This window comes from Nocardia blacklockiae, from assembly GCF_015477355.1.
GTDB classification, from domain to species: Bacteria; Actinomycetota; Actinomycetes; order Mycobacteriales; family Mycobacteriaceae; genus Nocardia; species Nocardia blacklockiae.
Genome location: NZ_JADLRJ010000008.1, coordinates 112,219 through 169,889 on the forward strand (window position 1 = coordinate 112,219; position 57,671 = coordinate 169,889).

Annotated in this window: 49 protein-coding genes (2 of these 49 only partly in view); 27 read left to right on the top strand and 22 right to left on the bottom strand. The window is 70.9% G+C overall.

All coding sequences use genetic code 11. From position 1 onward, the window contains the following. Window positions 1-459 carry the 3' end of an NsdA family TPR-like regulatory protein gene (locus IU476_RS23820; protein WP_195103583.1) on the top strand. 837 nt of this gene lie to the left of the window's left edge, so 459 of the gene's 1,296 nt are visible here — the last part of the coding sequence; its start codon lies beyond the left edge, outside the window; the stop codon is at window positions 457-459. Continuing rightward, on the top strand, window positions 456-1,385 hold the full coding sequence (locus IU476_RS23825; RefSeq protein WP_324194241.1) for a phosphotransferase family protein: 930 nt from the start codon (window positions 456-458) through the stop codon (window positions 1,383-1,385). The genes IU476_RS23820 and IU476_RS23825 overlap by 4 nt, the downstream gene beginning before the upstream one ends. 30 nt (window positions 1,386-1,415) lie before the next feature. Here the strand turns inward: IU476_RS23825 and IU476_RS23830 are convergent, their stop codons facing one another. The 5 genes from IU476_RS23830 to IU476_RS23850 form a co-directional block, all read right to left on the bottom strand. Then, on the bottom strand, window positions 1,416-2,552 hold the full coding sequence (locus tag IU476_RS23830; RefSeq protein WP_195103585.1) for an Mrp/NBP35 family ATP-binding protein: 1,137 nt from the start codon (window positions 2,550-2,552) through the stop codon (window positions 1,416-1,418). Window positions 2,553-2,600: 48 nt separating this feature from the next. Continuing rightward, window positions 2,601-3,449, bottom strand: a complete 849-nt coding sequence (locus tag IU476_RS23835; RefSeq protein ID WP_195103587.1) for a lytic transglycosylase domain-containing protein — start codon at window positions 3,447-3,449, stop codon at window positions 2,601-2,603. A 124-nt stretch (window positions 3,450-3,573) separates the two neighbouring features. Further along, window positions 3,574-5,046: a lytic transglycosylase domain-containing protein gene (locus IU476_RS23840; RefSeq protein ID WP_195103589.1), complete on the bottom strand. Its 1,473-nt coding sequence runs from the start codon at window positions 5,044-5,046 to the stop codon at window positions 3,574-3,576. Window positions 5,047-5,165: 119 nt separating this feature from the next. Beyond that, window positions 5,166-5,750, bottom strand: coding sequence for a DUF1003 domain-containing protein (locus IU476_RS23845; RefSeq protein WP_195103590.1), 585 nt, complete (start codon window positions 5,748-5,750; stop codon window positions 5,166-5,168). Further along, window positions 5,747-7,072 (bottom strand): magnesium transporter MgtE N-terminal domain-containing protein, encoded by a 1,326-nt coding sequence (locus IU476_RS23850; protein WP_195103592.1) that lies wholly within the window; start codon window positions 7,070-7,072, stop codon window positions 5,747-5,749. The genes IU476_RS23845 and IU476_RS23850 overlap by 4 nt, the downstream gene beginning before the upstream one ends. Window positions 7,073-7,124: 52 nt before the next feature. On the opposite strand from IU476_RS23850, the gene IU476_RS23855 reads away from it, so the two are divergent. The 3 genes from IU476_RS23855 (at window position 7,125) to IU476_RS23865 (ending at window position 9,419) form a co-directional block, all read left to right on the top strand. Then, the gene (locus IU476_RS23855; protein WP_195103593.1) at window positions 7,125-8,102 is read left to right on the top strand and encodes an HpcH/HpaI aldolase/citrate lyase family protein; all 978 of its coding nucleotides are present in this window, start codon (window positions 7,125-7,127) and stop codon (window positions 8,100-8,102) included. Between the two features lie 246 nt (window positions 8,103-8,348). After that, window positions 8,349-8,840, top strand: a complete 492-nt coding sequence (locus IU476_RS23860) for a YflT domain-containing protein (protein ID WP_195103594.1) — start codon at window positions 8,349-8,351, stop codon at window positions 8,838-8,840. Window positions 8,841-8,843: 3 nt separating this feature from the next. After that, the gene (locus IU476_RS23865) at window positions 8,844-9,419 is read left to right on the top strand and encodes a suppressor of fused domain protein (protein WP_195103595.1); all 576 of its coding nucleotides are present in this window, start codon (window positions 8,844-8,846) and stop codon (window positions 9,417-9,419) included. A 122-nt stretch (window positions 9,420-9,541) separates the two neighbouring features. Here the strand turns inward: IU476_RS23865 and IU476_RS23870 are convergent, their stop codons facing one another. Continuing rightward, window positions 9,542-10,618: a magnesium and cobalt transport protein CorA gene (locus IU476_RS23870; protein WP_195103596.1), complete on the bottom strand. Its 1,077-nt coding sequence runs from the start codon at window positions 10,616-10,618 to the stop codon at window positions 9,542-9,544. An 89-nt stretch (window positions 10,619-10,707) separates the two neighbouring features. On the opposite strand from IU476_RS23870, the gene IU476_RS23875 reads away from it, so the two are divergent. The 4 genes from IU476_RS23875 to IU476_RS23890 all read left to right on the top strand — a co-directional run bounded on the left by IU476_RS23875 (window position 10,708) and on the right by IU476_RS23890 (window position 15,275). Then, window positions 10,708-11,562 carry a PHP domain-containing protein gene (locus IU476_RS23875; protein WP_195103966.1) on the top strand — a complete coding sequence of 285 codons (855 nt, stop codon included), beginning with the start codon at window positions 10,708-10,710 and terminating at the stop codon, window positions 11,560-11,562. A 52-nt stretch (window positions 11,563-11,614) separates the two neighbouring features. Beyond that, window positions 11,615-11,863, top strand: coding sequence for a hypothetical protein (locus tag IU476_RS23880; protein WP_324194242.1), 249 nt, complete (start codon window positions 11,615-11,617; stop codon window positions 11,861-11,863). 51 nt (window positions 11,864-11,914) lie between these two features. Next, window positions 11,915-13,519: an FAD-binding protein gene (locus IU476_RS23885; protein WP_324194243.1), complete on the top strand. Its 1,605-nt coding sequence runs from the start codon at window positions 11,915-11,917 to the stop codon at window positions 13,517-13,519. A 544-nt stretch (window positions 13,520-14,063) separates the two neighbouring features. Beyond that, window positions 14,064-15,275, top strand: a complete 1,212-nt coding sequence (locus tag IU476_RS23890; protein WP_195103601.1) for an NAD(P)-dependent malic enzyme — start codon at window positions 14,064-14,066, stop codon at window positions 15,273-15,275. A gap of 87 nt (window positions 15,276-15,362) precedes the next feature. On the opposite strand, the gene IU476_RS23895 is transcribed toward IU476_RS23890, so the two are convergent. Genes IU476_RS23895 through IU476_RS23910 form a run of 4 tightly spaced genes read right to left on the bottom strand, consistent with a single transcriptional unit; the run spans window position 15,363 to window position 18,896 of the window. Next, window positions 15,363-16,046, bottom strand: a complete 684-nt coding sequence (locus IU476_RS23895; RefSeq protein WP_195103603.1) for an ABC transporter permease — start codon at window positions 16,044-16,046, stop codon at window positions 15,363-15,365. Further along, window positions 16,043-16,738 carry an ABC transporter permease gene (locus IU476_RS23900; protein WP_195103605.1) on the bottom strand — a complete coding sequence of 232 codons (696 nt, stop codon included), beginning with the start codon at window positions 16,736-16,738 and terminating at the stop codon, window positions 16,043-16,045. Before IU476_RS23900 ends, IU476_RS23895 begins: the two co-directional genes overlap by 4 nt. 28 nt (window positions 16,739-16,766) lie before the next feature. After that, window positions 16,767-17,918 carry an ABC transporter ATP-binding protein gene (locus IU476_RS23905; RefSeq protein WP_195103607.1) on the bottom strand — a complete coding sequence of 384 codons (1,152 nt, stop codon included), beginning with the start codon at window positions 17,916-17,918 and terminating at the stop codon, window positions 16,767-16,769. Window positions 17,919-17,924: 6 nt separating this feature from the next. Beyond that, window positions 17,925-18,896 (bottom strand): ABC transporter substrate-binding protein, encoded by a 972-nt coding sequence (locus tag IU476_RS23910; RefSeq protein WP_438944057.1) that lies wholly within the window; start codon window positions 18,894-18,896, stop codon window positions 17,925-17,927. A 148-nt stretch (window positions 18,897-19,044) separates the two neighbouring features. Between IU476_RS23910 and IU476_RS23915 the strand changes: the two genes are divergently transcribed. From IU476_RS23915 to IU476_RS23940, 6 genes are all read left to right on the top strand, one after another. Then, window positions 19,045-20,031: a glycine betaine ABC transporter substrate-binding protein gene (locus IU476_RS23915; RefSeq protein ID WP_195103609.1), complete on the top strand. Its 987-nt coding sequence runs from the start codon at window positions 19,045-19,047 to the stop codon at window positions 20,029-20,031. A 71-nt stretch (window positions 20,032-20,102) separates the two neighbouring features. Continuing rightward, entirely contained in the window at window positions 20,103-21,062 is a 960-nt protein-coding gene (locus IU476_RS23920) for a DMT family transporter (protein WP_195103611.1), read from the top strand. A gap of 54 nt (window positions 21,063-21,116) precedes the next feature. Beyond that, complete coding sequence (locus tag IU476_RS23925) at window positions 21,117-23,207, top strand: bifunctional phosphatase PAP2/O-acyltransferase family protein (protein WP_195103613.1); 2,091 nt, start codon at window positions 21,117-21,119, stop codon at window positions 23,205-23,207. Window positions 23,208-23,254: 47 nt separating this feature from the next. Next, window positions 23,255-23,830: an MTB12 C-terminal domain-containing protein gene (locus tag IU476_RS23930; protein WP_195103615.1), complete on the top strand. Its 576-nt coding sequence runs from the start codon at window positions 23,255-23,257 to the stop codon at window positions 23,828-23,830. Window positions 23,831-23,845: 15 nt separating this feature from the next. Further along, the gene (locus IU476_RS23935; RefSeq protein WP_195103617.1) at window positions 23,846-25,411 is read left to right on the top strand and encodes an MFS transporter; all 1,566 of its coding nucleotides are present in this window, start codon (window positions 23,846-23,848) and stop codon (window positions 25,409-25,411) included. 114 nt (window positions 25,412-25,525) lie between these two features. Then, a complete protein-coding gene (locus IU476_RS23940) occupies window positions 25,526-26,233 on the top strand; it encodes a chymotrypsin family serine protease (RefSeq protein ID WP_195103619.1) in 708 nt (235 codons plus the stop codon). 6 nt (window positions 26,234-26,239) lie between these two features. On the opposite strand, the gene IU476_RS23945 is transcribed toward IU476_RS23940, so the two are convergent. Beyond that, complete coding sequence (locus tag IU476_RS23945; protein ID WP_195103621.1) at window positions 26,240-26,866, bottom strand: TetR/AcrR family transcriptional regulator; 627 nt, start codon at window positions 26,864-26,866, stop codon at window positions 26,240-26,242. Window positions 26,867-26,934: 68 nt separating this feature from the next. Between IU476_RS23945 and IU476_RS23950 the strand changes: the two genes are divergently transcribed. The 5 genes from IU476_RS23950 to IU476_RS23970 all read left to right on the top strand — a co-directional run bounded on the left by IU476_RS23950 (window position 26,935) and on the right by IU476_RS23970 (window position 32,661). Next, window positions 26,935-28,479, top strand: coding sequence for a flavin-containing monooxygenase (locus IU476_RS23950; RefSeq protein WP_195103624.1), 1,545 nt, complete (start codon window positions 26,935-26,937; stop codon window positions 28,477-28,479). Further along, window positions 28,476-29,306: an SDR family NAD(P)-dependent oxidoreductase gene (locus IU476_RS23955; protein ID WP_195103626.1), complete on the top strand. Its 831-nt coding sequence runs from the start codon at window positions 28,476-28,478 to the stop codon at window positions 29,304-29,306. The genes IU476_RS23950 and IU476_RS23955 overlap by 4 nt, the downstream gene beginning before the upstream one ends. Window positions 29,307-29,325: 19 nt before the next feature. Continuing rightward, window positions 29,326-30,243, top strand: a complete 918-nt coding sequence (locus tag IU476_RS23960) for an alpha/beta hydrolase (protein ID WP_195103628.1) — start codon at window positions 29,326-29,328, stop codon at window positions 30,241-30,243. 107 nt (window positions 30,244-30,350) lie between these two features. After that, window positions 30,351-32,144 (top strand): AMP-dependent synthetase/ligase, encoded by a 1,794-nt coding sequence (locus IU476_RS23965; protein WP_195103630.1) that lies wholly within the window; start codon window positions 30,351-30,353, stop codon window positions 32,142-32,144. Window positions 32,145-32,235: 91 nt separating this feature from the next. Continuing rightward, window positions 32,236-32,661 (top strand): VOC family protein, encoded by a 426-nt coding sequence (locus IU476_RS23970; protein ID WP_195103632.1) that lies wholly within the window; start codon window positions 32,236-32,238, stop codon window positions 32,659-32,661. Window positions 32,662-32,816: 155 nt separating this feature from the next. Here IU476_RS23970 and IU476_RS23975 read toward each other — a convergent pair whose 3' ends face one another. Next, window positions 32,817-33,998 carry a S1C family serine protease gene (locus tag IU476_RS23975; RefSeq protein ID WP_195103635.1) on the bottom strand — a complete coding sequence of 394 codons (1,182 nt, stop codon included), beginning with the start codon at window positions 33,996-33,998 and terminating at the stop codon, window positions 32,817-32,819. Between the two features lie 319 nt (window positions 33,999-34,317). Between IU476_RS23975 and IU476_RS23980 the strand changes: the two genes are divergently transcribed. Beyond that, complete coding sequence (locus IU476_RS23980) at window positions 34,318-36,216, top strand: molybdopterin-dependent oxidoreductase (RefSeq protein WP_195103637.1); 1,899 nt, start codon at window positions 34,318-34,320, stop codon at window positions 36,214-36,216. A 105-nt stretch (window positions 36,217-36,321) separates the two neighbouring features. Here IU476_RS23980 and IU476_RS23985 read toward each other — a convergent pair whose 3' ends face one another. From IU476_RS23985 to IU476_RS24020, 8 genes are all read right to left on the bottom strand, one after another. Then, the gene (locus IU476_RS23985) at window positions 36,322-37,800 is read right to left on the bottom strand and encodes a DHA2 family efflux MFS transporter permease subunit (RefSeq protein WP_195103639.1); all 1,479 of its coding nucleotides are present in this window, start codon (window positions 37,798-37,800) and stop codon (window positions 36,322-36,324) included. A 41-nt stretch (window positions 37,801-37,841) separates the two neighbouring features. After that, window positions 37,842-38,540, bottom strand: coding sequence for a PadR family transcriptional regulator (locus tag IU476_RS23990; protein ID WP_195103641.1), 699 nt, complete (start codon window positions 38,538-38,540; stop codon window positions 37,842-37,844). A 180-nt stretch (window positions 38,541-38,720) separates the two neighbouring features. Continuing rightward, window positions 38,721-39,437: an AAA family ATPase gene (locus IU476_RS23995; protein ID WP_195103643.1), complete on the bottom strand. Its 717-nt coding sequence runs from the start codon at window positions 39,435-39,437 to the stop codon at window positions 38,721-38,723. A gap of 138 nt (window positions 39,438-39,575) precedes the next feature. Beyond that, on the bottom strand, window positions 39,576-43,385 hold the full coding sequence (locus IU476_RS24000; protein WP_438944058.1) for a multifunctional oxoglutarate decarboxylase/oxoglutarate dehydrogenase thiamine pyrophosphate-binding subunit/dihydrolipoyllysine-residue succinyltransferase subunit: 3,810 nt from the start codon (window positions 43,383-43,385) through the stop codon (window positions 39,576-39,578). A 227-nt stretch (window positions 43,386-43,612) separates the two neighbouring features. Next, window positions 43,613-47,686: an ABC transporter ATP-binding protein gene (locus IU476_RS24005; RefSeq protein WP_195103651.1), complete on the bottom strand. Its 4,074-nt coding sequence runs from the start codon at window positions 47,684-47,686 to the stop codon at window positions 43,613-43,615. Between the two features lie 61 nt (window positions 47,687-47,747). Then, complete coding sequence (locus IU476_RS24010) at window positions 47,748-48,530, bottom strand: ABC transporter permease (RefSeq protein ID WP_324194247.1); 783 nt, start codon at window positions 48,528-48,530, stop codon at window positions 47,748-47,750. Further along, on the bottom strand, window positions 48,527-49,456 hold the full coding sequence (locus IU476_RS24015) for an ATP-binding cassette domain-containing protein (RefSeq protein WP_228824204.1): 930 nt from the start codon (window positions 49,454-49,456) through the stop codon (window positions 48,527-48,529). Before IU476_RS24015 ends, IU476_RS24010 begins: the two co-directional genes overlap by 4 nt. A 35-nt stretch (window positions 49,457-49,491) precedes the next feature. Beyond that, window positions 49,492-50,205 carry a hypothetical protein gene (locus IU476_RS24020; protein ID WP_195103657.1) on the bottom strand — a complete coding sequence of 238 codons (714 nt, stop codon included), beginning with the start codon at window positions 50,203-50,205 and terminating at the stop codon, window positions 49,492-49,494. 293 nt (window positions 50,206-50,498) lie between these two features. Here IU476_RS24020 and IU476_RS24025 point away from each other — a divergent pair, with 293 nt between their 5' ends. Next, window positions 50,499-51,371, top strand: coding sequence for a helix-turn-helix domain-containing protein (locus IU476_RS24025; protein WP_195103660.1), 873 nt, complete (start codon window positions 50,499-50,501; stop codon window positions 51,369-51,371). Beyond that, on the top strand, window positions 51,368-51,784 hold the full coding sequence (locus IU476_RS24030) for a VOC family protein (protein WP_195103661.1): 417 nt from the start codon (window positions 51,368-51,370) through the stop codon (window positions 51,782-51,784). The genes IU476_RS24025 and IU476_RS24030 overlap by 4 nt, the downstream gene beginning before the upstream one ends. A gap of 39 nt (window positions 51,785-51,823) precedes the next feature. Here the strand turns inward: IU476_RS24030 and IU476_RS24035 are convergent, their stop codons facing one another. Next, window positions 51,824-52,849, bottom strand: a complete 1,026-nt coding sequence (locus IU476_RS24035; RefSeq protein WP_195103663.1) for a glutathione S-transferase family protein — start codon at window positions 52,847-52,849, stop codon at window positions 51,824-51,826. Window positions 52,850-52,882: 33 nt separating this feature from the next. Between IU476_RS24035 and IU476_RS24040 the strand changes: the two genes are divergently transcribed. Both IU476_RS24040 and IU476_RS24045 read left to right on the top strand, forming a co-directional pair. Further along, a complete protein-coding gene (locus tag IU476_RS24040) occupies window positions 52,883-53,677 on the top strand; it encodes an enoyl-CoA hydratase/isomerase family protein (protein WP_195103665.1) in 795 nt (264 codons plus the stop codon). Window positions 53,678-53,798: 121 nt separating this feature from the next. Further along, on the top strand, window positions 53,799-55,034 hold the full coding sequence (locus IU476_RS24045; protein ID WP_195103667.1) for a class I adenylate-forming enzyme family protein: 1,236 nt from the start codon (window positions 53,799-53,801) through the stop codon (window positions 55,032-55,034). Between the two features lie 10 nt (window positions 55,035-55,044). On the opposite strand, the gene IU476_RS24050 is transcribed toward IU476_RS24045, so the two are convergent. Further along, on the bottom strand, window positions 55,045-55,788 hold the full coding sequence (locus IU476_RS24050; RefSeq protein WP_195103669.1) for a tyrosine-protein phosphatase: 744 nt from the start codon (window positions 55,786-55,788) through the stop codon (window positions 55,045-55,047). Between the two features lie 388 nt (window positions 55,789-56,176). Between IU476_RS24050 and IU476_RS24055 the strand changes: the two genes are divergently transcribed. Both IU476_RS24055 and IU476_RS24060 read left to right on the top strand, forming a co-directional pair. Then, window positions 56,177-56,656, top strand: a complete 480-nt coding sequence (locus tag IU476_RS24055) for a TetR family transcriptional regulator (RefSeq protein WP_228824205.1) — start codon at window positions 56,177-56,179, stop codon at window positions 56,654-56,656. Window positions 56,657-56,732: 76 nt separating this feature from the next. Next, window positions 56,733-57,671 carry the 5' portion of an alanine racemase gene (locus tag IU476_RS24060; RefSeq protein ID WP_228824256.1) on the top strand. The gene runs 231 nt beyond the window's last position, so only the first 939 of its 1,170 coding nucleotides appear in the window; its start codon is at window positions 56,733-56,735; the stop codon falls past the right edge of the window.

Below are 57,671 nucleotides of genomic sequence, written 5' to 3' on the forward strand. Positions count from 1 at the left end.
CGTCTCGGCGACGCCGACGGCGCCGATCTCGCCCTCACCCGGGCCCGGCAGCAGATCGACGAACTCGGCGACGCCGTCACCGACGAGGCCTTCCGGTTCAGCGAGAAGCGCCTGCTGCTCTACCAATCCGGCACCCTGACGAATCTGGGCCGCACCGCCGCCGCCCGGCGCGCCCAGGAACGCGGGCTGCGGCTCTACCGCGACAGTCCCGGCGTGGTGGTGGACCCGGCGCTGCTCGAACTCGACGCGGCGGTCTGCCACGCCCTCGACGGCGCCGTCGACGAGGCCTGCGCGCTGGCCGTGCGGGTGCTCACCACGCTCCCGCCGGAGCATCGCACCACGATCGTGACGACCCGCGCCGCGGCGGTGGTCGAGGCGATCCCCGAGCCGGGACGCGACCGCCGGGTGGTCGACGAATTGCGCCGGCTGGTCGCCGCGGGCCCGGGAGGACCGCGGTGATCACGGCGGCCGAGGCGGCGCGCGACCGGCGCGGCACCGCGGGGTTCACCGCGCAGCGCACCCGCTGGATTCTCGAACGCGCCTGTCGCGGAAGCGGTTTCGATCCGAGCGGGGCCGAGCTGCTGCGCCATCACACCAATGCCGTGTACCGGCTGGCGAGCGAGCCGGTGGTGGTGAAGATCGACCGGCCCAGCGGCGCGGCGGCGCCGGTGGACGTGGTGTCGCTGGTGCGCTGGCTGCGCACCCGCGACGTGCCGGCCGTGCCGCTCGCCGGCGCGGTGCAGCCGATCGAGATCGACGGGTGCGCCGTCACCTTCTGGCGCTATCTGCCGCAGCAGCGCGAGATCGTCGCCGCCGACCTGGCCGGTCCGCTGGCCCGGCTGCACGGCCTGCGCACCCGCCCCGCGCAGTGGCTGCCCACCCACCACCTCGCCGACACCTTCGCCCGCATCGCCCGCGCCATCGACGCCAATACGATCCTGCCGCCCAGCGATCGCCGCCTGCTGCGCGCCGAGCGCAACCGGCTGGCCGCCTGCCGCGACAAGATCGCCTACGTGCTGGCCCAGGGCCTCATCCACGGCGACGCCCACCATCGGAACACGCTGTGGGACAACACCTCCGATCGCGGCGTGCTGTGCGACTGGGAGAGCGTGGCGATCGGTCAGCCGGAATGGGACCTGGTGACCATCGAGGTGCACTGCCGCCGCTTCGCCCACCACCCCGGCGAATTCGACGGCTTCTGCCGCGACTACGGCTTCGACATCCGCGACTGGTCCGGCTTCACCTGGCTGCGCGACCTCCGCGAACTCCGCATGATCACCACCAACGCCTACAAATCGGCCCCGGGCTCCGCGAGCGCCCGAGAAGTACTGCGCCGCATCGAAGGATTGCGCAACGGCATCCCCCTCACCTGGAACATTCTGTAGCCCTGAACCCCACCCTCCGGCGGGCGGTTCTTACAGGTGGCGGGTGGTGTCGATGCCCAAGGACAGGCCCGCCAGGCCGCGGCGGCGGACCGCGAGCTTGTCGGCGATCTCGTTGAGGACCTTGGCGGCGGCGTCGTCGGGGTTGCGCAGGACGATGGGGGTGCCCTCGTCGCCGGCCTCGCGCAGTTCCTGGGTGAGCGGGATCTGGCCCAGCAGGGGGACGTCGGCGCCGACGGCGCGGGTGAGGCGGTCCGCGACGGACTGTCCGCCGCCGGAGCCGTAGAGCTCCATGCGAGAACCGTCGGGCAGATCCAGCCACGACATGTTCTCCACCACGCCCGCGATGCGCTGGCGGGTCTGCAGGGCGATCGCGCCCGCGCGCTCGGCCACCTCGGCGGCGGCCGCCTGCGGCGTGGTGACCACCAGGATCTCGGCGTTGGGGATCAGCTGCGCGATGGAGATGGCCACGTCGCCGGTGCCCGGCGGCAGATCGAGCAGCAGGATGTCCAGGTCTCCCCAGAACACGTCGGCGAGGAACTGCTGCAGCGCCCGGTGCAGCATCGGCCCGCGCCACACCACGGGCGTGTTGCCCTGGGTGAACATGGCGATCGAGATGACCTTCACGTCGTGCGCGACCGGCGGCATGATCATCCGCTCGACCTGGGTGGGCCGCTGGTCGGTGCCCAGCATGCGCGGCACCGAGTGGCCGTAGATGTCGGCGTCGAGCACACCGACCGACAGCCCCCGCGCGGCCATCGCGGCCGCCAGATTGACCGTCACGCTGGACTTCCCGACGCCGCCCTTGCCGGACGCCACCGCGTACACCCGGGTCAGCGAGCCGGGCTGGGCGAACGGGATCACCGGCTCGGCCGAATCGCCGCGCAGCTTCTTGCGCAGTTCGGTGCGCTGCTCGTCGTTCATCACGTCGAGATCGACGGACACGCCGCCGACACCGGGGACGTCGGCGACCGCCTTGGTCACCGATTCGGTCAGCGTGGTGCGCAGCGGGCAGGCCGCCGTCGTCAGATAGATCTCGACGTGGACGCTGCTGTCGGCGCCGACCGCGACGCTCTTCACCATGCCCAGCTCGGTGATCGGTTTGCGGATCTCCGGGTCGTTCACTTTCGCGAGGGCGCCCCGCACATCCGATTCCGTAACCACTGGCATGACGCCGAGTCTAGCGACGGCCCCCGCGGGCCCGACGACGGCGGCGGCTCAGATCCGGGGCAGCTGGCCGGGCTGCGGCGCCACGCCGGTGCGGTAGGCCACCTCCCACGCCATCACGTTGGCCACGTAGGCCATCGAGTTGTTGTAGCGCATGATGGCCCGCGACTGCTGGGACAGGTCGTTCATGTCCAGCCCGCGGTCGCACAGGTACTTGCCCGCGGTGAGGGCCGCGTCGAACAGGTTCTGCGGATCGGAGATGCCGTCGCCGTCGCCGTCGCCCGCGAACTTGCGCCAGGTCTCGGGCAGGAACTGCATCGGCCCGACGGCGCGGGTGTAGGAGGACATGCCGCCGTCGAGTTCGCCGTCGGTGGCGCGCACGACCTGGTTGCCGCCGAGGCTGCCGTCGAGCACCGGGCCGTAGATCGGGTCGAGCGGGTAGCCCTTCTCGTCCGCCTTGCCGTAGGCGTGGTGCGACTCCACCTGGCCGATGCCGGCCAGCAGCGACCACGGCATGTGGCAGTTCGGATTCTCCTGCGCCAGTACGCGTTCGGCGTTCCGGTAGGCCGCCTGCGCGATGCCCGGCAGCCCGAGCGGACCGGCCGGCAGCGAGGCCGGTGCCCGGCCGCTCGGCTGCGCAACGGTTTTCACGACCGGCGGGCCGGGATGCTTTGCGGCCCGGAGGAACCCGTCGGTGTCGGGCACCACGGCGGGCTCGGCGGCCGGCTCCGCGGCGCTCGGATCCTGTTGCAGCGCGGACAGAGTGGCGTGTTCGGCGGTGTTCACCTCCGCGGCCGACGCCGCGCTCACGGCGACGACCCCTGCGGGGACGAGTCCGGTCAAGGCGATAACGGATCCGCGGCCAACATTTCTAGCCGGCTGTTTGCGGTGACGTCCCACGGTGCGGTGGCCCTCCAATGCTCGTTGTGAGCTTTTCGTGACACAACGAGATCAGATTACCGCATCCGAGACCTTTTCGTTACTGCTTCGTGACCGTCTTTCCGTTTCGTCCGCGGACCACTGGTTATGGCGCCGGAGCGGGGGCGGGCAACGGGATCGTGATGCCGAACGGCAGCGTGATGCCCGGCGCGGCCGGCGCGGGCGCGGCCTGCGGGGCCGGGGCGGCTTGTTCGGCCGGGCCGGGTTCCGGTGTCTTGGTGGCTTCCTCGGCCTGTTGCTGCTCCGGTGCCGCCGCCTCGGGGGCCGGGGGTTGCGCCGGTGGCTGTGCGGGTGCGGGTTGCCCCGGGGCCGACTGTGCCTGGGGCGCGGCGCATCCCGCCGGTGTGTTCGGATCCCGCGGCGCGGCGCCGGGCGGCGCGGCGCCCGGCACCGGGCTCTGCGCGTCGGCGGGACTGCCCGGATCGCCCGGCGCCCACTGCCGCTGGACCGGGTCGCCCGGCTTCAGGGCCTCGGGCATCGGCGCCGGGACCGCCACCGCCGGATCGCACGGCTGCGGCGGGGGCGGCGGGCAGAAGATGCCGCACGGAATCGGCGGCAGGCCCGGGATATTGATCATCACCTGGGTCTGCGGCTGGGTCTGCGGGCGGACCTGCACCTGGCTCGGCGGCTCGACCGTGGTGGCGGCCGTCTCCGGCGGGGGCCCGGCCGGGAGGGTGTTGTTGACCGCGACCATCTCCGGACCGGTCGGCGCCTGCATGGCGCCCGGCGGGATCAGGTCGGGCGAGATGTTCACCTGGGTCGGCGTGCCGCCGGTCTTGTAGGCGTTGGACCAGCTGAGCACGTTGGCCGCGTAGGCCAGGGAGTTGTTGTAGCGCAGCACCGAACGCAGTTCCTGCTGCGGGTCGCGCAGGTCCAGCCCGCCCGAGCAGAGGTACTTGGCGGCGCCGAGCGTGGCGTCGAAGACGTTGTTCGGGTCGGCCACGCCGTCGCCGTTGCCGTCGGCGGAGTAGTGCGCCCAGGTGCCGGGAAGGAACTGCATCGGGCCGACGGCCCGCACGTATCCGCCGTCGGCGGCCTTGATGACCTCGTTGCCGGGCAGCGTGCCGTCCAGCGCCGGGCCGTAGATGGCGCCGATCGTGGTGCCCGCGGCGTCGGTGTGGCCGTTGCGGGCGTGACCCGATTCGATGCGGCCGATACCGGCCAGCAGGTGCCAGCTGATCCCGCAGTTCGGCGCCGAGGACTGCATCGCCAGCTCGGCGTTGCGGTAGGCGGCCAGCACGATCTCCGGAATGCCCAGGGCCCCACCGCCGGGCAGGGCGATGTCGCGCAGCGGCACGGTGCCGGCGAAGGGCGCGGCCCCGTCGGCGGGCGGGCTCATCGCGCGCAGCTTGCGCGGCGGTTCGGGTGCGGCCGGGACCAGGCCGGCCGTTTGGTCGGCCGCCGCGGTCTGCGTATCCGTCGACGACGTGGCGGCGGTCAGTTGTGCGTCCGGCGATTTGGGCGCGCTGGTGCGGACCGGCGTGTACGCCGTCGAGCCCGAGGCCATCAAACCCGCTACCACCAGCGCCGACACGGTAATCGGACCAGATATTCGCATCGGCACACCAATCCCCTCGTAGCCATTCGGTGACCGCCCCGCTACTGTCTGGGTCAGTCACTTCCCGCAACGTGATCCAGGTTACCCGGCGGTCAGCTCGTTGTTATCGATATTTGCGGTCAGTTGCCTTCGCTTTGTGGCGAAATCGGTACTCGACCCCTCTTTCTGTCGGTAGTCTTCCGCGTTTTGCTACTCGGCACAGAATCTTCACCGTTCAATGAGGTTTTCGGCTCCAGGCGCGCCAGGGCGTCCTTGATGTCGTCGAGCTCTCGGCGCAGATAGTCGCGGGTGGCGACCTCGCCCACCGCGATCCGCAGCGCCGCCAGCTCCCGGGCCAGGAACTCGGTGTCGGCCTTGGTCTGCGCGGCGCGGGCGCGGTCCTCCTCCAGCGCGACCCGGTCCCGGTTGTCCTGCCGGTTCTGCGCCAGCAGGATCAGCGGCGCGGCGTAGGCGGCCTGGGTGGAGAAGGCCAGATTGAGCAGGATGAACGGGTACGGATCCCAGCGCAGCCGCACGGCGAAGACGTTCAGCCCGATCCACACCACCACGATGACCGTCTGCAGCACCAGATAGCGCCCGGTGCCCAGGAACCGGGCGACGCGTTCGCTGCTGCGCGCCATCGCCTCCGCGTCGAAGTCGAAGCGGAACCGGTTCTCCACCGGCGTCTCCAGCCGGCCGCGGGGCTTCTCGCTGCGCTCGGTCACGGTCGCTCTCCTTCACCCTGGGCAGGCCGCGGGCCGGGCTCCGCGCCGATCGGGACGGCCTGCTCCTCGTCCTGCTCGCGCCAGTCCTCGGGCAGCAGGTGATCGAGGACGTCGTCGACGGTGACCGCGCCGAGCAGGTGGTTCTCCGCGTCCACCACCGGGCCGCAGACCAGGTTGTAGGTGGCGAAGTAGCGGGTCACCGCGGTCAGTGGATTGTCGGGGCCCAGGAAGGTCAGGTCCTTGTCGATGATGCCGCCGACCAGATTCGCGGGCGGCTCCCGCAGCAACTGCTGGATGTGCACGCAACCGAGGTAGCGGCCGGTCGGGGTGGCGGTCGGCGGGCGCACCACGAACACCATCGACGCCAGTGCCGGCGTCAGGTCCGGATCGCGCACCCGGGCCAGCGCCTCGGCGACGGTGGCGGCGGGGGTGAGCACCACCGGCGCGGGCGTCATCATGCCGCCCGCGGTGTAGGGGGAGTACTCGAGCAGGCGGCGCACCGGCTCGGATTCCTCCGGATCCATCAGGGCCAGCAGGGCTTCCGCCTCGCCGGTGGGCAGCTCGCCGAGCAGGTCGGCGGCGTCGTCGGGGTCCATCGCCTCGATGACGTCCGCCGCGCGCTCGACGCCCAGCTGCTTGACCACCTCGATCTGGTCGGTGTCGGGCAGCTCCTGCACCACGTCGGCGAGTCGCTCGTCGTCCAGGGCGCGGGCCAGTTCGATCCGCCGCTTCTTCGGCAGCCCGCGCATCAGGTGCGCGACGTCGGCGGCCCGCAGGCCCTCGTACTGCTCCAGCAGCGCGGTGACGCTCTGGCCCGGCAGATCCAGTTCCTGCTGGGTCAGGCCGCGCACGGCGGACCAGTCGACGACGTGCACCGTGCGCCGGCGGCCCAGGCGGCGATGCCCGCGCACCGCCACCCGCGACACCACCCAGTCGCGGGTGCGGGTCTGCTCGATGCCGAGATCGACGACGAACACGTCGACGCCCTGCACGTCGGGAAGTTCCGGATCCTCGACGCGCACCTTGGAGTCGAGAATCTGTGCCAGCGCCAGCATTTCGCCGGGCCGCTGCCCGAACCGGCGCAGGCTGACGGTGCCGGTGTTGAGCGTCACCGAGCCGGGCTCGACCGCCGTCACCCGCAGCATCGGCACGAAAATCCGCTTGCGCGTGGGCAGTTCCACGAGCAGCCCCAGCACCCGCGGCTGCTGGCGGTCGTAGCGGATGGAGATCACCGCGTCCCGGACCCGGCCGATAGACTCCCCGTCCGGACCCAGCACCACCAAGCCCGCCAGCCGGGCGGCGAAGACCTTCGTCGCTGCCATGGTGCAAGGCTATGCGGTGCAGCGCCCGAATCACGAACACCAGGAGCCGCGCATGTCAACTCGCCGAACCGGGCTGGCCCCCTCCCGACGCTCGGTGCTCGCCGTCCCCGGCAGCAACCCCAAGATGATCGAGAAGGCCAAGGGCCTGCCGGCCGACGAGATCTTCCTCGACCTCGAGGACGCGGTGGCCCCGGGCGCCAAGGCGACGGCCCGGGCCAACATCGTGGCGGCGCTCAACGAACCCGGGTGGGGCCAGCAGATCCGGGTGGTGCGGGTCAACGACTGGACCACCCAGTGGACCTACGCCGACGTCATCTCCGTGGTCGACGGCGCGGGCGCGGAACTCGACGCCCTGCTGCTGCCCAAGGTGACCGACGCCGGCCAGGTGCGCGCGCTGGATCTGCTGCTGACCCAGCTGGAGAAGTCGGGCGGGCTCGAGGTCGGCCGCATCGCGATCGAACCGCAGATCGAGAACGCCCAGGGCCTGCGCAACATCGACGAGATCGCCACGGCCAGCCCGCGGGTGCAGACGCTGGTGTTCGGCCCGGCGGACTTCATGGCCAGCATCAATATGCGCACGCTGGTGGTGGGCGAGCAGCCCGAGGGCTACGACACCGGCGACGCCTACCACCACATCCTGATGACGATCCTGCTCACCGCCCGCGCGCACGGACTGCAGGCGATCGACGGCCCCTACCTGCAGGTGCGCGACGCCGAAGGTTTCCGCCGGGCCGCGAACCGCACGGCCGCACTGGGTTTCGACGGCAAGTGGGTGCTGCACCCGAGCCAGATCGAACTCGCCAACGAGATCTTCTCGCCCCGCCAGGCCGACTACGACCGCGCCGAGGAGATCCTCGACGCCTACGCCTTCCACACCTCGGTCGAGGGCGGCGCGCGCGGGGCGGCCATGCTCGGCGACGAGATGATCGACGAGGCGAGCGCGAAGATGGCACAGGTGATCGCGGGCAAGGGCCGCGCGGCCGGGATGCGGCGCACCACCCGCTTCGTGCCGCCCGCGCCGGCGGATTGACCGGCCCGCGGCGGATCACACCCGGACGCGCCCACGCGCGGATGTGATGCTCGCCGCGCCCCGCCGCCCGCACGCATCCGCGCCCCTCGGCCGCCGTAGCGGGCGAATGCGCTGCCACAGGGCAGAACCGGACGTTTCGGGCCGAGGATCGGTAGCCGGGCCCACGCTGCGCGCGGGGTTCGGACACGCGGGCCGGATTGCGGCTTGTGGGCGCGAGATGCCCCCGCACCTAGCATGATGGGTGATATGACCAATCCGTTGGGGAACGCGAATCGCAATCGGCCGGGTCTGCCGACGCCGCCGTCGGGCTGGCCGGTCGGGTCGTATCCGACCTACGCCGAGGCGCAGCGGGCGGTCGACTATCTGGCCGACAACCAGTTCCCGGTGGAGAACGTGACCATCGTGGGCGTCGACCTGATGCAGGTCGAGCGGGTGCTGTACCGGCTGACCTGGGGCAAGGTCATCGGCGGCGGCATGGTGTCGGGCGCCTGGCTGGGCCTGTTCCTGGGTCTGCTGCTGAGCCTGTTCACCACCGGCGGCGCCCTCGGCCCGCTCGTGGTCGGCCTGGTCGGCGGTGTCATCTTCGGCGTCATCTCGACCTCGATCCCGTACGCCGCCACCCGCGGGCAGCGCGATTTCGCGTCCACCATGCAGCTGGTGGCCGGCCGCTACGACGTGCTGTGCGAGCCCAAGGCCGCCGAGCAGGCCCGCGACATGCTGGCGAAGCTGGCCCTGTAGTCGATGGACGTTCTCGGCGAGGTCCGGGCCGCGGCGCTCGGGCATTTCGGTGTGTCCGCGGCCGATTCGGCGTCGGTGACGTTCCTCGGGCTGGAACCGATCGAGATCCTGCGCATCCCCGACGGGGATCTCGTGCACTACGTGACGCTCGGCGGCGCCCGCCACCCGATGACCGATCCCACTGCGGCGCTGGCCGATCCGGAGCGCGGGCCGCGCGCGGAGCTGGTGCTGACGCTGCGCGGCGGCGTGGGCGGCCACGCCGGGCTGGCCAAGGGGCTGGGCATCCTGATCGCCGCGCCCGCCGTGGAAGGCGTTGTGCTGCAACAGGACGCGCTGCTGGATCTCGGTGAACCGCTGTGGCGCGACGCGCCGTTCACCGCGGCGCTGCTGGGCGCCGCCGACCTGCCCGAGGTGCCCCTCCCCGAACCGGCGGAGCCAGTGCGGTTCCTGTCGGTCACGCCGATCACCGCCACCGAGGCGGCGTGGGTCCGGGTGCGCGGTGCGGGCGCGCTGCGCGACGCTTGGTCGGAGGCGGGGATCGATGTCCGCGATCCGGGTCGAGGCGCGGCGAACCTGTAGCGCGGCAACCGTTTTCGCCCTGCGCCCCGTCATCCCGGCGCGCAACCCGTCATCCCGGCGCGCTTTTGGCCGGGATCCACAATGGATCCCGGCCAAAACCATGCCGGGATGACGGCGGGGGCCTACAACCAGTGGTTGCGGCGCAGGGTGTACAGCAGGCCGCCGCACACCACCAGGATGATCGCCCAGACCATCGGATAGCCGTAGCGCCAATGCAATTCTGGCATGACGTCGAAATTCATGCCGTAGATGCCGGCGGTCATGGTCGGCACCGCCGCGATGGCCACCCACGCGGAGATCTTGCGCATGTCGGTGTTCTGCTGCACGCTCACCTTCGCCAGCACGGCGTTGATCAGCGCGCTCAGCAGTTCGTCGAAGTCGCTGATGCGCTCGGCGGCCGCGGTGTGGTGGTCGGCGACGTCGCGCAGATAGCGCCGAATCTCCTTGGGCAGCGGCAGATCCGTGCCGCGCGCGAGCATCTGCAGCGGGATCGAGAGCGGATTCACCGCGCGGCGCAGTTCCACCACCTCGCGCTTGAGCTGGTAGACCGCCTCGGTGGTGAGGCGGGTGCGCGGCGTGAAGACCGCCTCCTCCATCTCCTCGACGTCGTCCTCGATCTCCTGGGTGACCGAGAGGTAGGAGTCCACCACGTGGTCGGCGATGGCGTGCAGCACCGCGCCGGGCCCCAGTGCCAGGCGCTCCGGGTTGTCCTCCAGCTCGTGGCGGACGCCGTGCAGGCCGGTGTGGTCGCCGTGCCGCACGGTGATCACGAAATCCCGGCCCATGAAGATCATGATCTCGCCGGTCTCGACGATCTCGCTGACCGCGTGCAGGTCGTGCTCCACGTATTTCACCGTGCGCAGCACCAGGAACAGCACGTCGTCGTAGCGTTCCAGTTTGGGGCGCTGCCGGGCGTGCACGGCGTCCTCGGCCGCCAGCGCGTGCAGCCCGAACGTCGCTGCCACATCGGCCATCTGGGCCTCGTCGGGGGCGTGCAGCCCGATCCACACGAAGCCCGCGCCGCGCTCGCGCACCTCGGCGAGCGCCTGGGCGTGGGTGAACCGGCCCGCCAGCCGGTGGCCGTCCACGTAGACCGCGCAGTCGATGATGGCCCGCGCGGTCGGCACCGGGATGCGGGGCAGCGGGCGGTCGGATTTCGCACGCGCGCGAAACGACGGCAGTGGCGGAATCTGCGGCATTGCCTGGATGCTAGTCGGCCGCCGCGGCGCGGGCCGGAGGCAGCACGCTGATGGCCGCCGCCGCACCGCCGTTCGGCAAGATGGTCAGGGTGCGCATCGACCTGCATACCCATTCCACGGCCTCCGACGGCACGGACACCCCGGCCGAACTGGTTTGCAACGCCGCCGCGGCGGGGCTGGACGTGGTCGCGATCACCGACCACGACACCACCTCCGGCTGGGCGGCGGCCGCCGACGCCCTACCCCCGGGCCTGACGCTGGTGCGCGGGATGGAGATGTCGTGCGTGGGCCTCGGGGAGGACGGCCGGCCGGTGCCCGTGCATTTGCTGGCCTACCTGTTCGACCCCGCCGACGCCGCCTTCGCCCGGGAGCGCGAGCGGCTGCGCGCCGAACGCGCCGAGCGGGTGCGCACGATGGCCGCGCGGATGGCCGCCGACGGCCTGCCCGTCGACCCGGACGAGGTGCTGGCCGCGGCGGGCCCGTCGGCCGGGCGCCCGCACCTGGCTCGCGCCCTGGTGGCCGCGGGCGTGGTACCGACCGTGGACGCGGCCTTCGTGGAGCTGCTGGCTCCGGGCGGCCGGTACTACGTGGAGAAGGCCGACACCCCGCTGCGCCGCGCGGTCGAGATGGTCGCTGCCGCGGGCGGGGTGACGGTGGTGGCGCACGCTCGCGCCCGGACCCGCGGTCGGCTGCTGGCCCTCGACGACATCCGCGACCTGGCCGCGATCGGGCTGGGCGGTCTGGAGGTCGACCACCCCGACCACAACGACCCCGACCGCGCCCTGCTGGGCGAGCTGGCCGCGGAGCTGGGCCTGTTCGTCACCGGCTCCTCCGACTACCACGGGGCCAACAAGACCATCGGTCTCGGTCGGTTCACCACCGCGCCCGATCAATTCGAGGAACTGGTGGGCAAGGCCTCCGGGGTTCCGGTGATCGCGGCGTGAACCGGCGCGACGGAGCGAAGCGCGAGGCCGCGCGATGAGGGTGCTGCGGGCGGTGAGCGGTGTCGTGGCCGGCGGCCTGGTGATGCTGACGCTGGTGTTGATCGGCGCGGCGCTGGTGGCCGACCGGCGCGGGTTTCCGGGGCCGGGCGCCGAGATGCTCGGCTGGCATATCGGGCTGTCTGCGGTGGCGGTCGCGGCGCAAATTTTCACCGACCGCCGTAGGGGTTTCGTTGCCCTTTTCGGAGCCGCGGTCGTTTTTGTGACGGCGGGTTACCTGTTGGTTACGCAATGGTGGAATTGAGCCTCGCGTAACGGTTGCGGTCGAATGAATTGTGGCCGAATATTTTTCTTTGTGAGTGCGACAGCGGCCGATGTGCTGGTACTCGGCGGAGGCCCCGCCGGGGCCTGGGCCGCGCTCGCCGCCGCACACGCCGGAGCCCGCGTGGTACTGGTCGACAAGGGCCGCTGCGGCAGCAGCGGCCCGACCGCGAAAGGCACTGCGGCCCTGTGGCACATCCCGCCGGGAGCGGCCCGCGAGGAGGCGGTGCGGCGCGGTTATCAGCACGGCGAATATCTCGGCGATCCGGAATGGATGCACCGGGTGCTGGCGGAAACGCATCGGCGGGTCGAACAACTGGTGTGCTGGGGATATCGCTTTCCGGGTGAACGGGCCGGGCGCCCGTCGCGGGTCTGCTTGAACGGCTCCCGATATCTCGGCCGCCTGCGCCGCAGTCTCGTCGTGGCCGGCGTGCGCATTCTCGACCACCATCCCGCCCTGCAATTACTCGTCGATTCCGACGGCGTGGTTTCCGGCGCGTCCGGGGTGCGCCTGCGCGACGATTTCCGCCCGTGGTCGGTGCGCGCTGGGGCGGTGGTGCTGGCGACGGGCGGCTGCGCCTTCCTGTCGGGCGGCGCGGGCAGCGACGTCGACACCGGCGACGGCCTGCTGATGGCGGCCGAGGTCGGCGGGGAACTGTCGGGCATGGAGTTCTCCAACGCCTACGCCCTCGCGCCGGCCGCCGATCTGGGCCTGGCCGCGGTCGCCGACGAGATGCCCGGCCCGGTCCCGGCGCCCGCGCCGGATCTGGCGCTGCACTTCGCCACCCTCTACGACGAATCCGGCGCGGTGCTCGGCGACGGCGACCTCGGCTCGCGGGCCGAGGCGTTCGCCGCGCTCGCCGACGGCCGCCGCGTGTATGCCGCGCTGGACGAGATTCCCGGCCCGCTGCGCAAACAGCTGGCGCGGATGCCGTGGTTCGCCGCGCAGGGCCGCGATCCGGTGCGGGTCCCGCTGCGGGCCGTGCTGGAAGGCACCGTGCGCGGCACCGGTGGCGTGCGCCTGTCCGGATTCGATTGCGCCACAACGGTTCCCGGCCTCTTCGGAGCCGGTGACGTGACCACCCGCGAGCCCGTCACCGGCGCGGTCGGGGGCTTCGGCGGGCAGGGCGGGGCCTGGGCGATGTCGTCGGGGGTGTGGGCCGGCGCGGGTGCGGCGCGGTTCGCCGGCTCCCGGGGTGCGCCGGACCGGGCCCGGCCCGCGCCCGGTGCGGGCCTCAACGAGGCGGCGGGCATCGATCCGCGCGCGATCGTCGGCCTGGTGCAGGAACACACGCTGCCGCTGCGGCGCAGCTACTGGCGCAACGCGGGCACGCTGCGCGACAGCATCGCCGAACTCGACGACATGTGGCCGGTCACCCAGGTCGATCTCGGCGGCCGCGGCCCGCAGCGCGTCCGCGCCCGCCAGGCGGCGGCGCTGCTGGCGGTGGCGCGGTGGACCAAATACAGTGCGCTGGCCCGCACCGAGACGCGGGGCATGCATCGGCGCACCGACCATCCGGGCCCGGCCGGCGACTGGCAGGTCCGGCTGCGCGCCGGCGGGGTGGCGACGGTGTGGGTGCGGCCGGAGCAGTGCGATCCGGGGCAGGCGCCGCAGCGGGCGGACCTGACGCCCGCGTAGCGGCCTGTGGCAGCCGCCGGTCACGACCGCGCGTCACCGGCGTCTCGACCTCACACCGACCCGGCCTCGGGCGGTGCGACAGTTCACCTTCATCGGCCGCCGAGCTGCGAGTTTCCCCTTACCCAGGGGTAATTCGCGGCGGCTACCCTCGGAAGATGGCAGAACCCACCGCGCGGCGATTTGGCAAGCCGCCGCCCCGGCTGGCAGAATGTTGCGGATTCCCGGCCGACGCCACCGCCCGGTCCGGGACGGTCGGTGAACTTCGATCCGTGACGAACGGCTCCGGATCGCGCATCACCCCACTGCATTGCCCGGACCCACCCGTCCGGTTCTCGCTCGACAGATCCGTGCAGCGACCCGTGAACCGAAACGCCGTCATGCCCGTGCGGCTTGCCGCGATATAGCTACTCCGGGGTATGGTCCGGCGCCGGCGAGCGTGCGTCGCGCACCCTGCGAGTAACCCGTAAAACCCCTAATCCCGATACCCGGCGGTAACCGTCAGCCGGGCTAGCCACCACCGAGCAGGAGTGAGATCGTGTCACCCGTGACTGACGCACCGAATGCCGCCACGGCGAGCCGCGAGAATGATGCGGCCAGCCTCTCCGCCATTACGCACGAAGAGATTTTCGCGGGCCATCTCGGGGGCAAGCTCTCGGTGGAACTGGCCGCTCCGCTGGACACCCAGCGCGATCTGTCCATCGCCTACACCCCGGGCGTCGCCCAGGTCAGCCGCGCCATCGCCAAGGATGAGCAGCTGGCCAAGCGCTACACCTGGACCGACCGTCTGGTCGTCGTCGTCTCCGACGGCACCGCCGTGCTCGGCCTCGGCGACATCGGCCCGCGCGCGTCGCTGCCGGTGATGGAGGGCAAGGCCGCGCTGTTCAAGAAGTTCGCCGGCCTGGACTCGATCCCGCTGGTGCTCGACACCAAGGATGTCGACGAGATCGTCGAGACGCTGATCCGGCTGCGCCCGAGCTTCGGCGCGGTGAACCTGGAGGACATCTCCGCCCCGCGCTGCTTCGAGATCGAGCGCCGCGTCGTCGAGGCGCTGGACTGCCCGGTCATGCACGACGACCAGCACGGCACCGCCATCGTGGTGCTCGCCGCCCTCAACGGCGCGGCCAAGGTGCTCGGCCGCGACATCTCGGGCATGAAGGTGGTGGTGTCCGGCGCCGGCGCGGCCGGTGTGGCGTGCACCAACATCCTGCTGGCGGCGGGCGTCTCCGACATCGTGGTGCTGGACTCGCGCGGCATCGTGAGCCGGGACCGCGGCGACCTCAACTCGGTGAAGGCGGACCTGGCGCAGCGCACCAACCCGCGCGCGCTGTCCGGCGGCCCGGCCGAGGCGATGTCCGGAGCGGATGTGTTCCTGGGCCTGTCGGCGGGCACCATCGCCGAGGACCTGATCGCCTCGATGGCGCCGGATTCGGTCGTGTTCGCGATGTCCAACCCGGACCCGGAGATCCACCCAGAGGTGGCGCACAAGTACGCCGCCGTGGTGGCCACCGGCCGCAGCGACTTCCCCAACCAGATCAACAACGTGCTGGCGTTCCCCGGCGTGTTCAAGGGTGCGCTGGACGCGGGCGCCCGCCGGATCACCGAGGGCATGAAGGTGGCCGCGGCCAACGCGATCTTCAGCGTGGTGGCCGACGAGCTGGCCCCCGACAAGATCATCCCGAGCCCCCTGGACCCGCGGGTCGCGCCGGCGGTGGCCGAGGCCGTCGCCGCCACCGCGCGTGCGGAAGGCGTTGCGTAACAGTCACTTTCAGTAGTCGAAGGCGCTCGTGCAATGGCGGACGAGCGCCTTTCGCGCGCCTGGGGCCGGTAGCCGGTGGCACGGGAGTCAATCGGTGTTGGGGTGGCGGCGGAGGCGGCCGGTGCCGGGGGCGCTGGCCCACACTACGAAGGCGAGCAATCCGTCCAGTGCGAGGGCCAGTGCGGCGACGAGTAGAGCGCCGACCAGCACGCGGTCGTATTTGTAGAGGCTGATGCCGTCGAAGATGTAGCGGCCCAGGCCGCCGAGGTTCACGTAGGCGGCGATGGTGGCGGTCGCGACGACTTGCAAAGTGGCCGAGCGCAATCCGGTCAACAGCACCGGGAGGGCATTGGGCACCTCCACGCGCAGCAGCACCTGGCGTTCGGTCATCCCCATCGCGCGGGAGGCGTCGACCACGTCCGGATCCACGTTGGCGATTCCGGCGTAGGCGCCCGCGAGCAGCGGCGGGATGCCGACGGTGACCAGCGCGAGCAGCGGCGGGATCAGCCCGAGTCCGAGCAGCAGCACCACGAAGGTGAGCAGCCCCAGGGTGGGCAGCGCGCGCATGGCGTTGGCGAAGCCGACGATCAGGGCCGCGCCGCGCCGGGTGTGGCCGATGAGCAGGCCGACCGGCACGGCGATCACCGCCGACAGCGCGACGGCCAGGAAGCTGTACCAGAGGTGCTCCAGCAGCCGGTGGTCGATCCCGGCGGGGCCGCCCCAGTTCGCGGCGTCGGTGAGATAGCGCCAGGCATCGGTGAAAAGGTTCACGCCCCTGCGCCTTTCGCCGGATCGACGGCGACGCGCAGCCGCCGCGCCAGGGTGGGCCGCGTGGTCCGCAGCCACGGCGTGCACCACCGGCCGAGCAGGAACAGCACCCGGTCCACGAGCAACGCCAGCACCAGCACCACGATGATCCCGGCGACGATCTCGTCCGGGTAGTCGCGCTGGTAGCCCTGGGTGAACAGCTTGCCGAGCCCGCCCACGCCGATCAGCGCGCCGACGGTCACCATCGAGATGTTCGTGACCGCGACGACCCGCAGGTTCGCCACGAAAACCGGGAGCGCCAAAGGGAATTCGACCGTCAGCGCGCGGCGCGGCCGGGAGTAGCCGATGGCGTCGGCGGCGTCGAGCACGGCGGCGGACACCGAGTCCAGCGCGGCCGGCACCGCGATCACCAGCAGCGCCACCGAGTAGACGCTCAGCGCGATGACCACGTTCAGCGGATCGATGGCGGGGATCCCGGCGAGCGGCGGGATGATCACGAACAGCGCCAGCGACGGAACCGTGTAGGCGATCCCGGCCAGGGTCACGCCGGTCCGCCGCAGCCAGGGCACGCGCCGGATCAGCGTGCCGACCGGCACGGCGATCACGAGGCCGATCAGCAGCGGCACCAGCGCCAGCGCGAGGTGGGTGCGCGCGAATCCCGCGATCTCGGCGAAGTTGTCGATCAGGTACCGCACGGCCGCCTCCCCGCCGGCTCCGGCGCGGTCACCGCGCCTCCTCGGTCTCGAAGAAGTGCCGGTTGCGGTCGGCGTCCTCGCCCGCGCGCTGGCGGGCCAGCAGGTCGATGATCTCGGTGGCGACCAGACCGCCGCGCACCGCGCCCGAGTCGTCCACGGCCACACCGACTCCCGACGGCGACGAGATGGCGGCGTCGAGCGCCTGGCGCAGATCGCCGCCGGGCGCGAACAGCGACCCGCCTGCGGACATGCTGTCGGACAGCGCGTGTCCGGCGCGCACGCCCTCGACCCCGGTTACATCGACCCAGCCGAGCGGGCGGCGGGCCGCGTCCACCACCAGCACCCACTCGCCCGCCGCCAGGTGCAGCTCGGCAACCTCCTCGGCGGTGGCGGCCCGGATGCCGTGCAGGGCAACGTCTTTCGCGCTGCGGAACGACAGGCCCCGGTAGCCGCGGTCGCGCCCGGCGAAGTCGGCCACGAAATCCGTTGCGGGCTGGGCCAATATCCGCGCGGGCGAGTCGTACTGCTGCAACACGCCGCCGCGCCCGAACACCGCGATGCGGTCGCCCAGCTTGATCGCCTCGTCGATGTCGTGGGTGACGAACACGATGGTCTTGCGCAGTTCCGCCTGCAGGCGCTGCATCTCGGCCTGCAACTCCTCGCGCACCACCGGGTCGACGGCACTGAACGGCTCGTCCATCAACAGGATCGGCGGGTCCGCGGCCAGGGCGCGCGCCACCCCGACGCGCTGCTGCTGCCCGCCCGACAGCTGCGCCGGATACCGGTGCGCCAGACCGCGATCCAGGCCCACCCGGTCGAGCACCTCGAACGCGTCGCGCCGGGCGGCGCGGCGGCCCCGGCCGCGCAGCACCGGGACGGTGGCGACATTGTCGAGCACGGTGCGGTGCGGCAGCAGGCCGCCGTTCTGGATCACGTAGCCGATACCGAGCCGCAGCCGCACCGGGTCGACCGTCGAAATGTTTTCCCCGGCAACGGTGATGGTGCCCGAGGTAGGCACGATCATCCGGTTGATCATGCGCATCGAGGTGGTCTTGCCGCATCCGGACGGACCCACGAAGACGGTGAACGACCCGGAGTCGATGCGCAGATCCAAGTCGGTGACGGCGGTGGTCCCGTCCGGATACGTCTTGGTGACGCCGCGGAATTCGATATCGGCCACGGGTCGCTATCCGGTCGGCTTGTCGAGGCCCTGCGCGGCGACCCACGCCTTCGCCGCCGCCGCGGGCTCGGTCTTGGTGGTGCCGGAGACCGCCTGGTTGAGCGAGATCAGTTCGGCCGTGGTCAGTTTCGCCGACACCGCCGCCAGCACCGCGGCCGCCTTGTCCGACTTCTTCTTCGCGTTGAACACCGGCACCACGTTCTGGGCGGGGAAGTTGTGCTTCGGGTCCGCGAGCACCACGAGGTCGTTCTCCTTGATGGCCGGTGAGGTGGTGAAGATATTGGCCGCGGTGACCTGGCCGGAGGTCAGCGCGCGCACGGTCGCCGGGCCGCCGCCGTCGCCGATCGGGACGAACTTGTCCTTGGCGACGTCGAGTCCGTAGTTGGTCTTCAGCCCCGGCAGGCCGCCGGGACGTTCGGCGAATTCCGCGGGCGCACCGAAACTCACCTCCGCCGAGTGCGGGGCGAGATCGGCGATGGTGCGCAGGTTCCACTTGTCGGCGGTGGCCCGGGTGACCACCACGGCGTCGGAATCCTCCCCGGGCGCCGGGGTTCCCATCGCGAGCTGGTCGCCGAGCGCCGTTGTCAGGGCCTGGTTCACCTGGTCGGCGGCGGTCGCGGTGGCCGACTTGTCCAGGTACTGCAGCAGATTGCCGGTGTATTCGGGGGTCAGGCCGATCGAGCAGTCGCGCAGCGCCGGGATGTAGGCCTCGCGGCTGCCGATGTTCAGCTTGGTGTCGATGGCGAAACCGTTGGCGCGCAACGCCTCCGCGTAGACGTCGGCGACGGTCTCGGACTCCGGGAAGTTGGCCGAGCCGACGGTGATCTTGTTGGTGTCGCTGTCGCAGCCGCCGGAACCGCTGGACAGCGGGTCGCTGCCGCCACATGCCGTCAGTGCCGTCGCGGCGGCGAGGGCGGCGGCGGTGGCGAGCAGGCGCACGGCGGTGCGGCGGCGCGCGGGGGAGTTGGTGGGGTGCACGGCAGGGTCCTTCCGACGGCGCGGGGCGCTGGCGGGTGGATCGTCGCACGCTCCGACTACGATTCGTCTGCGGGACGGCCACCCACTGGCTGTCAATACTGTCAGCCGCGTGTCGTTCTTACTATCTATCGGGAGTGGGTGTCGCCGGATGGAGTTGGCCGCATCGGTGCGGATGTCGGCCCGCGCGATGATCGCGGTGCTGGCCGCCGGGCTGGTCGTTTCCTGTTCGGACGGCGGCGCCGAGACGCCGCTCGCGGTGGGCGCGGGCGATTCCGCGCAGTCCGAGTTGATGGCGGAAATCTATGCGGGCGCGCTGGCGCGCTCCGGCGCGCACACCGTCACCCGCCCGCGGCTCGGCGGGCGCGGGGACTATCTGGCGGCGCTGGACGCGGGCACGGTGCAACTGGTCGCCGACGACAGCGGTGATCTGCTGAGCGCGCTGGACTCGGGATCGCGGGCGCGGCTGCCCGACAAGCTCGCCGCGGCGGCCGTCACCACCACGGCCGGACCCGCCGAGCGGGATAAGCCCGCGCCCGACGTCTCGGACGGGGTCAGCCGCGCCCTGCCCGAGGGCCTGGCCGTGTCCGACATCGCCGACGGCACCGATCTGCGCCCGGCCTTCGTCCTCGCCCCCGCGCACGCCCAGCGGTTCCCCGACTCGCTGGCGGAACTGGGCCCGCACTGCGGCGAACTGACCGTCGGCATCGCCACCGGCGGCGAACTGGATCCGCTGCGCCCGCCGCGCGACCCGCAGCGCGACGTGCTCGACCCGCTGCGCACGGCCTACGGCTGCGACATCGTCCATCACTCGGTCTACCCGAACGACTCGGAGCTGCGAAAAGCGTTGCAGGACGGGCACGTTCAGGCGGGCGTGCTGACCGCCCCGGCGGCCCTGCTGCCCGGCGGCGTGGGCGATCTCGTCCCGATCGCCGACCCCGACTACGCCTTCCGCGCGCAGAGCGTGCTGCCGCTGTTCCGCAAGGGGGCCCTCAGCGCCCGCCAGATCAAGCAGCTCAACAAGGTCGCCGGCGAGCTCACCACGGCCGAACTCACCGAGTACGTCCGCCGCCTGCGCGACGAGCACACCCCGGCCGCGGAGCTGGCGCGGTCCTGGCTCGACGCCCACGACCTGTGAACACGCCGCGGGGGCGGACCCGCGGGCGGGCGTAAAGTCGGAGAGAGATCGCCGCCTACCCGGGGGTCCGCATGATCTTGGTAGTCGTACTGGGAGTGCTGGCCGCGTTCCTCTTCGCCTTGGCCGGGTTCCTGCAGCAGCGCGCGGCGCGCGCGGTCGTGGCGGAACAACCGCGGGCCGCACGGGTGCCGGGGCTGACGATGCTGATGCGGCGGCTGCTGCGGAGCCCGACCTGGCTGCGGGGCTGGCTGACGAATCTCACCGGTTTCCTCACCCAGGCCGCGGCGTTGCAGATCGGGTCGGTGGCGGCGGTGCAGCCGCTGATGTCCACCCAGCTGTTGTTCGCGGTGCCGCTGGAGGCGGCAGGTCGGCACCGGCGGCCGCTGCGTCGCGACCTGTTCTACGCGCTGCTGGTCTGCGCGGGGCTGGCGGTGCTGTTCAGTGTCGAGGGCGCCGCGCCGCTGTCGGGTGATCCCGAGCGCTCGCGGGTGCTGCTGGCGACGGTGTCGGCCGCCGGGCTGGTCGTGGTGCTGGCCGCCGCGAGCACGCGCTGTTCGATCCGCGTCGCCGCCAACCTGGTCGCGGTGGCCGCGGGCATCTGCTTCGCGATGAGCGCGGTGTTCATGAAACTCACCACCGAGGACCTGCTGCACCGCGGCGTGCCGGCCACGGCGGTGGACTGGCCGGGTTACCTGCTGGCGCTGTCCACGCTGAGCGGACTGCTGCTCGAACAGGCCGCCTTCGCCGCGGGCCCGCTGCCGTGGGCGATCGCCGCGATGAGCGTCACCAACCCCGTGACCAGCTACCTCGTCGGCATTCTCGCGTTCCGGGTCACCATTCCCCTCGATGCCGGGGCGCTGGCGGGGATCGCGGGCGCAGGCGCGCTGATGGCCTGGGGCATCGCCGGACTCGCGCACTCGCCGCTCGCGCAGGCCTTCTACGACAGCGCCGACGCTCCCGACTACGACGACTGTTCGCTGCGCACCGGAGACGCAACGGCACCCGGGAGTTCGCCCGACGGAAGGCGCTGACGACTCGCGACGCGCCGGGGCACCGTGGCCGTGCCGCTGTGTTATTACGGTTTCGTGGGCAATCCCTCGCGGCCCGCCCTGTGGCGGGACATCGCGGTCGGGCTGGCCGTGTTCGGGCTGTATCTCCTCGTCGATACGCTGCACAGCCCGGAGCGGCGGGTCGCGGCCGACCGGCACGCGCGCTCGCTGTTCGAGCTCGAGCAGTGGCTGCACCTCGATGTGGAGCTGTCGCTGAACCGGTGGCTGGCGGCGCACGAGTGGCTCGCGACCCTCGCGAACTACGAGTACGCCTTCACCTACATCGTGACCGCGTTCGTGCTGCTGTTCTGGATGTATTTCCGCAGGACCGCCGACTATCCGCGGGCGCGGGACTCGTTCCTGCTGCTGAACCTGCTCGCCATCGCATGCTTCGCGGTCTATCCGGTGACGCCGCCGCGGCTGCTGCCGGACCTGGGTTTCGTCGACACGGTCGTCACCGGCGGCACCTGGGGTTCGTGGGGCACACCGATGGTGGACGGCAGCAATCAGCTGGCGGCGGTGCCGTCGCTGCACGTGGGCTGGGCGCTGTGGGTGAGCGTGGTGCTGGCGCGCATCGCCGGGGGCGTGCTGGTGCAGCTGCTCAGCGCGCTGCACGTGCTGGTGACGCTGTACGTCATCGTCGCCACCGCGAACCACTTCGTGATCGACGCCGTCATCGCCGCCGGTTTCGTGGCGGCGGCCATGGTGCTGGTCGACCGCTGGTACGCGCGGGCGCCGGTGGTGCCGCCGGCCGACGCGTTCTTCCTCCATGTCGAGGACGCCGGAATACCGCAGCAGGTCGGCGGCATGGTGGTGCTACGCCCGGCCCCCGACGGCGGCCCCACCCTCGACCGGGTCCGCGACCTGGTCCGCGCCGAACTCGCCCACCTGCCCCGCTTCCGCCAACGCCTGCGCCTCGGCGGCCACTTCCGCCGCGCCCGCTGGATGGACGCGGACATCGACTGGAACTGGCACGTGACAGAACGCGTCATCGACGCCGATACCACTGTGCCACCGCCGGATTCACCCGACACCGACACAGTGGCCGCGGAGGGTGGGTCGTGGGGTGCGGAGGACGCGTCGCGGTCGGGGGCGTCGGTGGCCGCGGAGGGCGGGGCGTGGGCGGACGAGATCGCTTGCGTGGTAACGGAACTCGCGGGGGAGGCGCTGCCGCGGGATCGGCCGCTGTGGCGGCTGGTGCTGGTGCGGGAGCGGACGGTCGGCGTGGTGGGTGTGGTGTTGCTGCTGCATCACACCGTGGCGGACGGGGTGGGAACGGTGGTGCAGGCGCTGCGCCTGCTGCGGCCCCGGGTCGAACTGGCGGTCGGCGAGCGGCGCGGGCCCGGCCGGGTCGCGACGGCGGCGGGGACGGCGACCGGGTTCGCACAGCTCGCGACCGATGCGCGTCCCGCCGGGCGGCTGCCCGCCGGTTCCCCGCGGCGCGCCTTCGCGGTGGCCGGGCTGGATCTGGAAACCGTTCGCGCGGTGGCGCGTTCGCGTCAGGCGCGGGTCACCGACGTGCTGCTCACCGTCATGGTCTGCGCATTGCGGCGGATGCGGCCGGACTGGGCCGGCCCGCTGCGCGACCGGCTGCGGGTGGCGGTGCCGCTCATGGTCCGCGAACCGTCGTCGGCCGCCGAGGGCAACCTCACCGCCGCGGTGATGACCGACGTGCCGTTCACCCCCGCCGCGCCCGCCGAGCTACTGGCCGACATCCGCGCCCGCAGCGCCCGCCTGCACAGCGGAACCCGGGCGCTGGCCTCGCATTTCGTCATGGCGACCGGCCTGCGGCTGCTGCCCGAACCGGCGGTCGGGTGGTTCGCCCGAAACGTCTACGGCGGCAACTTCTTCCACGCCATCGTGTCGAACATGGCCGGTCCCGACGGCGACCTGACCTTCGCCGACCTGCCGATCGCGCAGGTGTTCCCGATCCTGCCGTCCGCGCCGGGCGTGCCACTCGTCGCGGGCGTGCTCAGCTGGCACGGCGTGCTGGGCATCGGGATCTCGGCCGATCCGGCGCTGCTGGATCCGGTGGCGTTCGCCGCCGAGTTGCCCAGGGTGCTGGCCGAATTGGACACGCCGGGCGTGGTCGGCGATACGGTCCCGCCGGTACGTTCTCGCGAGTAGTCTGGGCCGACGATCAAGCCGTCCAAACCCATCGAGGGAGGCGGGGCATGTTCGACCGGGGCATGTGCACCCGAGCCGCGGCGCTGCTCGCCGCCGGTGCGCTGACGATCCTGTCGGCCGTCGCGGCCTGCGGCGGTGCCGACGACGAGTCCGACGCGGCGGGAACCACCGGTCCGCCGTCGGTCACCGAGGCGGTCACCCGCAGCTACGAGCGTTTCTTCGACGGCGGCACCGACGCCGACCAGAAGATGGCCGTACTGGAGAACGGCAAGGCCTTCGCCGACACGATCAACGCCCAGGCCGACTCGCCGATGTCCAAGGCCACCACCGCGACCGTCTCGGGCGTGGCCAGCACCGGCACCGACCACGCCGACGTCACCTACACCATCCTGATGGGCGGCAAACCCGCCCTCGCGAACCAGCAGGGCTCGGCGATCTACCAGGACGGCACCTGGAAGGTCACCGCCGCCACCTTCTGCGCCCTCCTGACCTTGCAGGGCAACCCACCCCCGATCTGCGCAACCACGACCTCCATCACCGGCCAGCCCGCGCCCACCTCGGGGCCGCCCATCCCCGCGCCGTCCGCCACCGGAGCACCCACCACTCCCGCGCCGACCCCCTGACCCGCCGGGACAATCATGACCGCCCCGAGCGCCGAAACCCGCGCCGCCCGGCCGAATGTCGCGCTGGCGACGCTCACCGCGGTGCTGTTCGTGACCTTCCTGGACACCACGATCGTCAGCGTCGCGCTCGGTGACATCCAGTCGGATCTGCATGCCGGGGTGACCTCGTTGCAGTGGGTGGTCAATGCCTACACGCTGGTGTTCGCGAGTGTGATGCTCACGGCGGGATCGCTCGGGGATCGGTGGGGGCGCAAGCGGGTGATGGTGGCCGGGCTGGTGATCTTCTGCGTCGGCTCGGTGCTGTCGGCGACGGCGGGCAGCGTGGCGGTGCTGATCGCGGGGCGCGGGGTGATGGGGCTGGGCGCGGCCGCCTCGGAGCCCGGCACGCTGTCGGTGCTGCGGCACATCTATCCCGACCGGGGCGCGCGAGCCAAGGCGCTGGGCGCGTGGGCGGCGGTGTCGGGGCTGGCGCTGGCGGCCGGGCCGGTGCTCGGCGGGCTGCTCGTCGGCGCGTTCGGCTGGCCGTCGATCTTCTGGTTCAACCTGATCGTCGGCGTCCTCGTGCTGGCGGCCGCGCTGCGGTACGTGCCGGAGAGCGCCGACCCGCGGCCGGGCCCGGTCGACTGGGCCGGATTCGTGCTGGGCGCAACGTTTCTCGGCTGCGTGATCTACGCCGGGATCTCGGGGGAGGAGCTGGGATACGACGCCGCGTCGGTGCTGGCCCTGTTCGCCGTCGGCGCGGTCGCGTTCGTCGGCTTCCTGGTCGTCGAGACGCGGGCGCGCAATCCGATGTTCGACTTTCGCTATCTGCGACTGCCGCTGGTGCGCGGCGCGCTGATCGTCGCCTTCGCCGTCTACTTCGGCATCTTCTCGATCTTCTTCTTCACCGCCCTGTATCTCCAAGAGGTGATCGGCTATTCGGGCGCGCGCACGGCCGCGCTGTTCGCGCCGATGGCCGCGGCGATCATCCTCGGCGCGCTGATCGCCGGGTTCTGGGTGGCGCTGCGCGGCTCGCGGACGCCGATGATCACCGGGTGCGTGCTGGGCGCCGCCGGGATCCTGCTGGCCCGCGAATGCCTGGGCGTCACAGTCGAATTCACGCCGCTGGCGCTGGCCCTGACGGTCGCGGGGCTCGGCTTCGGCATCGCCGTGGTGCCGCTGACCTCCGCGGTGCTGTCCGGGGTGCCCGCCGAGCACTCGGGCATGGCCGCCGCCGCGACCAACACCGTGCGCCAGGTCGGCGCGGTCGTCGGCGTGGCCGTGCTCGGCTCGCTGGTGAACTCCTTCCTCGACGACGATCTGGTGCGGCGGCTGAACGAACTCGACATCCCGGCGAACTTCCAGGCCATCGTCATCGACGCGATCAAGACCGGCAACGTGCCCGAGGGCGGCGACCCGTCCGCGTCGGCGGCCTACGGCCCGATCGTGGACCAGGTCATTCACGCCACCTACGCCGCCTTCCACCGCGGACTCGATGTGGCACTGCTGGTTTCGGGCGTGCTGATGCTGCTGGCGGCGGCGCTGACGCTGCTCTCGGCGTACCGGGCCGGAGATCGCTCGGGTTACGAGTACGAAAGCTGAACGGCCCCGCCGGGACCCGGACGCGCGGTAGGATCGGCACCGATATACCCAATTCTGGTGCTACACGCGTGGTGGGCTTAATGTGTAAGCCTCGCTGTCACTTTCGGAGCCGCCATGCCACCCCTCGCTCTTCCCCGGATCGCGCTGCCCGCCCGTAGCCTTCGTGGCCCGGGCACGGTCGCGCTGCTGGTCATCGCCTTGCTGGTCGCCGCGTTCACGGTGGTGTCGCCCGCGCACGCCGCCGGCGAGGTGCGGGTGTCCCCGGGCATGTCCATCCGGACCGCGGGGCAGGTGTGCTCGGTCGGCATGACCGGCCACATCGGGCCGGACAAGTACGCGATCACGGCGGGCCACTGCTTCGAGCGAGGCGCCCAGGTGCGCGACGGCAACGGCCGCCACCTCGGCAGTTACGAATTCGGCGTGCCCGACGGCGAGGTCGACGACCTCGGCTTCGCGATGGTGCGCCTCGCCGACAACGTCGTCGTCTCCGCCAAGACCGACGAGGTGGCGATCACCGCGGTGGACAGCGACCCGAAGGTGGGTCAGAAGGTGTGCAAGCTGGGCAGCCGCACCGGCAAGACCTGCGGCACGATCAGCAGCGTCAGCGACACCAACCTGCGCACCACCTTCCCGGTGGACCACGGCGATTCCGGCGGCATCGTCTACAGCCCCACCAGCTACGGCATGGCCCTGTTCGTGGGCATCGTGGTCGGCACGGGTTCGGATTTCACGCTGGTGGAGCCGGCCGTGCGCCTCGGTGACCAGATCCAGCGCCGCGGCCCCGACCGCTCGGAGTCGTTTCGCTGGTACGTCGCCGGATAGCCGGGCTCAGGGGCGCAGCGCCTCGGTCAGCAGCGGATTGAGCGCCAGCGCGGGCAGCGATTCGACCAGCATGTCGATCAGCTGCTCGCGCGTGATGGTGTCGTGGCGCAGCCAGCTCAGCGTGATCTCCTCGACGAAGGCGATCCAGCCGCGCACCGCCAGCCGCAGCCGCGGCCGGTCCGGATCCTCGATCGGGATCGGCGCTTCGCCGAGGATCCGGTCGACGATCGCCCCGCGCGTCTGGTCGACCAGAACCATCAATTCCGGACTGGCGCTGGCCGGTCCGCGCAGCAGCGCCAGGTACGAGGTGCGGTTCTCGCTGACGTAGTCGACGTAGCGCTGCACCGCGTCGCGCAGCATGTCGAACAGCGGCAGGTCGGGATCGGGCGCGGTGCGGGCCAGCAACTCGGCGTTGGCGCGCTGCGCGATCGCGAGATGGAAGTCCTGTTTGGACGGGAAGTAGTGGAACAGCAGGCCCCGGGAGATCCCGGCCTGCTGGGCGATATCGCCGACGGAGATGTCCTCGAGGGCGCGGTCGGCGAGCATCCGCACGCCCAGCGCGATCAGCTGCTCCCGGCGCTCGTCCGGGCTCAGTCGTACCCGCTTGCCGTTCTCACCAGGGGCTCTGCTCACGGCACCATCCTACTGAACGTGATTCAATACTGTTGACTCCGGCTCAATAAACCCCTACGCTCAGGTACATGAGTCGCAAGGTTACAGACAAAGGCGTCGACCGGACCGCCCGTCATGTACACGTACTGATCGTCGGCAGCGGGTTCTCGGGTCTGGGCTTGGCGATCCGGCTCAGCCAGCAGGGCCGCGAGGACTACCTGGTGATCGAGCGCGGCGGCGATGTCGGCGGCACCTGGCGGGACAACACCTACCCGGGCGCGGCCTGCGACGTGCCGTCGCAGCTGTACTCGTACTCCTTCGCGCTGAACCCGGACTGGTCGCGCTCGTTCTCCAAGCAGCCGGAGATCCAGCGCTACATCCGCGGCGTCGCCGACAAGCACGGCGTGCGCGACAAGCACGTCTTCGACTGCGAGATGACCGGCGCGCGCTGGAACGACGCCGACGCGCGCTGGGAGGTGCAGACCTCGAAGGGCGAGTTCACCGCCGACATCCTGGTCTCCGCGGTCGGTGCGCTCTGTGAGCCGAACCTGCCGGACATCAAGGGCATCAACGACTTCGAGGGCCAGATCTTCCACTCGGCCCGCTGGGACCACGACGCCGACCTGACCGGCAAGCGGGTCGCGGTGATCGGCACGGGCGCCTCGGCGATCCAGATCGTGCCCTCGATCGCGCCGCAGGTCGCGCACCTGGACGTGTACCAGCGCACCGCGCCGTGGCTGCTGCCGCGCATCGACCGGCCGTACACGCTGCCCGAGCGGCTGGCGTTCAAGCACGTGCCGGGTGTGCAGAAGCTGTCCCGCGCCGCCATCTACGCCGCGCGCGAGACCCAGGTGGTCGGCCTGGCCAAGTTCCCGCCCGCCATGCGGGTGCTGGAGGCGATCGCGCGCGCCAAGCTGGCCTACGAGGTCCGCGACCCGGAGCTGCGCCGCAAGGTCACCCCGAACTTCCGCATCGGCTGCAAGCGCATGCTGATCTCCAACGAGTACTACCCGGCACTCGGCCGCGACAACGTCGACCTGGTGACCGACGGCATCGAGGAGATCCGGGCCGGCTCGATCGTGACCACCGACGGCACCGAGCGCGAGATCGACGCGCTGATCGTCGCGACGGGCTTCCACGTCACCGACTCGCCCGCCTACGAGGTCGTCGCCGGTCGCGACGGCCGCACGCTCGCCGAGGTCTTCGACAGCGCGGGCCAGCAGGGCTACAAGGGCGCGGCGATCGCCAACTTCCCCAACATGTTCTTCCTGCTCGGCCCGAACGTGGGCCTGGGCCACACCTCGATGGTGTACATGATCGAATCGCAGATCACCTACGTCGCGGACGCGATCGCCACCGTCGACCGGCTCGGCCTGCGCACCGTCGAGGTGCGCAAGGACGCGCAGGACAGGTACAACCGGGAGCTGCAGGCCAAGCTGGTCGGCAGCGTCTGGAACACCGGCGGCTGCGCCAGCTGGTATCTGGACAAGCACGGCAACAACACCACGCTGTGGCCGGATTTCACCTTCCGCTTCCGTAAAATGCTGGAGCAGTTCGATGTGTCGGCGTACGACACGTCCAGGAATATCGACGGGGCCGCTCGGTCCGATCTGAAAGTGGTGGCAGCACCGTGAGCAATGACGCTTACTTCCGGGGCAAGGTATGTGTGATCACCGGCGCGGGATCCGGCATCGGCCGGGCACTCGCCGAGAACCTGGCTCGCCGTGGCGCGAAGCTCGCGCTGTCCGACATCGATACAGAAGGCCTGGCCGAAACCGTCCGGCGCTGTGAGGGTTTGGGCGCGGAGGTCAAGTCCGACCGGCTCAACGTCGCTGAGCGCGAGGCGGTGCTGCTGTACGCCGACGAGGTGAAGAAGCACTTCGGCGTCGTGCACCAGATCTACAACAACGCCGGCATCGCCTTCCACGGCGAGGTGGCCGACTCCCAGTTCAAGGACATCGAGCGCATCATGGATGTCGATTTCTGGGGAGTCGTCAACGGCACCAAGGCTTTTCTGCCGCTGCTGATCGAATCCGGCGAGGGCCACGTGGTGAACGTGTCCAGCCTGTTCGGCCTGATCGCGGTGCCGGGCCAAAGCGCTTACAACGCCGCGAAATTCGCGGTGCGCGGCTTCACCGAGTCGCTGCGGCAGGAGATGCTGGCCCGCCGTCACCCGGTCAACGTCACCTGTGTGCACCCCGGCGGCATCAAGACCGCCGTGGCCCGCAACGCCACCTACGCCGAGGGCATCGACGCCAAGCAGTTCGCCTCGTTCTTCGACAAGAAGCTGGCGATGCACTCGCCGGAGATGGCCGCGCAGACCATCACCGAGGGTGTGCGCAAGGGCCACGGCCGGGTGCTGATCGGTTGGGAGGCCAAGGCTTTGGATCTGTTCGTCCGCACCACCGGGTCGTACTACCAGCGCATCGCGAACCTGGTGAACGGCCGGTTCCTGCCCTGATCGCATGAAAGTTCCCGCTATGCCAGCTGTTACGCTGCCGCTGCCGGTCGCCCGCGCGGTGTTGCACCCGATCTTCCGGTACTCCATGCACCACCGGCTGCCGTTCCGGCTGCAGCGGGCCCTGCTCGATGTGGGTGCGGTGCTTCAGGTTTCGCCCTCGGGGACCCGGGTCGAACGGACCACCCTGGGTGGCCGGCCGACCGAGCGGATCACCGCGGGGCCGACGGCCGACGCCACCCGCGCGGTGCTCTATCTGCACGGCGGCGGCTACACCGTCGGCTCGCCCGCGACCCACCGCTCGCTGGCGGCGTACCTGGCGCGAGACCTGGGCCACCCGGTCTACCTGCCGGATTACCGGCTCGCGCCGGAGCACCCGTACCCCGCCGCGCTCGACGACGCCGAGGCCGCCTTCCTGGAGCTGGTCTCGACCGGACTGCGCCCGGAAGACATTGCGGTGTCCGGTGATTCGGCCGGCGGCGGGCTGTCGCTGGCGCTCGCGCTGCGGCTGCGCGACCGGCACGGCCTGCGACCCGCGGCGCTCGGGCTGATCGCACCGTGGTCGAATCCCAACGAGCTCTCCGAGCGCCACCGGGATCTGGTGATCAACAAGCCGTGGGCCCGGTTCTGCGCGGACGCCTACCGGGGCGACGGCGACGGCCTGGACCCCGGTTACGCGCCGCTGCTGGGCGACCTGCGCGGGCTGCCGCCCACCTACGTGCAGGTCGACAAGGGTGAGTTGCTGTACGAACAGTGCGTCCGCCTGGTGGCCGCGCTGGAGCGGGTCGGCGTGCCGACGCAGTTCAGCGTCACCCGCGGGCTGTGGCACGTCGCCCAGTTGCAGGCCTCGCTGGTCGGACCCGCCGCGGCGGCGACCCGCGAGCTGGCGGCCTTCCTCGGCGAATCGCTGCGGGCAGCGCAAATGCGGTCCATAGGATAGGGATCGGGCGGTCTACCGGCGCGCACCCGCGCGCCGGGGAGTCGGGCGGATCCGGCCGACCCGAGTGGCGTAAATTACCGGTGAGTAAACCACGTGGAAGGGCACCGATGCGAGAGTTCGAAGTCCCGGCGACCTACACCATTCCCGAGGACGCCAACATGTCCGACGGCGCCTTCAAGCATGCCGAGCGCACGCCGGGCCTGGTGGTGTTCAACCGTCCGGACGGCAAGGGCGGGTGGACCGACGTCACCGCCGCCGAGTTCGCCGAGACCGTCACGGCCGTGGCGAAGGGTCTGGTCGCCGCCGGGATCGAACTGGGCGACCGGGTCGGCATCCTGGCGTCCACGCAGTACGAGTGGGTCGTGCTGGACTTCGCCATCTGGGCCGCGGGTGGCTGCACGGTCGCCATCTACGACAGCTCCTCGGCCGAACAGGCCCGCTGGATCCTGGAGGATTCCGCGACCAAGCTGCTGGTGGTCGAGAAGGCCGCGCACCGCGCCACCATCGCCGAGATCGAGTCCGGGCTGCCCGAACTGCGCGAGGTGCTGCAACTGGACGACGGCGCGGTCGAGGCACTCATCGCCCGCGGCAAGGACCTCGACGACCAGGTCGTGCACGAGCGGCGCGCCCAGGTGAAGGCGGCCTCCCCGGCGACGCTGATCTACACCTCCGGCACCACCGGCCGCCCCAAGGGCGTCATGCTCTCGCACGCCAACCTCTACGCCGAGTCGGCCGCCGACCGGTCGGCGATGCGGGAGTTCCTGCGTCCGGGCCGGCGCTCGCTGCTGTTCCTGCCGCTGGCGCACGTCTTCGCCCGCGCGGTGGCCCTGGCCGCGTTCGACGCGGGCGTCACCGTCGCGCACACCGCCGACTGGTCGACGCTGGTCGAGCAGTTCGGGCAGTACAAGCCCGATTTCATCCTGTCGGTGCCGCGCGTGTTCGAGAAGGTGTTCAACGGCGCCAAGCAGAAGGCGCACGACGGCGGCAAGGGCAAGATCTTCGACGCCGCCGCCGAGACCGCGATCGCCTACAGCGAGGCGCTCGAAAAGGGCGGCGCCGGACTGGGTCTCAAGCTCAAGCACGCCGTGTTCGACAAGCTCGTCTACGGCAAGCTGCGCGAGGCGATGGGCGGGCGCTGCGAGACCGCGGTCTCCGGCGGCGGCCCGCTGGGCGCGCGGCTCGGGCATTTCTTCCGCGGCGCGGGCGTGCTGATCTACGAGGGCTACGGCCTCACCGAGAGCACCGCCGCGGTGTCGGTGAACACCCCCGAGCACGTCCGCATCGGTTCGGTCGGCCGCCCGCTGCCCGGCCACGCGGCCAAGATCGCCGAGGACGGTGAGCTGCTGCTGCGCGGCCCGGTGGTGTTCGCCGGATACTGGAACAACCCGACCGCCACCGAGGACGCCTTCGCCGACGGCTGGTTCAAGACCGGTGACCTGGGCGCGCTCGACGACCAGGGCTTCATCACCATCACCGGCCGCAAGAAGGAGATCATCGTCACCGCCGGCGGCAAGAACGTGTCGCCGGCCGTGCTGGAGGACTCGCTGCGCGCGCACCCGCTGATCAGCCAGGTCATGGTGGTCGGCGACGGCAAGCCGTTCATCGCCGCGCTGGTGACCCTCGATCCCGAGGCACTGCCGGGCTGGAAGGAGCGGCACGGGCTGCCGGCCGACCTGCCCGTCGAGAAGCTGATCGAACTGCCCGAGCTGAAGGCCGACGTCGACGCGGCGGTGGCCGACACCAACAAGCTGGTGTCGCATGCCGAGCAGATCAAGAAGATCCGCATCCTCCCCGTCGACTGGACGCAGGAGACCGGCGAGCTGACGCCGAAGATGTCGCTGAAGCGGGCCGTGGTCATGAAGAACTACGCCTCCGACGTGGAGGCCATCTACAACGGCTGAGAACCGATGAATTTCACCGGTGGCCGTCGTCCTACCTGGGACGGCGGCCACTGCCGTCTGCCGGGCCAGGCATTCGTCCGAGGAGGCAATAGTGACGGCACTGAATCCCTACCTGATCTTCAACGGCAACGCCGAGGAGGCGTTCACGTTCTACCAGTCTGTATTCGGCGGTGAACTGCAGCTCATCCGCTTCAGCGAGATGGGCGGCGGCGAGCTGCCCGAAGGCACGGCGGATCTGATCGCCCACGCCGCACTGCCGCTGCGCGGAACGGACCATCTGCTGATGGCGTCGGACGCCCCGCCGGGCGAGACGGTCAACACCGCCAACCCGGGCTACGCGGTCTCGCTCGAGGTGGACACCAAGGAGGAGGCCGAGCGGATTTTCCAGGAGCTGTCGGCCGGCGGCGAGGTGTCCATGCCGATCGGCCGGACCGAGTGGGCCGAAGTGTTCGCCATGGTGACCGACAAGTTCTCGGTGCCGTGGATGGTGGGCTACACCGGCGACGCCCACATGTGAACCGGAGGCGCTGTCCGCGAGTGGGGTCGGCGGACAGCGCCGTTCACTGCCGGGCTATCTCGGGTGCGCCGGAGTCGCGGTGGTGGGCAGCCGGTCCAGGAAACCGGCGATCAGCGGGGCGATGTCGGCCACGTGGGTTCCAACGCGAATCGGCGTCAGCCGACCGGGCCCTCCGCCAACTCGGCCTTGGCGGTCTGGGTGCGGCCGGTGCCGTCGGTCCAGGTGATGTTCACATTGTCGCCCGGGTGGTGTTTGTCCATCGTCGCGATCAGGGTGTTGGCCGAGTCGATGCGGTCGCCGTCGATGGCGGTGATGACGCTGCCGGAGGTCAGGCCGAGTTCGTCGGCGGGGCCGCCGCGGACGATATTGCGGACCAGCGCGCCCGCGCCGTTGGCATCGCTGACCGTGAGACCGAGGAAGGCCGTCGGACCGATGTGCACGGTGTTCGACGCGGTACCGGCCTGAATCTGCTCGGCGATCGACAAGGCCTTGTTGATCGGGATGGCGAAGCCCTGGCCGCCGCCGGCGCCGAGCCGGAAGCCCTGCGAGGCGGCCGTGTTCACGCCCACGACCTTGCCCGAGCTGTCGACCAGCGGCCCGCCGGAATCGCCGGGCTGGATGTTCGCCTGGACCTGGATGAGTCCGGTCAATTGCTCGGAGCTGCCGGAGGATTCGTCGCTGGCCGTGATCGACCGGTTCAGCGCGGTGACCTTGCCGCTCGCCGCGGTCGGGCGGCCGGTGCCGCCCGCGTTGCCGACGCCCACGATCTCGTCGCCGACCGAGACCTTGTCGGAGTCGCCCAGCGGGGCCGTCGGCAGGCCGGACGCGCCGGACAGCCGCAGCACCGCCAGATCGTTCGTGCGGTCGTAGCCGACCACCGAGGCCTGGTAGGTCTTGCCGTTGCCGAGGCTGGTCGCCTCGATCCGGGTGGCGCCCTCGACCACGTGATTGTTGGTGAGCACTTCGCCGTCGGAGGTGAGCACGATGCCGGTGCCCGCCCCGCCGCCGCCCTGCAGGCCCAGTTCGGTGTTGATCGTGACGATGCCGGACACCACGTTCTGGGCGGCCTCGTCCAGGTCGGCCTTGCTCTGGCCGTCGAAGGCCTGCACGACGTCGCCCGACTGCGCCGGTGGGGCCGTCGTGGTGTGGTGGTAGGTCTCGAAGCGGGCGGCCACCAGGCCGATGGCGACGGCCACGGCCAGCACCAGGGCGGCGACGACGGTGAAGTTCACCCCGTGCCGGCGGGGCGGTCGCTGCGGTTCGTAGCCACCCGGCGGCGGACCGTAGGGATATTGCGACGGTCCCGGCCAATTGCCCTGATTCGGATGCAAGGTCATCACGTCCTCGTATGGTCGGCTCTCCTTTCCATTAAGCGCGCGATTCCTGAGAACCGGCTGGGCGGTGGCCGTGGAACCGGCAACGTGCCCGACCTCACGTTCGCGCCTCGCTGGGAATGGGGCGGGCATCGGCGGAGGCGATATTCGGTGCCGTGGGCTCCGACCGGTCCGTCGGTTCCTTTCGGGCGAAGTCGCGATTCGAAGGCGTGTGGACGGGGTGCCTCTGTCCGGTTTCCGAGGTTCTGACGAAAGTGTGACGCGGGGGCTCGCGGCCGGTTTTCCGGCGATCCGGTACGGAAAACCGCAGTACGCTCGCGCCATGACCGGATCCGGACTGCGCGCCGCGGGCGGTATCGCCGCCGCCGCACTCGCCCTGGGTGTCGCCGAACTGGTGTCGGTGCCCGTCGGCCCCGGCAGCGCACCCTTGGCCGCACTCGGCTCGACGGTCGTCGACCACACCCCCGACCGAATCCGGGAGTGGGCCATCGACACCTTCGGCACCAACGACAAGCTGGTCCTGTTCGTGTCCATGGGGGTTGTCGCGATAGGGGTAGCGGCACTCGCCGGTCGATGGGAACGCACCACCCGCCCGATCGGCTCCACCCTGTTCGCCGCGTTCGGCATAGCCGCCACCCTCGCCGCCACCAACCGCCCCACCGCCACCTGGACCTGGGCCCTCCCCACGCTCATCGGCGTAGCCATCGGAATAACGGTGCTGCGCTGGACAATCCGCCGCTGCGAGGCCTCCGAAGCCGCTCCGCGGACATCGCCCGGTGGCCCTCGCGAAAAGCTTCCGACCCCTGGCGATGCCGCAGGCACCAAGGCTACCGACATGGGCGGCGAGGCCGCCCACGCGGGCGACGCCCCCGACGCAGGTGGCTGGATGAGCGGCGAGACTGCCGAAGTAGGCGGACAGGCAGGCGGAGGGGCTGCCGTAGCGGGTGGTGAGACCACTCGGGCGGGCGAGGCGAGAAGCCGTGGGGGCGATGGGGTTCCTGGAGCAGGTGGGCAGGTTGCCCAGGTGGGCGGCGAGGCTGCCGGAGCGGGTGGAGGGGAGGCCGTAGCGGGTGGGATTACTCGGGTGGGCGACGTGGGTGCGCGAGCGGGTGGTGGGGAAAAGGATTCGGGGGCAAGGGGTTTCGGGGGTGGGGTGGATCGTAGGCAAGTGGTGCGGGGGATTGTAGGGGTGGGGGTGCTTGCGGGAGTGGCGGGGGTGGCGGGGCGGGTGTTGGGGGGTCGGGTGCACGATGTGACGGGGGAGCGGGCGGGGGTGCGGTTGCCGGTGCCGGAGGTGGGTGGGGTGGCGGTGGATCCGGCTGCGGAGCTTCGGGTTCCGGGGCTCACGCCGTATGTGACGCCGAACAGTGACTTCTACCGGATCGATACCGCGCTGGTGGTGCCGCAGGTCAGTACGGAGACCTGGTCGCTGCGCATCCACGGCATGGTCGAGCGCGAGATCCGATTGAGCTACGCCGATCTCGCGCGGCGCACCCCGGTCGAGCGGCTGGTGACCCTGACGTGCGTGTCGAATCCGGTGGGCGGCGATCTGATCGGCAACGCGCACTGGCTCGGCTACCGGCTCGACGAACTCCTCGCCGAGGCGGGCCCGCACCCCGACGCCGACATGGTCCTCTCACGCAGCATCGACGGCTTCACCGCGGGCAGCCCGCTCGCCACGCTCACCGACGGCCGCGACGCCCTGCTCGCCGTCGGCATGAACGGCGAACCGCTCCCCGTGCGGCACGGCTACCCGGCCCGGCTGGTGGTCCCCGGCCTGTACGGCTACGTGTCCGCCACCAAATGGGTCACAGAACTCGAGATCACGAGATTCGACCGCGCCCAAGCCTATTGGACCAAACGCGGCTGGTCGGCCCGCGGCCCCATCAAAACCGGCACCCGCATCGATACCCCCCGCGTCGGCGCCCGCCTCACCGCGGGCCGCGTCCCCGTCGCGGGCGTCGCCTGGGCCCAGCACCGCGGCATCACCGCCGTCGAGGTCCAAATCGACGACGGCCCATGGCAACCCGCCCGCCTAGCCGCCGAACCCTCCACAGACACCTGGCGCCAATGGGTCTACGACTGGGACGCCACCCCCGGCCCCCACACCCTCCGCGCCCGCGCCACCGACGGCACCGGCGAGGTCCAAACCTCCGACCTCCGCGACGTCATCCCCGACGGCGCCACCGGCTACCCCGACGTCTCGGTCCGAGTAGCCTGATGCCGCATATCGCGAACAGCGCGGAAAAGCTTGCGTCACTGGTCGATTCGGTGCCGTAAAAGCACGTCGGCCCGGTGCGAGTGCACCGGGCCGACGAGGTGGAACTCAGTGGCCGATGTCGGCCGGGACCTTTGTGTCGTCCGGGGTGTCCTGTTTCGACTTGGAGCCGATGAACAGGGCCGAGGCGGCTACGCCGACCAGGAGGATGACGGCGGGGAGGATCATCGACTGGCCGAGGGCGGTGCTGAACTTGTCGAGGATGAAGTCCGGGAGTTTGCCCATGCCGGTGCCGCCGCCCTCGGCGGCGTTGGTGTCGCCGAGGCCCTGGGCCGCCATCCGGGCCGAGATCAGGGCGCTGATCGCGGCGCTGCCGAGGACCGAGCCGACCTGGCGGGTGGTGTTGTAGACGCCCGCGCCCGCGCCGGCCTGGTGGACCGGGAGGTTGCGGGTGGCGGTGGAGGCCAGCGGCGCCCAGATGCAGGAGTTGGACAGACCCGCGACCGCGGCGATCACCAGGAACAGCGCGATCGAGCTGTCCGGCTTCATCAGCGCGGCGAAGCCGAACACCGAGGCCGCGAACAGCGCGAAACCGATGGTCGGCAGGATGCGCGGCGGCATCCGGTCGGACACCTTGCCGATGAACGGGGCGGTGAAGCCGGTGACGATCGCCATCGGCGCGAACACCAGCGCCGAGCGCGTCGGCGAGAACTCCCGCACCGCCTCCAGGTAGAAGTACGACGGCACCATCAGGGCGGTGACCGCGGCGCCCATGGCGGCGATGGCCACGCTCGACAGCGCGAAGTTGCGATCGCGGAACAGGCTCATCGGCACCAGCGGCTCACCGGTGTTGCGGGCCTGGTTGACCACGAACAGGCCCAGCACCACCAGACCGGCGACGATCATCGCCCAGATCCAGCCGTTCCAGTCGTGCGCGTTGCCCTCCTGGATGCCGAACACCAGCAGGAACATGCCGACCGCGCTGAGCGCCACGCCGACCAGGTCGAACTTGTGCTCGTGGGTCTCCAGCGACGGCACCAGCCAGAGGGCCAGCACGAAGGCGACGATGCCGATCGGCACGTTGATGTAGAAGATCCAGTTCCAGCCCTGCCAGTCGACGAGCACGCCGCCCAGGATCGGACCGACCAGGGTGGCCAGGCCGGCGACGCCGCCCCACAGGCCCATGGCCGCGCCGCGCTTGTCGGGCGGGAAGGTGCGGGTGATGACGGCCATGGTCTGCGGCGTCATCAGCGCCGCGCCCAGACCCTGCACCGCGCGCGCCGCGATCAGCATCTCGACGCTGGTCGAGACGGCGCACCACAGCGAGGCGGCGGTGAAGACGGCCAAGCCGACGAGGTAGACGTTCTTGGGGCCGTAGCGATCTCCGAGGCGCCCCGTCACCAGCAGCGGCACCGCGTAGGTGAGCAGGTAGGCGCTGGTCACCCAGATGACCTTGGTGATATCGGTGTGCAGGTCGGTCATGATCGCCGGGTTGGCCACCGCGACGATGGTCATATCCAGCAGGATCATGAAGAACCCGACGACCAGCGCGTACAGCGCCAGCCACGGATTGCGTTGAGTGGTCATGGATTTCGTTCCTGTTCTAGGAAGGAGAAGCGGGTCTCGGGTCAGGCGGGCGTGGCGCCGCCGCTGCGCAGCTCGGCGAGCACGTCGTCGGTGACGGCCGCGCCCCAGCCGTGGCCGAGGTGGCCGGTGTCGGTGGGCGCGGCCACCCGGATGCCCTCGGCGGTGAACTCGTCCCAGGGCAGGGCGCCGGACTCGAGGTCGAGGACGAGGCGGCGCAGCCACGCCAGTTCGGCGTCCAGCTGCCCGCGCAGGTATTCGATCACCATCCAGTAGCGCCGGGGCACCTGGTGGGTGGTGAGCCAGTCGTGCAGGGCGTCGATCTCGGTGAGGTCGTTGTCGAGCCAGCCGATGCGCTCGCGCACCAGCGCGATCACCTCGTCGCGCGGCAGGTTGTGCGCCTCGGACATGGCCAGCGGGAAGATCGGGTACTCGCGGATCGGTCGGCGGATGAGGTCGGCGATCCGGGTACGCAGCGCGGCGGTGCCGGATTCGGCGATCCGGTACGTGGTGCGTTCGGGCCGGTTGCCCGCCCGATCCGTGCCCTCGGCGTGCACGAGTCCTTGCTCGGCCAGCCGCGCCACCGTGTGGTACAGGGAGCCCGGGCGGATCTTCAGCAGATAATCCTCCCGGCGCTGCAGCAATAGTTGATACATCTCGTAGGGATGCATCGGCCGTTCCTCCAGCAGCGCGAGCACCGCCATCGCCAACGGCGTCAGCGTCGCACCCGGCTGCTTCGTCATCGTGGAACTCCCTCCGTACCTGTCCTCGCGACTCTAGTCCGAGCCGACGACATCCCCCACATCAAATATTCCACGCCGAATATACGGCCCCGAACCCCAACTGAACAAGAGTCCATGACCGCGGTCACAAAGCCGACCCGAACAATCACCGCCCTCGCGGTGCCATTCCGGGTACGGCGCCTACAGGTGGCGGAGGTAGTGCTGCGGGGAATCCAGGAACGCGCGCCAGTTGCGGACCATGTCGAGCTGATCCCACTCGCGATACTCGATACCGTCCTCGGTGAGTTCCGTGATCTCGGCGTCCGGACACGCGGCGAGCAGCGGCGAGTGCGTCGCCATGATCACCTGCGACCCCTCGGCCGCCAGATCGATCAGCACGCCCAGCAGCGCCAGGCAGGACTGGAACGACAGCGCCGCCTCCGGCTCGTCGAGCAGCCAGAGTCCTTGCCCCACAGGCCTTTCGGCGATATACCGCAGGAACGATTGACCGTGCGACAGCGCGCTCCAGGACGGATCGGTCTCCCGTACCCGCGTCGCGTCGGCGCGGGCGAACAGGTTGATCATCGCCTCCGCGCGCAGGAATCCGCCGTTCGTGGGGCGCGGGTAGACACCGTCGCACCGCAGGTGGTGGGACAGTGCCCCGTCGTCCGGGATGCCTCCCGGTGCCCACATGTCGTCCTCGGCCCGCCGCATGCCGGACCTCCAGCTTTCGGCGATCGCTTCCACCAGGGTCGACTTCCCGACCCCGTTCTCGCCGACGATCACCGTCACGGAGTTCTCGAAAAGCAGTCCGTCGGAGCATATTTCGGCGATGGCGGGCACCTCCAGGTGCCACGGGTCCAGGGTGTAATGCTCGTTCCGCACGAACTCCACTCGCCGCAGCAACAGCTCACTCATTCGACACCCCCTGCCGCGCCGCCGTTTTCGATGTCCGGCGCGGCCCGCGGCGGCGGCGACACCCCCGGAAACGCCGAACGCCGGGCCGAACCGCTTCCGTGGGAAGCGAATTCGGCCCGGCGCACGGTGCGGACGAACTTACGCGGTCGGGGAGAACGCCTCGCCGATGATCTCGGCCTGCTCCACCGCGTGCACCTTGCTCGAACCCGAGGACGGGGCCGACATGGCGCGGCGGGAGATGCGGCGCAGGCGGCCGAACCGCTCGGGCAGGAACTCCGGCAGGTTCAGGCCGAAGAACGGCCAGGCGCCCTGGTTGGCCGGTTCCTCCTGGACCCACGCCAGATCGGTGGCGTTCGGGTAGGTCGCCAGCTTCTCGTTGAGCCGGTAGGACGGGATCGGGTACAGCTGCTCGATGCGGACGATCGCCACGTCGTCGCGGTTCTTCTTGACCTTCTCCGCGACCAGCTCGTAGTAGAGCTTGCCGGAGGTCAGCAGGATCCGCTTGACCTTGCCGCGGTCGCCGTCGCCGCTCTCGTAGGTCGGCTCCTCGAGCACCGAGCGGAACTTGGCGTCGGTGAAGTCCTCGATGTTGGAGACCACGGCCTTGTTGCGCAGCATCGACTTCGGGGTGAAGACGATCAGCGGGCGGCGGATGCCGTCGAGCACGTGCCGGCGCAGCAGGTGGAAGTAGTTCGACGGCGTCGACGGCACCGCCACCGTCATCGAACCCTCCGCGCACAGCTGCAGGAACCGCTCGATGCGGCCCGAGGTGTGGTCGGGACCCTGACCCTCGTGACCGTGCGGCAGCAGCAGCACGACCTCCGACAGCTGGCCCCACTTGGCCTCACCGGAGGAGATGAACTCGTCGATGATGGACTGCGCGCCGTTGACGAAGTCACCGAACTGCGCCTCCCACAGCACGAGTGCGTCCGGGTTGCCCAGCGAGTAGCCGTATTCGAAACCGACGGCGGCGAATTCGCTCAGCGCCGAGTCGTGCACCGCGAACCAGCCGGGATTGGTGCTGCCGATGTTGTGCAGCGGCGTGTACTCCGCGCCCGTCTTGCGGTCGATGACCACCGAGTGCCGCTGGGTGAACGTGCCGCGCCGGGAGTCCTGACCGGTCAGGCGCACCGCGCGGCCCTCGTCGATCAGCGTGCCGAAGGCCAGCAGTTCGGCGAACGCCCAGTCCACCTTGCCCTCGTAGGCCATCTCGCGGCGGCGGTCCAGCACCGGCTTGACGCGCGGGTGCACGCTGAAGCCCTCGGGCACGTTGACGAACGCGTCGCCGATGCGCTGCAGCACCGACTTGTCCACGGCCGTGACGACGGTGCCGGGAACGGTCTGCTCCTCCTCGACCGACTCGCTCGGCTCCGGCGTGTACTTCTCCAGCTCGCGGACCTCGTTGAAGACCCGTTCCAACTGACCCTGGTAATCGCGCAGGGCGTCTTCGGCTTCCTTCATCGAGATGTCGCCGCGGCCGATCAGCGACTCGGTGTAGGACTTGCGGACGCTGCGCTTGGTGTCGATGACGTCGTACATGTACGGCTGGGTCATCGACGGGTCGTCGCCCTCGTTGTGGCCGCGACGCCGGTAGCAGATCAGGTCGATCACGACGTCCTTGTGGAACCGCTCGCGGAAGTCGGTGGCCAGCCGCGCGACCCAGGTGCAGGCCTCCGGGTCGTCGCCGTTCACGTGGAACACCGGGGCGCCGATGAATTTCGCGATGTCCGTGGAGTATTCGGTGGAGCGGCTGTTCTCCGGCGCGGTGGTGAAGCCGATCTGGTTGTTCACCACGATGTGCACGGTGCCGCCGACGCGGTAGCCGCGCAGGCCCGACAGGTTCAGCGTCTCGGCGACCACACCCTGGCCGGCGAAGGCCGCGTCACCGTGCAGCATCAGCGGCACCACGGAGAAGGTGCGCGCCTCCTCGCCCTTGGTGACCAGGTCCTCCTTGGTGAGCAGGTCCTGCTTGGCGCGGACCAGACCCTCCAGCACCGGGTCGACGGCCTCGAGGTGCGACGGGTTGGCGGTCAGCGACACCTCGATGTCGTTGTCGCCGAACATCTGGATGTAGGTGCCGTGCGCGCCGAGGTGGTACTTCACGTCGCCCGAGCCGTGCGTGGCGGCCGGGTTCATGTTGCCCTCGAACTCGGTGAAGATCTGCGAGTACGGCTTGCCGACGATGTTGGCCAGCACGTTCAGGCGACCGCGGTGCGGCATGCCGATGACGACCTCGTCGAGCCCGTGCTCGGCGCACTGGTCGATGACGGCGTCCATCATCGGGATGACCGACTCCGCGCCCTCCAGCGAGAAGCGCTTCTGGCCGACGTACTTGGTCTGCAGGAAGGTCTCGAAGGCCTCCGCCGCGTTCAGCCGGCTCAGGATGTACTTCTGCTGCGCGACAGTGGGTTTCGCGTGCTTCTGCTCGACCCGCTCCTGCAGCCACTGCAACTGCTCCGGGTCGAGGATGTGGGTGTACTCCACGCCGACGTGGCGGCAGTAGGCGTCGCGCAGCAGCGACAGCACGTCGCGCAGCTTCATCCGCTCCTGGCCGTGGAAACCCGCGACGTTGAATTCGCGGTCCAGGTCCCACAGGGTCAGGCCGTGCTGGGTGACGTCCAGGTCGGGGTGGCTGCGGAACTTGTCCTTGACCAGGCGCAGCGGGTCGGTGTCGGCCATCAGGTGGCCGCGGTTGCGGTAGGCGGCGATGAGCTCCTGGACGCGGACGCTCTTGTCGACGCCGCGCTCCTTGACGTCCTTGCGCCAGCGCACCGGCTCGTACGGCACGCCCATGCCGTGGAAGATCTCGTCGTAGAACTCGTCGGAGATCAGCAGCTGGTGGATGGTGCGCAGGAAGTCGCCGGACTCCGCGCCCTGGATGATGCGGTGGTCGTAGGTCGAGGTCAGCGTCATCAGCTTGCCGATGCCGATCTCGGCCAGCTGCTGGTCGCTCATGCCCTGGAACTCGGCCGGGTACTCCATCGCGCCCGCGCCGACGATGGCGCCCTGGCCCGGCATCAGCCGCGGCACCGAGTGGTTGGTGCCGATGGTGCCCGGGTTGGTCAGCGAGATGGTGACGCCGGAAAAGTCCTCGGCGGTCAGCTTGCCGTCGCGGGCGCGCCGGACGATGTCCTCGTAGGCGGTGTGGAACTGCGCGAAGGTCATCGACTCGCAGTTCTTGATGGCCGCGACGACCAGGGTCCGGTTGCCGTTCTTGCCGGGCAGGTCGATGGCCAGGCCCAGGTTGGTGTGCGCGGGGGTGACCGCGTTCGGCTTCCCGTCGACCTCGGCGAAGTGCCGGTTCATGTTCGGGAAGGCCTTGACCGCCTGCACGATCGCGTAGCCGAGCAGGTGGGTGAAGGAGATCTTGCCGCCGCGGGTGCGGGCCAGGTGATTGTTGATCACCAGGCGGTTGTCGATCATCAGCTTCGCGGGGATGGCGCGGACGCTGGTCGCGGTCGGGATGGTCAGCGACGACGACATGTTCTTGACGATGGCGGCGGCCGGGCCGCGCAGCACCTTCGACTCGTCGGCGGACTCGGCGGCCTTGGGGGCGCCGGTGGTCGGCGCGGCGTTGGAGGCCGGCGCCGGAGTGGTCTGGGGGGTGCGCGCCTGCGGCGGAGCCGCGGCCGAGGAGGACGCCGCGTTCACCTTCGGTGCGGGCGAGGCGGCGGCCGCGGCGGCGGGCGCCTTCGGAGCGGGCGCCGGTGCCGGGGTCGGGGCGGCGGCGGGCGCGGAGGTGGCGGCGGTCGTCGGAGCCGCGGGCGCGGGAGAAGCGTCAACACCCACCCGGCCCGAGCTGTTGGTGTCACCCGTCGACTCCGGTGTGTAGTCGGCCAGGAACTCGTGCCAGCTCTCGTCGACCGACGACGGGTCTTGCTTGTACTTCTGGTACATCTCGTCGACTAGCCACTGGTTCTGTCCGAACTGGGATGTTGAGCTGCTCACAGCAGGTGTTCGCCTCATTTCGTTCTTCGCGCTGCGACGTTTGTGACGTGCTCGGCACGGGTAATCGGCGTGCTACGCGCCGATGCGCCCTTTCCGAGGATAGGCCCAGGCCCGGCACCGCGCCCCACGGCGGTCTCCGCGGGTTTCTTCGAGTTACGCAAATCTTTCGCATGCGTCCCCGTCCCGCGTGCCGCGAGGCGTCTTCCGACTGCCGGACAGAACCTGCCTCATATGTGTGACGACCCGTCCGATGGTGAGAATATTCCTTCCTCGGCGCGCGCCGCCGACCACAGCCGGGAATAGATCCCACCTGCCGAAACCAGCTGGTCGTGGGTGCCGATCTCGGCGATGCGGCCGCGGTCCACCACGGCGATGCGGTCGGCGCGCGCGGCCGTGGCCAGCCGGTGCGCGACGATCACGGCGGTGCGGCTGTGGGCGGTGCCGGTGCGGGTCAGGGATCGCCCGGCCGCCAGCACCTGTTCCTCGCTGTCGGGGTCGAGGACGGCGGTGGCCTCGTCGAGGAGCAACAGGTCCGGATCGACCAATTCGGCCCGGGCCAAGGCGATGAGCTGGCGTTGCCCGGCCGACAGGCCGCGGCCGCCCTCGCCGACCGGCTGCCGCATGCCCTGCGGCAGCGCGCGGATCATGTCCAGCGCGCCGACGGCCGCGGCGGCCCGTTCGACCTCCGCCCGCGTGGCAGCAGGTTTCCCGAACGCAATGTTGCCGGCGACGTCGCCGGTGAACAGGTGAGCTTCCTGCGGCACCGTGCCGAGGCGGGCGCGGTAGTCGGCGAGGCGGTAGTCGCGCAGGTCGGTGCGGTCGACGAGGATGCGGCCGCCGGGCTCGCGCGGCAGGTCGTACAGGCGCGCAAGGAGTTTCACGATGGTGGATTTGCCCGCGCCGGTCTCGCCGACCAGGGCCAGCGTGGTGCCGGCCGGGATGTGCACCGAAACACCGTCCAGGGCGGGCTTTTTCGCGTCGGGGTAGCGGAAGTGGACGTCGGCGAACCGGACCTCGCCGCGCAACCGGCCGGGGATCGCGGCGGCGTCCGGTGCGTCGGCGGCGATCGAGGACGGGGTGCGCAGCAGCGCCTCGATGCGGCGCAGCCCGACCCTTGCCTGCTGGTAGCCGTCGAACACCTGCGACAGCTGCATGACGGGGCTGAACAGCAGGCCCAGGTACAGCACGAAGGCCACCAGGGTGCCGGGCGTGGTGGTGCCGTGCGCGACCTCGCGCGCACCCACGTAGACCACCGCCGCCTGCGCCAGGTCGGCCCACGCGATGACGAAGGCGAAGTACAGCGCGATCGCCCGCTGGGCGCGCATGCGGGCGCGGCGGTAGGCGTCGGAGTAGTCGGTGAACCGCCGGGCCGCGTCCGGTTCGTGCCGGTAGGCCTGGGTGGCCCGGAGCCCGGCGACGTTCTCCTGGAAGTCGGCGTTGACCGTCGAAACCCGTTCGCGCGCGGCCGAGTAGGCGGCCGCCGAGATCCGGCGGAACACCAGCGTCGCGCCGATCAGCGGCGGGAGTGTGGCGAAGACCACCACCGCCAGTCCGGTGTCGATCACCAGCAGCGCGACCGCGATGCCGCCGGCGGTGCCGATGCTGATCAACGCGGTGCCCAGGCCGGTCTGCAGGAACGTCGACAGCGCGTCGATGTCGGTGGTCATCCGGGTCATGATGCGGCCGGACAGTTCGCGCTCGTAGTAGTCGAGCCCGAGCCGCTGCAGGTGGGCGTAGCTGCGCACCCGCAGCCCGTACAGCACCCGCTCGCCGCCGCGCGCCGACAGCAGCGTGCCGGTCGCCTCGTCCAGCCAGCTGAGCAGGACCAGCACGGCCCCGCCGAGCGCCGCGACGGCCAGCACCCGCCCGCTCCCGGCGGCCACGCCGTCGTCGAGCGCGTACCGGGTCAGCGCCGGAAAGGCCACGCCCACAGCCGCATCCGCGGCCAGCAGCACCACCACCGCGAGCAGCAGCCACCGCACCGGCCGCAGCAGCCGCGCCAGCCGGAAGTCCGGCTCCGGCTGTTCCAGCGCCCGATCGTCCACCCGTGGCTCCTCGGTCGCGGCGGGCAATCGCGCCAGCTCAGCGCGGATCTCCGCCGGAACCTCGCCCTCCGCCACATCCGTGCGTGCCACGGTATGCGGCGCGTCCGCCGCGGCAGGCAGCATCGCCACGCCGGGCGGAGCCGCGGCGGAGACCGGGTCCGCGTGCTGCGCCGTCGGTACAGCGCCGGATGCCGCCGCGATCGTGTCCGGGCGGGTGGCGGGCCGCACCGCGTCGGCTCCCGACGTGGGAAGGGGTTCAGCGGCGACCGGGTTCTGGTGGTGCGACGTCATCCCGGCGGCGGAGGTCTCGCTCGCGTGGGCCGCAGTGGTGGCACCGACCGGTGCGGCGGATGGGGTGACGGCGAGAACTTCTGGCGTGTCAGGGGTTTGGTGGTCGGTGGCGGGCCAGAGGTTGCCGGTGGTGGGGTGTCGGGGGTTGGGGAGGCGGATGACGCGGTCGGCGTGGGCGAGGGTGGATTCGCGGTGCGCCAGGATGATGGTGGTGCGGTTCGTGTCACTGGGTAGGCCGGCGTAGATGGCGGCCTCGGTGACCGCGTCGACGGCGGAGGTGGCGTCGTCGAGGATCAGGATGCGGGGGTCGGCCAGCAGGGCGCGGGCCAGGGCGAGGCGCTGCCGCTGGCCGCCCGAGAGGGTCAGGCCGCGCTCGCCGACCACGGTGTCGTAGCCGTCGGGCAGCTCGCCGATGAACTTGTCGGCGGCGGCCAGCTCGGCGGCCCGGCGGATCTCCGCGCGGCTCGCATCGGGATGGCCCAGGGCGATGTTGGCGGCCACGGTGTCGGAGAACAGGAACGGCTCGTCGAACACCACACCCACCGCGCGGCGCAGATCCGTCGCCCGAACCTCGGCGATGTCCACTTCGTACGCGGCACAGTCGCTTTCGTCGTCCGTCGCGACGGCGCTGCCGTTGCCTGTGCTGCCGTACGAACCGTGCGTCGCACCGCCGTCCGGTTCGAGCGTCGCGCCGCGGGCACTCGATCGCTCGTCGTTGCCGAGTCCGAATCCTGCACCGCCGGGTGCGTTGCCGCGCAGCAGGATTCGGCCGGAGTCGGGGGTGAACAGGCGGGGGAGGAGCAGGGACAGCGTGGACTTGCCGGAACCGGCGGGGCCGATGATCGCCACCGTCTCGCCCGGGCGTACGGAGAGGTCGAAGTCGCGCAGGACGGGACGGTTCGGGTCGAAACCGAAAGTGACCGAGCGCATCTCGACGCCCAGTGGACCGTCGGGCAGCGGCTTCGGGTCGGGTGGATCGGTCTGGGCGGGGGCGGCGTCGATCACCTGGTAGACACGTTCGGCGGCGGCGCGGGTCAGCTGCGCCATGACGATCACGTTCGACACGATGCGGGTGCTGGACGCCAGCATGGTCACGTAGGCGGCGAAGGCCAGGAAGGTGCCGACGCCGATGTCGCCGCGCAGGGCCAGCGTCCCGCCCAGCGCGATCACCACGACCATCCCCAACTGCGGGATCGCGGCCACCGTCGGCGCGAACCGCGAGTCGATGCGGGCCGCGCGCATCCGCTCGGCGTAGAGGCGGCGGCCGTGGTCCTCGAGCACGCGCACCATCCGGGACTCCTGCCCGAAGCCCTTCACCACCCGGACCCCGGTCACGGTCTCCTCGACGTGCTGGGCCAGATCGGCCGCGCGCTGCTGCGCCGACCAGGTCGCCGCGTGCAGCAGCGGCCTGGTCCGGTACACCACCACGCCGAGCGCCGGCACCGTCAGCAGCGCGACCACCGCGAGCAGCGGCGACAGCACCAGCATCACGGCCGCGGCCAGCACGAAGATCAGGAGCGACGCCGCCGAGAGCGGAGCCATCGCCAGCAGACCCTGCACCAACTGCAGGTCGGTGATCGACCGCGACACCACCTGCCCGGTGCGCAATCTGTCCTGACCGGGCCCGTCGTAGCGGTGCAGGGCCGTGAGCAACTGCACCCGCAGCGCGTGCTGCACATCCAAGGCGAGCCGACCCGCCAGCCACCGCCGCCCGTACGCGGCGGCGAACCGCGCCACCGCGAGCACCACCAGCACACCGGCGATCACACCGATGGCCCGCACGTCACCGACTCGCGCCCGGTCGAGCGCCGCCTTCGCCGCCAGCGGCGCGGCCGTCTCCGCGACCGCCCCGAGCACCACCGCCGCGATCACCCCGGACAGCAACCGCGGGTGCGCGACACACGCCGCCCACAGCCGGCGTATCCAGCCCGGGCGGCGCCCTGCGAGTGCGTCGGCGTCGGTCATCTCGATTCGACGGTACCGACGCCGACCGACACCGCCGTATTCCGAGGCCGCGGGCGGCGGGTCAGATCTCGCGTTCGCGGAGGAACCACCAGGCCGCGCCGCCCGCGGCCGCCGCCCAGATCACCAGGATCACCAGCGAGGCAGCGCTCGGCGGGATGAACGGGCTCTTGGGGAAGGAGCCGACGGCGACCGCGCCGATCGTCGCCGAGCCGGGCAGCAGCACCGCGATACCCGGGATGCCGACCCCCTTCAGCACCAGCCAGAGCAGCGGCTCGACGACGATCAGCCACCCGGCCAGCACGGCGATCGCCGGCACCACCGCGCGCAGCAGCAGCCCGAGGCCCGCGCCGAGCACACCCCAGCAGATCGCCGCCAGCAGACCGCCGCCGAAGACACCGGCCAGCTCGAGCCCGAACTCGATCTTCCCACGGCCGAAGGCCAGCAGCCCCAGCGCCGCGCCCGCCTCGGCCGCCAGCGCGAGCACCAGCGAGAAGGCCGCGCTCGCAAGCAATCTCGCCCCGCACAGCAAGTCCCGGTCCGGCGTGAACAACACCGTCAACGGCATGCTCCGGTGGCGGTATTCACCGCCGGCCCCGGCCGCCGCGGACACCGCACCCGCGGCCAGCGCGAACACCAGCGCGAGATACAGCCCGATGCTCGCCGTCCCGGTGACCAGATCTTGGCTCTCCTGCGGCCCGGTGCCCGTGATCGCCGTGACGGCGGCGGCCACGAAACCGAGCGCGGCGCACAGCGTCACCAGCGTCCAGTGCACCCGCAACGTGGTGATCCTGCGCAGCTCCGCGGTCGCGACCCGGCTCACTTCCGGCGGCACGGTGCGGATCACTGTGGTGTCCCGTAAGGCAATGGTGGTGTCCCGTAAGGCATCGGAGGGGCGGTCGGCACAGCGTGGGTGGTGCGGGTCAGCGCGGCGAGCACCCGATCCGGATGTACCGGTTCGGGAATCACCTCGGTCAACTGCACGCGGGCGGTCGACGCGGCCGCCTCGATCTCGGACCGCGACGCCTCCGCGACGGCCAGCCGGCCGTCCGAACGCATCACGGTATCGGTGAAACCTTGCGCGGCCAGCGTGGTGGCCAAGGCGATCGCGCTCGACGCGCCGACCACCAGGCGATCGGGATGACTGCGCCGCAACCGGCGCGGACTGCCCTGATACACCACCGCGCCGCCGCCCAGCACGATCAGCTGATCGGCCACCGGCAACACCGCGGCCAGACTCTGCGAGGTCAGCAGCGTGGCCCCGCCGCGGCGGGCGTGCCCGCGCAGATAGTCCGCCAGCCAGCCGCGCTCGGCGACGTCGAGCCCGGCGAACGGATCGTCGAGCACCAGCAGCCGCGGCGCACCGAGCAACGCGATCGCCAGCGCCAGCCGGGTCTGCACCCCCGGCGGCAACGTCCGGATCCGCTCCCCGGCGACCGACGTCAGACTCGTCAACTCCAGCAGCGCGTCCACCTGCTCGTCGGAAACCCCTGCGGCACCGGCGTATACGCGCAATTCACCGCGCACCGAGCGGATCGGGTGCAGGCCGCGCGGCTGCAACATCGCGCCCACCGGACGCGACCGGCCCTGCGCCCCCGACCCCGGCCCGCCGATCGACGCGGTGCCCGAGGTCGGCGGCAGCAGCCCCAGCAGCATGCGCACGATCGTGGACTTACCCGAACCCGGCGGACCGACCAGCGCCGCGGTGCTGCCGGACGGCACGCTGAAACTCACCTCCCGCACCGCGTTCAGGCCCTCGAACCGCCTGGTCAACTCCGACGCCGCGAAAGCCGGCGGGCGAGCCGCGCTCATCGCTGCCCGGGCGACTCGTTGCCCAGCGCGGGCAGCGGATCGGCGTCGATGACCACCGGACCCGGCCAGGTCGCCGGCGCGGGACCGAAAGCCTTGCGGGCGTTGGCGATCGTGGTCTTGCCGAGCGCGCGGTTGCCGAAACCGCCTACCGCGGCGCCGATTCCGGCGGGCAGCACCTTGCCGAACATCAGCGCGCTGCGCTTGGCGATGAACTGCACGATGAACCGCTTCATCAGCGAATCGTTCATATTGCGCACGCCCGGAATCTGGTTGGCCAGCAACGACCCCCAGTTCTTCGCCGAGTGGCCCACGCTCTTCTCGACGATCTCCATCCCGCTCTCGCCCAGCACCACCGCCAGCACCAGCGCGCGCCGCCGCTCCTTGTCCTCCGGCGCGATACCGTGCACGGCCGCCACGGCGAGAGTGAACACCGCCGACGCCTCGAGGAAGAAAGTGGTCTCCGCGCTCATCGCCGCGAGCGAGGCGATGGTACCGACACCGGGCACCGCGGCCGTGGCGCCGACCGCCGTGCCGCTGCCGGTCACCGTGGTGAGATACAGCTTCTCCAGCCGCGCGATGATCTGCTCGGGAGACTCATCCGGATGCGACCGCCGGAACCGGTCGACGTACTTGGCGACGGCGGGAGCCTGCAATTGCGCCCCGTTGTCGAGCAGTGCCTTCACCGCCTTCTCCGCACCGCCCTTGAACATTTGTTGCTCCTGTATCTTTGGCGCCGCCTTCGGCGGCGCGGGTTCGGGCGCTTTAAGGCTCGGTTTCGGGCCGTCTCCGCTTGCTCCTTCGTCGCTTGCGCGGAGACGACCCGAAACCGAGCCCGCGCCCGAACCGTGGTTGTCTCGTTCCATCATCCGTGTACCCATTGATAGTGCATCTGATCGGGGTACGCGATCGTGGTGCGGCGATTATCCATCGTGGCGGGCCGTTTTTCGGACAACGAGCCGCAGGGGGAGGCGGGTTCCGGGTGGGCGGGTTTAGGGTGGGGTTCGTGAGTGGTGTCTCCGCGGGCGCCAGGGGGCTGCCGGATCCGCGGCTGCGGGCCCTCGTCCGCGGCTACGAGGGTTATCTGCTGCGCGGTTTCGCACCGGGCACGCACGTCGGCATGCCGGGCACCGATCTCACCGTGATCATCACCATCGACGAACCGATCGAGATCCCGGTGTCGCCGCAGCCGGGGCAGGGGGCGGGCAGCTGGGAGGCCATCGCCAGCGGGCTCACCGTGCGGCCATGCACCATCGCGCACCGCGGCTATCAGCACGGCATTCAGCTCGCGGTGACGCCGCTGGGCGCGCGTGTCCTGCTGGGCGCGCCGGTGGCGGCGCTCGGGTCGTGGATCATCGATCTGGGTGATCTGCTCGGTGCGGACGCGCGGGAGCTGCGCGAGCGGGTCTCGGCCACCGACGACTGGGCGGCACGGTTCGCGATCCTGGACGAGATACTGCTGCGGCGGACCACCGACACCGTCCTCGACCCGAATCTGCGGCGGGCGTGGCAGCTGCTCACCGCCGGCTCCGGGCAGGCGCGGGTCGCCGAGGTGGCCCACGAGATCGGCTGGAGCCGAAAGCATCTCGGCACCCGGTTCCAGGCCGAATTCGGGATCACGCCCAAGGCCGCCGCCCGGCTGGCCCGTTTCCAGGCCTCGCATCGGCTGCTGCGGTCGGTCGTCGGCGGACCCGACGCGCAGCGGCTCGACATGCCGATCGCCGCGGTCGCCGCCGCCGTCGGCTACTACGACCAGGCGCACATGGCCCGGGAGTGGCGCGAACTCGCGGGCATGCCGCCCTCCACGTGGCTGGCCCGCGAACAGTTCCCATTCGTCCAAGAGGCGGCCGACCTGATCCTGGAAGGCTCGTCGACATGACAGAGACAACCGGAACCAGCACCCGCACGGCACTCTGGCCGTGCCTGACCTACCGCGACGCCCCGGCGGCGCTGGATTTCCTCCAGCGCGCCTTCGGCTTCGTGGAACGCGCCCGCTACGGCGACGGCGAGGTCGTCCAGCACGCCGAACTCACCCTGCCCGGCGGTGGCGGCGTCATGCTCGGCACCGCGCGCGAGGACTCCGCGCTGGCACAGCTCCCGCCCGGCACCGGCGCGATCTACGTGGTCGTCGACGACGCCGACGAGCTGTACCGCCGAGCCGTGGCCGCGGGCGCCACCATCACCCAGGAACTGCGCGACGAGGACTACGGCTCCCGCGGCTTCACCTGCCGCGACCCCGAGGGCGTCTTCTGGAGCTTCGGCACCTACGCCGGCACCCAGGGCGACGCCTGACGCTCGGCACCGAGCGACAGGCAGCGCCCCGACTTCCGATCAGGCCGGAGTGTGCCCGGCCGGAACCCGCTCGCCCGCTCGCGGCGGCGGAGGCGGCGTGCCGTCACCGAACGGGCGGCCGCCGAGCTCTTCTCGGCCGTGCGGAGTGAGCCAGTTCGACAGGTCCGGGCCCTTCGGCACGATCCGGGTCGGATTGATGTCGGCGTGCACGATGTAATAGTGCTGCTTGATCTGGGTGAAGTCGACGGTGTCGCCGAAGCCCGGGGTCTGGAACAGGTCGCGCGCGTACGCCCACAGCACCGGCAGCTCCGTCAGCTTGCTGCGGTTGCACTTGAAGTGGCCGTGATAGACCGGATCGAACCGAACCAGCGTGGTGAACAGCCGCACGTCCGCCTCGGTGATGGTGTCGCCCACCAGGTAGCGCTGCGTCGACAACCGCTCCGACAGCCAGTCCAGCGCGGTGAACAGCCGGTCGTAGGCGGCGTCGTAGGCGTCCTGCGCACCGGCGAAACCGCAGCGGTAGACGCCGTTGTTGACCTCGGTGTAGACGCGCTTGTTCACCGCGTCGATCTCCTCGCGCAGCGCCTCGGGATACAGCTCCGGCGCGCCCGGGCGGTGGTACCGGGTCCACTCGGTGGAGAAGTCGAGCGTCATCTGCGCGTAGTCGTTGGTGACCACCTGCCCGGTCGGCACGTCGACCACGGCCGGGACGGTGATCCCGCGCGGGTAGTCCGGAACCCGCGCGAAGTACGCGTCCTGCAGGAAGTGGATGCCCAGCACCGGGTCCACCCCGCCGGGATCGAGATCGAAGGTCCAGCTGCGCTTGTCGTGCGTCGGCCCGCACAGGCCCAGCGACAGCACGTCCTCGAGGCCGAGCAGCCGGCGCACGATGATGGTCCGATTGGCCCACGGGCAGGCACGCGCCGCGACCAGGCGATAACGGTCCGGTTCGACCGGATAGCCGTCACGGCCGTCGGCGGTGATGCGGGTGGTGATGTAGTTCGTGTCCCGCTTGAACTCACCGGGTTCGATGTAGGTGGCATTGCCGGGCGACGAGGTGCTCACCGGACAAGTCTCGCAGATCGGTAGATTCGGCCGATGACCGATTCGAAACCCACCCGTCTGGAGCGCGTCGAGACCGACAAGGGCGCGCAGCTGGCCGTCCTCACCATCGACAGCCCGCCGCTGAATCTGTTCGACCGGGCGCTGCTCGAGGCACTGGCCGCCGACATCGCCGAGCTGACCGCCCGGCCGCCGCGCGCGCTGCTGCTGCGCGCCGAGGGCAAGGTCGTCTCGGGCGGGGTCGACGTGCGGGTCTTCGACGGCCTGTCGGTCGACGAGGGCGCCGAGCTGTGGCGCTCGCTGTTCGGCCGGATCATCCACCCGCTCGAGGCGCTGCCGTGCCCGGTGGTGTTCGCCGCGCACGGGCTGACCCTGACCGCCGCCTTCGAGATCGCGCTGGCCTGCGACATCGTGCTCGCCGGGTCGTCGGCGAAGTTCGGCCTGGTGGAGACCGTGGTCGGCCTGACGCCCTCGATGGGCGGCCCGCAGCGGCTGGCCGAGCGCGCCGGTTCGGGCCGCGCCCGCGAGCTGGTGATGACCGGCGACCTGTACGGCGCGGGCGAACTGGCCGAGTGGGGCGTGGTCAACGCCGTGCACGAGGACGTCGACACGGCCGCGCGCGCCCTGGCCGCGAAACTCGCCGACGGCCCCACCCGGGCGCACGCGGCGACCAAGCGGATCGTCGAGGCCTGGCGCTCCGGCGGTGTGGCGCACGCGGATTCGGTGACCCCGGAGGTCTCCGGCGAACTGTTCGGCACCGAGGACCTGCGCAACGCGGTCCGCAGCTTCCTGGACGTCGGACCGGGCAAGGCGACCTACACCGGCCGCTGACGGCGCCGCGCGCGGGTCCGCCGGCACCGATGCGGACACGTTTGCCGACTATCCGCCCACATTTGTGATGTGAGTCATATAGTCACAGGTGCCTGGCGGATCGAGGCGCTCGGAGGGACCCATGGCGCAGTTGTTGGTCGAATACCCGCAGTCGCGAAATACGTGGTGCGACAACCCACTTGCGCGCGGTGCCGACGGCGTCCTGCGATACGGCAACCTGAACCCCGCGCTCACCGAGCTGCTCGACGTCCAGGTGCACGCCTTCTCCGGGCGCGAGGCGGTCGTCGAGATCGGCGGCCCGCGGCTCACCTACCGGCAGCTGTGGCACGCGGCGTCGCGGATCGCGGGCGGTTTGCAGGAGCACGGCATCGGCTACGGCGACCGGGTAGCGGTGCGGATGCCGGTGGGGGCGCGCTGGGTGCAGGCCTTCCTCGGCGCGCTGCTGTCGGGCGCGGTGCCGGTGCTGGTGCACGACAGCCTGCCCGACGAGCTCGCCGCCCGGGTTATCGCGGACAGCCGCGCCGATTTCGTGCTGGGCGGCGCGGCCGACGCGGAACTGCCCGACGGCGCGGCGTTCATCGACGACGGCGCCTCGCTGAGCGAACTGGCGCTGCTCTGCTACACCAGCGGCGCGGTGTCGCAGGGTGATTCGATCGGGCCACGCGGGGTCGAGCTGACCAACGAGAATCTGTTGTCGGCGGTCCGGTCGATGGCGGGCGCGCTGGACCTGCCCACCGAGGGGCTGCGCAACCTGGTGCTGCTGCCGCTCGCGCACGCCAGCGGCTGCGTCGACCAGCTGCTGCCGACCTTCGCGGTGGGCGGCACGGTGGTGCTCGTCCCGGATCCCGCACTGGTCGCGGAAACCGTTGTGACCGAACGCATCGACATGGTGGCGGCGACCCCGCGCATCTTCGCCGACCTGCTGCCCGAACTGGCCGGGCTGCGCGCGGAAGGGGTGCGGCAGGTGTGCAGCGCCGGGCATCGCACCGAGCTGGCGGCGACCGACCCCGGGACCTCGGAGGTGGTGGCCGCCGCGCTGCGCGAAGTGTTCCCGCTGGCGCGGCAGTGGTCGGTGTGGGGCGCCACCGAGACCAGCGGCATCGGCCTGGCGCTGGCCGACGAGGGCGAGACCGCGTCCCCCGATCTGCTCGGATTCCCGTTCGGCGGAACGGAACTGGCGCTGTGGGGCCCGCACGCCGCCACCGGCCACGGCGAATTGCTCTGTCGCGGGCCGAATGTCGCCCCGCGCTACTGGAACGACCCGGAGACCACCGAATCCCGTTTCACCGGTTCGTGGTTCCACACCGGCAACCAGGTCGACATCGACGAGCAGGGCCTGGTCCACCGCGCCGGATAGCCGGCCGCGGTCACTCCAGCAGGCGGTCGCGCAGCCGGTCGCGCAGGTCGTCGGTGAAACCGATGGCGGTCAGGTAACCCTCCAGGTCACCGTAGAGCCGGTGCATCGAATCCGTGCCCTCCGCAAGGTATTCCGGCGCGACGCCGAGCACGTCGAGGGGCAGGGTGACCCGGCCGTTCGAGTTCAGTTCCACGTCGGCGCGCAGGGCGTCGACGGCGTCGTTGCTGAGCAGGTAGTCGGCGAGCAGGTCGGTCTCGGCGACGCCGACCGCGCGCAGCAGCGTCGCGACGGCCCAGCCGGTGCGGTCCTTCCCGGCGGCGCAGTGCACCAGCACCGCGCCGTCGCCGCCCACCAGTGAGCGCGCGATCGCGGTGATGGCGACCCCGGCCTCCGGCATCGCCGGGAACGACCGGTACACCTTCACCATCTCCTGCCAGGGCTCGTCGTGCACCACCTCGTGCGGCGGCTGCTCGCCGATGCGCGAGTCGAACGGCGTGTGCTCCAGGCGAATTCCCGCGGGCAGCGCGTCGGCACCCAGGTGCACGATCTCCTCGGGGCCGCGCAGGTCGTGCACCGCGGCCACGCCGAGTTCGCGCAGGGTGGCCTGCCCGGCCGCGTCGACGCGGCTCAGCTGTGCCGATCGCAGCAGCGCCCCGGTGCGGACCCGCGAGCCGGAGTCGGTGCGCAGCCCGCCGACGTCGCGGTAGTTGAAGGTGCCGGAGACGAGAAAATGATCAGAACGCGCGATGGTCACTTTTCCAGGCTATCGGCGGGTCGGTATCGCGCGGGTGTCGTTCTCCGATCGAACCGGCGAACCCGCGGCGGCGACGCCCTGTGTGTTCGGCCACAAGGAGGCGGCGCGGCGCGCGAGGGACGCGTAGAGTCTTGTCGGTTACGGGTAGTGATCGCCGGAGGAGCTGGTCTCCGCTGGATTGCGCCGCAGTCCCGGATGGGTAACGAAACATTCTTTCAGTCTGGAAACACCCATCGAACCTGGTCTTGATCCCCGAAAAGCCTCTACCATTGATGGATGTTGAACGGGTCGACCGGGTGGTACCCGGGGCGATCAGCGTGGATCTACCACCCGTTGAGCGAGCCGCGCAGGCGAGGTGCGCGCGTTCTTTCGCCCGAGGGAGTCGTCGTTGAGCGCTAGTGGAGAAATTATCGAGGTGCGGCCACATCCGACCGTCGAGGAGGCCGTGAACCGTGCGGCCGCCGCCATCGATTGCACCGGCACGCGCGCGTTGCGAGTGCTGCTGCATGCCGGCGTGAGTGCGTTGTGGCCCGCCATCAAGGCCGCGCCCCAGCGGCAGATCCGTACCTACGAGTCGACCATCCAGGCGCTGCGCCGCCGCTGGGCCGACCGCAGCGGCCCGAGCGCGGATCCCGCGGTCGCGGCGCTGTTCCGCGACCTCGACGCCGAGGTCGGCGCCTTCTTGCGGCTGTGCGCCGACCGGTCGAACACCGAGTGGCTCGAGCCGGTGGAGGCCATCGCCGCCTATTCGGTGGCCGTGATGCAGGGCACCGTGCTGCGCTGGCTCGCCGATTGCGACGACGAGACCACGCTGGTGGTGCTGGACGACTTGGTCTCGAGCCTGTCCACCAAGGCCGTCGACCGCTGAGGAAACGCCCCCGCACATCGAATTGGACGGTTGACCAGTAACCGGGTTACGTGATTGAGTGGACCGGGTGACGGACCTGTCGCCGATCGCCGGCCTCCAGGCGGCCACCGCGGATCTCGACCCGCCGCTGGCCGCACTCGACCTGGCCGCGCTGCGTGCCAATGCCGCCGACCTGGTACGCCGGGCGCGCGGCGTGCCGATCCGGGTGGCGAGCAAGTCGGTGCGCTGCCGGGGCGTGCTCGAGGAAGTGCTGGGTCCCGAGCTGACCCGGGCCGGGGGATTCGCGGGCGTCATGTCCTATTCGCTGCGCGAGGCCGTCTGGCTGGCGCGGCGGGGCGCGCGCGACATCCTGCTGGGCTACCCGAGCGTGGACCGTGCCGCTCTGGCCGAACTCGGCGCGGACGAGACGCTGCGCGAGGCGATCACGCTCATGGTCGACGATACGGCTCAGCTGGATCTGATCAAGACCGCCGTGGGCGGCGAGCGGGCCGCCCCGCGCGTGTGCCTGGACGTGGACGCGTCGCTGCGGATCGGCCCGCTGCACCTGGGCGTGCGGCGCTCGCCGATCCGGACCCCCGAGCAGGCGGCGCGGCTGGCCCGCGCCGCGATCGATCGCGGCTTCCGCGTGGTGGGCGTGATGACCTACGAGGCGCAGATCGCCGGACTGCCCGACACCAATCCGGCCGTGCGGCTGGTCAAGCGGGCCTCGGCGGCCGAGATCGGCGCGCGGCGGCGGCAGGTGCTGGACGCGGTCCGTTCGGTGGCGGGCGAGCTGGAGATCGTCAACAGTGGCGGCAGCGGGTCCGTCGAGGTGAGCGTCGCCGCCCCCGAGGTGACCGAGGTGACCGCGGGCTCCGGACTGTACGTGCCGACCCTGTTCGACGGCTATCGGGCCTTCACGCCGCGCCCGGCGCTGTTCTTCGCGCTGCCGGTGCTGCGCCGCCCGGCTCCCGGGATCGCCACCGCGTTCGCGGGCGGCTACATCGCCTCGGGTCCCGCCGGGCAGTCGCGTGTG

Excerpts from the sequence above, each read along its gene's own strand:
- IU476_RS23830 (WP_195103585.1), bottom strand. The coding sequence starts at position 2,552 with ATGCCAGTGGTTACGGAATCGGATGTGCGGGGCGCCCTCGCGAAAGTG.
- IU476_RS23840 (WP_195103589.1), bottom strand. The coding sequence starts at position 5,046 with ATGCGAATATCTGGTCCGATTACCGTGTCGGCGCTGGTGGTAGCGGGT.
- IU476_RS23850 (WP_195103592.1), bottom strand. The coding sequence starts at position 7,072 with ATGGCAGCGACGAAGGTCTTCGCCGCCCGGCTGGCGGGCTTGGTGGTG.
- IU476_RS23855 (WP_195103593.1), top strand. The coding sequence starts at position 7,125 with ATGTCAACTCGCCGAACCGGGCTGGCCCCCTCCCGACGCTCGGTGCTC.
- IU476_RS23860 (WP_195103594.1), top strand. The coding sequence starts at position 8,349 with ATGACCAATCCGTTGGGGAACGCGAATCGCAATCGGCCGGGTCTGCCG.
- IU476_RS23865 (WP_195103595.1), top strand. The coding sequence starts at position 8,844 with ATGGACGTTCTCGGCGAGGTCCGGGCCGCGGCGCTCGGGCATTTCGGT.
- IU476_RS23870 (WP_195103596.1), bottom strand. The coding sequence starts at position 10,618 with ATGCCGCAGATTCCGCCACTGCCGTCGTTTCGCGCGCGTGCGAAATCC.
- IU476_RS23915 (WP_195103609.1), top strand. The coding sequence starts at position 19,045 with ATGGAGTTGGCCGCATCGGTGCGGATGTCGGCCCGCGCGATGATCGCG.
- IU476_RS23920 (WP_195103611.1), top strand. The coding sequence starts at position 20,103 with ATGATCTTGGTAGTCGTACTGGGAGTGCTGGCCGCGTTCCTCTTCGCC.
- IU476_RS23930 (WP_195103615.1), top strand. The coding sequence starts at position 23,255 with ATGTTCGACCGGGGCATGTGCACCCGAGCCGCGGCGCTGCTCGCCGCC.
- IU476_RS23935 (WP_195103617.1), top strand. The coding sequence starts at position 23,846 with ATGACCGCCCCGAGCGCCGAAACCCGCGCCGCCCGGCCGAATGTCGCG.
- IU476_RS23940 (WP_195103619.1), top strand. The coding sequence starts at position 25,526 with ATGCCACCCCTCGCTCTTCCCCGGATCGCGCTGCCCGCCCGTAGCCTT.
- IU476_RS23950 (WP_195103624.1), top strand. The coding sequence starts at position 26,935 with ATGAGTCGCAAGGTTACAGACAAAGGCGTCGACCGGACCGCCCGTCAT.
- IU476_RS23960 (WP_195103628.1), top strand. The coding sequence starts at position 29,326 with ATGCCAGCTGTTACGCTGCCGCTGCCGGTCGCCCGCGCGGTGTTGCAC.
- IU476_RS23965 (WP_195103630.1), top strand. The coding sequence starts at position 30,351 with ATGCGAGAGTTCGAAGTCCCGGCGACCTACACCATTCCCGAGGACGCC.
- IU476_RS23975 (WP_195103635.1), bottom strand. The coding sequence starts at position 33,998 with ATGACCTTGCATCCGAATCAGGGCAATTGGCCGGGACCGTCGCAATAT.
- IU476_RS23980 (WP_195103637.1), top strand. The coding sequence starts at position 34,318 with ATGACCGGATCCGGACTGCGCGCCGCGGGCGGTATCGCCGCCGCCGCA.
- IU476_RS23985 (WP_195103639.1), bottom strand. The coding sequence starts at position 37,800 with ATGACCACTCAACGCAATCCGTGGCTGGCGCTGTACGCGCTGGTCGTC.
- IU476_RS23990 (WP_195103641.1), bottom strand. The coding sequence starts at position 38,540 with ATGACGAAGCAGCCGGGTGCGACGCTGACGCCGTTGGCGATGGCGGTG.
- IU476_RS23995 (WP_195103643.1), bottom strand. The coding sequence starts at position 39,437 with ATGAGTGAGCTGTTGCTGCGGCGAGTGGAGTTCGTGCGGAACGAGCAT.
- IU476_RS24005 (WP_195103651.1), bottom strand. The coding sequence starts at position 47,686 with ATGACCGACGCCGACGCACTCGCAGGGCGCCGCCCGGGCTGGATACGC.
- IU476_RS24020 (WP_195103657.1), bottom strand. The coding sequence starts at position 50,205 with ATGTTCAAGGGCGGTGCGGAGAAGGCGGTGAAGGCACTGCTCGACAAC.
- IU476_RS24030 (WP_195103661.1), top strand. The coding sequence starts at position 51,368 with ATGACAGAGACAACCGGAACCAGCACCCGCACGGCACTCTGGCCGTGC.
- IU476_RS24040 (WP_195103665.1), top strand. The coding sequence starts at position 52,883 with ATGACCGATTCGAAACCCACCCGTCTGGAGCGCGTCGAGACCGACAAG.
- IU476_RS24045 (WP_195103667.1), top strand. The coding sequence starts at position 53,799 with ATGGCGCAGTTGTTGGTCGAATACCCGCAGTCGCGAAATACGTGGTGC.